The sequence below is a fragment of the Agrobacterium tumefaciens genome (genome assembly GCF_009649785.1).
Lineage (GTDB): Bacteria > Pseudomonadota > Alphaproteobacteria > Rhizobiales > Rhizobiaceae > Agrobacterium > Agrobacterium tumefaciens.
Map to the genome: position 1 here is coordinate 113,687 of NZ_WJOK01000006.1, position 57,671 is coordinate 171,357.

Annotated in this window: 47 protein-coding genes (2 of these 47 running past the window's edge); 33 read left to right on the forward strand and 14 right to left on the reverse strand. The window is 56.3% G+C overall.

Annotated features, from left to right (window positions below):
- Positions 1-670, reverse strand: the start of a protein-coding gene (locus tag GH784_RS08425; protein ID WP_153793333.1) for a hypothetical protein. Its footprint begins 1,856 nt before the window's first position; the window shows 670 of its 2,526 coding nt (coding positions 1-670); its start codon is at positions 668-670; its stop codon lies off the left edge, out of view.
- 194 nt (positions 671-864) lie between these two features.
- Between GH784_RS08425 and GH784_RS08430 the strand changes: the two genes are divergently transcribed.
- Entirely contained in the window at positions 865-2,145 is a 1,281-nt protein-coding gene (locus GH784_RS08430) for an ABC transporter substrate-binding protein (RefSeq protein WP_004431072.1), read from the forward strand.
- 231 nt (positions 2,146-2,376) lie between these two features.
- Positions 2,377-4,359, forward strand: a complete 1,983-nt coding sequence (locus tag GH784_RS08435) for an acid phosphatase (protein WP_153793334.1) — start codon at positions 2,377-2,379, stop codon at positions 4,357-4,359.
- A 57-nt stretch (positions 4,360-4,416) separates the two neighbouring features.
- Here GH784_RS08435 and GH784_RS08440 read toward each other — a convergent pair whose 3' ends face one another.
- Positions 4,417-5,565 carry an ROK family transcriptional regulator gene (locus GH784_RS08440; protein ID WP_065688625.1) on the reverse strand — a complete coding sequence of 383 codons (1,149 nt, stop codon included), beginning with the start codon at positions 5,563-5,565 and terminating at the stop codon, positions 4,417-4,419.
- Between the two features lie 145 nt (positions 5,566-5,710).
- Between GH784_RS08440 and GH784_RS08445 the strand changes: the two genes are divergently transcribed.
- From GH784_RS08445 to GH784_RS08470, 6 genes are all read left to right on the forward strand, one after another.
- A complete protein-coding gene (locus GH784_RS08445) occupies positions 5,711-6,940 on the forward strand; it encodes an ABC transporter substrate-binding protein (protein ID WP_065660248.1) in 1,230 nt (409 codons plus the stop codon).
- 85 nt (positions 6,941-7,025) lie between these two features.
- A complete protein-coding gene (locus GH784_RS08450; protein WP_153793335.1) occupies positions 7,026-8,066 on the forward strand; it encodes an ABC transporter ATP-binding protein in 1,041 nt (346 codons plus the stop codon).
- On the forward strand, positions 8,066-8,920 hold the full coding sequence (locus GH784_RS08455) for an ABC transporter permease (protein ID WP_153793336.1): 855 nt from the start codon (positions 8,066-8,068) through the stop codon (positions 8,918-8,920). Before GH784_RS08450 ends, GH784_RS08455 begins: the two co-directional genes overlap by 1 nt.
- Positions 8,920-9,783, forward strand: coding sequence for an ABC transporter permease (locus GH784_RS08460; protein ID WP_153793337.1), 864 nt, complete (start codon positions 8,920-8,922; stop codon positions 9,781-9,783). The genes GH784_RS08455 and GH784_RS08460 overlap by 1 nt, the downstream gene beginning before the upstream one ends.
- 47 nt (positions 9,784-9,830) lie before the next feature.
- Positions 9,831-10,727: a glycerophosphodiester phosphodiesterase family protein gene (locus GH784_RS08465; RefSeq protein ID WP_153793338.1), complete on the forward strand. Its 897-nt coding sequence runs from the start codon at positions 9,831-9,833 to the stop codon at positions 10,725-10,727.
- Positions 10,715-11,509, forward strand: coding sequence for an inositol monophosphatase family protein (locus GH784_RS08470; RefSeq protein WP_173995262.1), 795 nt, complete (start codon positions 10,715-10,717; stop codon positions 11,507-11,509). The genes GH784_RS08465 and GH784_RS08470 overlap by 13 nt, the downstream gene beginning before the upstream one ends.
- Positions 11,510-11,600: 91 nt before the next feature.
- Here the strand turns inward: GH784_RS08470 and GH784_RS08475 are convergent, their stop codons facing one another.
- Complete coding sequence (locus tag GH784_RS08475; protein ID WP_113048952.1) at positions 11,601-12,734, reverse strand: ROK family transcriptional regulator; 1,134 nt, start codon at positions 12,732-12,734, stop codon at positions 11,601-11,603.
- A 295-nt stretch (positions 12,735-13,029) separates the two neighbouring features.
- Here GH784_RS08475 and GH784_RS08480 point away from each other — a divergent pair, with 295 nt between their 5' ends.
- The 4 genes from GH784_RS08480 to GH784_RS08495 all read left to right on the forward strand — a co-directional run bounded on the left by GH784_RS08480 (position 13,030) and on the right by GH784_RS08495 (position 17,963).
- Positions 13,030-14,022 carry an ABC transporter substrate-binding protein gene (locus tag GH784_RS08480; RefSeq protein WP_065663325.1) on the forward strand — a complete coding sequence of 331 codons (993 nt, stop codon included), beginning with the start codon at positions 13,030-13,032 and terminating at the stop codon, positions 14,020-14,022.
- A 117-nt stretch (positions 14,023-14,139) separates the two neighbouring features.
- Complete coding sequence (locus tag GH784_RS08485) at positions 14,140-15,225, forward strand: ABC transporter ATP-binding protein (protein ID WP_153793339.1); 1,086 nt, start codon at positions 14,140-14,142, stop codon at positions 15,223-15,225.
- Entirely contained in the window at positions 15,222-16,907 is a 1,686-nt protein-coding gene (locus GH784_RS08490; RefSeq protein ID WP_035200257.1) for an ABC transporter permease, read from the forward strand. Before GH784_RS08485 ends, GH784_RS08490 begins: the two co-directional genes overlap by 4 nt.
- Positions 16,908-17,006: 99 nt before the next feature.
- Positions 17,007-17,963 (forward strand): hypothetical protein, encoded by a 957-nt coding sequence (locus GH784_RS08495; protein ID WP_153793340.1) that lies wholly within the window; start codon positions 17,007-17,009, stop codon positions 17,961-17,963.
- Between the two features lie 32 nt (positions 17,964-17,995).
- On the opposite strand, the gene GH784_RS08500 is transcribed toward GH784_RS08495, so the two are convergent.
- On the reverse strand, positions 17,996-19,063 hold the full coding sequence (locus GH784_RS08500) for a linear amide C-N hydrolase (protein WP_065688514.1): 1,068 nt from the start codon (positions 19,061-19,063) through the stop codon (positions 17,996-17,998).
- Between the two features lie 138 nt (positions 19,064-19,201).
- Here GH784_RS08500 and GH784_RS08505 point away from each other — a divergent pair, with 138 nt between their 5' ends.
- Both GH784_RS08505 and GH784_RS08510 read left to right on the forward strand, forming a co-directional pair.
- Positions 19,202-20,002 carry a hypothetical protein gene (locus tag GH784_RS08505; protein WP_065663327.1) on the forward strand — a complete coding sequence of 267 codons (801 nt, stop codon included), beginning with the start codon at positions 19,202-19,204 and terminating at the stop codon, positions 20,000-20,002.
- Positions 20,003-20,212: 210 nt separating this feature from the next.
- On the forward strand, positions 20,213-21,163 hold the full coding sequence (locus GH784_RS08510) for a bile acid:sodium symporter family protein (protein WP_004431095.1): 951 nt from the start codon (positions 20,213-20,215) through the stop codon (positions 21,161-21,163).
- Between the two features lie 144 nt (positions 21,164-21,307).
- Here GH784_RS08510 and GH784_RS08515 read toward each other — a convergent pair whose 3' ends face one another.
- The 3 genes from GH784_RS08515 to GH784_RS08525 all read right to left on the reverse strand — a co-directional run bounded on the left by GH784_RS08515 (position 21,308) and on the right by GH784_RS08525 (position 24,290).
- A complete protein-coding gene (locus tag GH784_RS08515) occupies positions 21,308-22,087 on the reverse strand; it encodes a 2-keto-4-pentenoate hydratase (protein ID WP_153793341.1) in 780 nt (259 codons plus the stop codon).
- Positions 22,088-22,111: 24 nt separating this feature from the next.
- Positions 22,112-22,270 carry a fumarylacetoacetate hydrolase family protein gene (locus tag GH784_RS08520; RefSeq protein WP_376909259.1) on the reverse strand — a complete coding sequence of 53 codons (159 nt, stop codon included), beginning with the start codon at positions 22,268-22,270 and terminating at the stop codon, positions 22,112-22,114.
- Positions 22,271-22,526: 256 nt separating this feature from the next.
- On the reverse strand, positions 22,527-24,290 hold the full coding sequence (locus GH784_RS08525) for an ABC transporter ATP-binding protein (protein ID WP_025594987.1): 1,764 nt from the start codon (positions 24,288-24,290) through the stop codon (positions 22,527-22,529).
- A gap of 591 nt (positions 24,291-24,881) precedes the next feature.
- On the opposite strand from GH784_RS08525, the gene GH784_RS08530 reads away from it, so the two are divergent.
- The 8 genes from GH784_RS08530 to GH784_RS08565 all read left to right on the forward strand — a co-directional run bounded on the left by GH784_RS08530 (position 24,882) and on the right by GH784_RS08565 (position 36,445).
- A complete protein-coding gene (locus GH784_RS08530) occupies positions 24,882-26,153 on the forward strand; it encodes a glycosyltransferase family 4 protein (RefSeq protein ID WP_112651189.1) in 1,272 nt (423 codons plus the stop codon).
- A gap of 400 nt (positions 26,154-26,553) precedes the next feature.
- Positions 26,554-28,014, forward strand: coding sequence for a D-glycero-beta-D-manno-heptose-7-phosphate kinase (gene rfaE1 / locus GH784_RS08535; RefSeq protein ID WP_025594985.1), 1,461 nt, complete (start codon positions 26,554-26,556; stop codon positions 28,012-28,014).
- A complete protein-coding gene (gene rfaD / locus GH784_RS08540) occupies positions 28,014-29,000 on the forward strand; it encodes an ADP-glyceromanno-heptose 6-epimerase (protein ID WP_025594984.1) in 987 nt (328 codons plus the stop codon). The genes rfaE1 and rfaD overlap by 1 nt, the downstream gene beginning before the upstream one ends.
- A gap of 156 nt (positions 29,001-29,156) precedes the next feature.
- Complete coding sequence (locus tag GH784_RS08545; RefSeq protein ID WP_112651193.1) at positions 29,157-30,833, forward strand: HAD-IIIA family hydrolase; 1,677 nt, start codon at positions 29,157-29,159, stop codon at positions 30,831-30,833.
- Positions 30,834-30,875: 42 nt separating this feature from the next.
- Positions 30,876-32,987 carry a glycosyltransferase family 9 protein gene (locus GH784_RS08550; protein ID WP_194842956.1) on the forward strand — a complete coding sequence of 704 codons (2,112 nt, stop codon included), beginning with the start codon at positions 30,876-30,878 and terminating at the stop codon, positions 32,985-32,987.
- 162 nt (positions 32,988-33,149) lie between these two features.
- Complete coding sequence (locus tag GH784_RS08555; protein WP_051365531.1) at positions 33,150-34,073, forward strand: class I SAM-dependent methyltransferase; 924 nt, start codon at positions 33,150-33,152, stop codon at positions 34,071-34,073.
- 133 nt (positions 34,074-34,206) lie between these two features.
- A complete protein-coding gene (locus GH784_RS08560) occupies positions 34,207-35,115 on the forward strand; it encodes a hypothetical protein (RefSeq protein ID WP_153793344.1) in 909 nt (302 codons plus the stop codon).
- A gap of 187 nt (positions 35,116-35,302) precedes the next feature.
- Positions 35,303-36,445: an acyltransferase family protein gene (locus GH784_RS08565; RefSeq protein WP_153793345.1), complete on the forward strand. Its 1,143-nt coding sequence runs from the start codon at positions 35,303-35,305 to the stop codon at positions 36,443-36,445.
- Between the two features lie 237 nt (positions 36,446-36,682).
- On the opposite strand, the gene GH784_RS08570 is transcribed toward GH784_RS08565, so the two are convergent.
- The 3 genes from GH784_RS08570 to GH784_RS08580 all read right to left on the reverse strand — a co-directional run bounded on the left by GH784_RS08570 (position 36,683) and on the right by GH784_RS08580 (position 41,215).
- Positions 36,683-37,627 (reverse strand): FkbM family methyltransferase, encoded by a 945-nt coding sequence (locus GH784_RS08570; RefSeq protein WP_065663333.1) that lies wholly within the window; start codon positions 37,625-37,627, stop codon positions 36,683-36,685.
- A gap of 418 nt (positions 37,628-38,045) precedes the next feature.
- Positions 38,046-39,125, reverse strand: coding sequence for a DNA polymerase IV (dinB, locus tag GH784_RS08575; protein WP_004431141.1), 1,080 nt, complete (start codon positions 39,123-39,125; stop codon positions 38,046-38,048).
- Positions 39,126-39,148: 23 nt separating this feature from the next.
- A complete protein-coding gene (locus tag GH784_RS08580; protein WP_004431143.1) occupies positions 39,149-41,215 on the reverse strand; it encodes an ATP-dependent helicase in 2,067 nt (688 codons plus the stop codon).
- Positions 41,216-41,502: 287 nt separating this feature from the next.
- Here GH784_RS08580 and GH784_RS08585 point away from each other — a divergent pair, with 287 nt between their 5' ends.
- The 7 genes from GH784_RS08585 (at position 41,503) to GH784_RS08615 (ending at position 49,296) form a co-directional block, all read left to right on the forward strand.
- Positions 41,503-42,240 (forward strand): carboxylesterase family protein, encoded by a 738-nt coding sequence (locus GH784_RS08585; RefSeq protein ID WP_153793346.1) that lies wholly within the window; start codon positions 41,503-41,505, stop codon positions 42,238-42,240.
- Between the two features lie 211 nt (positions 42,241-42,451).
- Positions 42,452-43,522, forward strand: coding sequence for a LacI family DNA-binding transcriptional regulator (locus GH784_RS08590; protein ID WP_025594973.1), 1,071 nt, complete (start codon positions 42,452-42,454; stop codon positions 43,520-43,522).
- 5 nt (positions 43,523-43,527) lie between these two features.
- Positions 43,528-45,129 carry an FAD-dependent oxidoreductase gene (locus GH784_RS08595; protein ID WP_153793384.1) on the forward strand — a complete coding sequence of 534 codons (1,602 nt, stop codon included), beginning with the start codon at positions 43,528-43,530 and terminating at the stop codon, positions 45,127-45,129.
- 49 nt (positions 45,130-45,178) lie between these two features.
- Positions 45,179-46,450, forward strand: coding sequence for an ABC transporter substrate-binding protein (locus GH784_RS08600; protein ID WP_112675425.1), 1,272 nt, complete (start codon positions 45,179-45,181; stop codon positions 46,448-46,450).
- A gap of 10 nt (positions 46,451-46,460) precedes the next feature.
- Positions 46,461-47,393, forward strand: a complete 933-nt coding sequence (locus tag GH784_RS08605; protein WP_111789927.1) for a carbohydrate ABC transporter permease — start codon at positions 46,461-46,463, stop codon at positions 47,391-47,393.
- Positions 47,383-48,225, forward strand: a complete 843-nt coding sequence (locus tag GH784_RS08610) for a carbohydrate ABC transporter permease (protein ID WP_111799956.1) — start codon at positions 47,383-47,385, stop codon at positions 48,223-48,225. The genes GH784_RS08605 and GH784_RS08610 overlap by 11 nt, the downstream gene beginning before the upstream one ends.
- A gap of 18 nt (positions 48,226-48,243) precedes the next feature.
- Positions 48,244-49,296, forward strand: coding sequence for an ABC transporter ATP-binding protein (locus GH784_RS08615; RefSeq protein WP_112200584.1), 1,053 nt, complete (start codon positions 48,244-48,246; stop codon positions 49,294-49,296).
- Positions 49,297-49,400: 104 nt separating this feature from the next.
- Here GH784_RS08615 and GH784_RS08620 read toward each other — a convergent pair whose 3' ends face one another.
- Genes GH784_RS08620 through GH784_RS08635 form a run of 4 tightly spaced genes read right to left on the reverse strand, consistent with a single transcriptional unit; the run spans position 49,401 to position 52,891 of the window.
- Complete coding sequence (locus GH784_RS08620; protein ID WP_013761142.1) at positions 49,401-50,138, reverse strand: ABC transporter ATP-binding protein; 738 nt, start codon at positions 50,136-50,138, stop codon at positions 49,401-49,403.
- The gene (locus GH784_RS08625) at positions 50,135-50,980 is read right to left on the reverse strand and encodes an ABC transporter ATP-binding protein (protein ID WP_025594967.1); all 846 of its coding nucleotides are present in this window, start codon (positions 50,978-50,980) and stop codon (positions 50,135-50,137) included. The genes GH784_RS08620 and GH784_RS08625 overlap by 4 nt, the downstream gene beginning before the upstream one ends.
- Entirely contained in the window at positions 50,967-51,866 is a 900-nt protein-coding gene (locus GH784_RS08630) for an ABC transporter permease (RefSeq protein WP_013761140.1), read from the reverse strand. The genes GH784_RS08625 and GH784_RS08630 overlap by 14 nt, the downstream gene beginning before the upstream one ends.
- Positions 51,863-52,891, reverse strand: a complete 1,029-nt coding sequence (locus GH784_RS08635; RefSeq protein WP_065660278.1) for an ABC transporter permease — start codon at positions 52,889-52,891, stop codon at positions 51,863-51,865. The genes GH784_RS08630 and GH784_RS08635 overlap by 4 nt, the downstream gene beginning before the upstream one ends.
- Before the next feature lie 205 nt (positions 52,892-53,096).
- Here GH784_RS08635 and GH784_RS08640 point away from each other — a divergent pair, with 205 nt between their 5' ends.
- The 4 genes from GH784_RS08640 to GH784_RS08655 form a co-directional block, all read left to right on the forward strand.
- Positions 53,097-53,810, forward strand: a complete 714-nt coding sequence (locus tag GH784_RS08640) for a FadR/GntR family transcriptional regulator (protein WP_004431172.1) — start codon at positions 53,097-53,099, stop codon at positions 53,808-53,810.
- Between the two features lie 67 nt (positions 53,811-53,877).
- Positions 53,878-54,858: a mannonate dehydratase gene (locus GH784_RS08645; RefSeq protein ID WP_013761138.1), complete on the forward strand. Its 981-nt coding sequence runs from the start codon at positions 53,878-53,880 to the stop codon at positions 54,856-54,858.
- A 116-nt stretch (positions 54,859-54,974) separates the two neighbouring features.
- A complete protein-coding gene (locus GH784_RS08650; RefSeq protein WP_410170279.1) occupies positions 54,975-56,513 on the forward strand; it encodes an ABC transporter substrate-binding protein in 1,539 nt (512 codons plus the stop codon).
- A 244-nt stretch (positions 56,514-56,757) separates the two neighbouring features.
- A protein-coding gene (locus GH784_RS08655; protein ID WP_153793348.1) for a hypothetical protein crosses the window boundary here: on the forward strand, positions 56,758-57,671 show its 5' portion. The gene runs 190 nt beyond the window's last position; only the first 914 of its 1,104 coding nucleotides appear in the window; the start codon lies at positions 56,758-56,760; its stop codon lies off the right edge, out of view.

Below are 57,671 nucleotides of genomic sequence, written 5' to 3' on the forward strand. Positions count from 1 at the left end.
CGCGTGCGGGGCGAACATCGCGCACCAGTGCGGCAAGACGTTTCGTTTCTTCCCGGTCGAGCGGCACCGGCAGCACGACGGTGAGCGGCGTGGCGTCCGTAACCTCAAGCTCGAAGAACCAGATGATGTCACGTTCCGCCAGATCTTCGCAAAGCAGCAGCACTTCGTTATCGCCGGCCGCAAGTTCGAGCGTGATATCGCGCCTGCTTTCGACATTGCGGATAAAGGGCTCAAAGCGGACCTGTTCCACGCCGCCCACCCAGATGCGCACGCCGCCGCAGGTGCGCAGCCGGAAATGCGCCTGTCTTGTGGTGTCGCTGCGGAACGAGCCCTTCAGCCAGCGCTGCACATGGGTCGGAACGTGCCAGAAACCGGTGAATTCAACGCGTCGGTTGGAACCCGGCAGGTTGAGGTGCGAAACCGTAAAGCTGGAGTCGGGCGCGATGTCGCGGCCGATCATCGTCTGTTGAAAGGCCTTGCGGCAGGGCAGGTCGCCAACATCCACAAAGCCGTTGATGAAGCGATAATCGACCCGGTCTTCCGCCGGTGCCGCAATTCCCGGAAATGAGGTTTCCACCAGATCCGAGACGATCCAGGCGGTAACCGTTTCGCCTGGCGGTACGGTATATGTGGGCTGCGACAAGCCCGTCGCCAATGGTCCATCCGTCATAATGGATCGCCTCCCGTCGATCTTTATGAAATTATTTTCACAAATCTATTTTCGCTTTGTTGCGTCGATTTGTGCGATTTAGCCGAAACAAACAGCTTGACGTTTATTCTGTCAAGTCGCAAAACAAGCGAAATCGAATTAAGACGAGGAGCTTCAATTCGATTTGTGAAAAGTTTTTCATTGGGAGGATGAGCATGCTGAAACTGTTTTCGGGCGTCAGCGCCCTCGTATTGGCCTCTATCGCCGGCCTTTCGGTCGCAGAGGCCGAGACAAGAACGATCACGTTCCTTTTTACGGATGACGACCAGGGTTATGTGCAGCGCATGTCTGAACTCAGCAAGGAGTTCGAGGCGGCCAATCCGGGCGTGAAGATCAACTTCGTGTCTTCCGGTTATGATGCCGTTTCCAAGCAGCTGCCGGTACAGCTAGCGGTGGGCGAGGGGCCGGATGTTGCCAAGATCACCGACTGGCAGCTCGCTTCCTACTATCTCGACATGCGCCCCTACATGAAGGATGCGGATGGCTTTGCCAAACTGCACGGCTCGAGCCTTGCCCAGCTTCGTCTGCCTGGTGTCAACGATCCGCAGTCGATCAACGGTTACATGGCCTCGCAGACACTGAACCTGCCCTTCGTCAACAAGACGCTGTTCGAGCAGGCGGGTGAACCCTTGCCCGGCCCAACCGCGAAATTGAGCGAGATTGTCGAGGCGTCCGCGCGCGTTGCCAAGTCGACCGGCGTGCAGATTCCCTTCACCATGGACCGCTCCGGCCACCGCTTCTCCGGCGGCGCCTTCGCTTATGGTGCGACCTATGTGAAGGACGGCAAGTTCAGCTTCCCCGACGACGCGGCGAAAAAATACATCTCCGACATCTACTCATGGACGCAGAACGGCAGCTTCCCAAAGGAAATGTGGGGTGCTGCGGGTGGCTCGCAATACAAGAACATGGGCGATGAATTCGTCAACGGCAATGTCGTGACCTATCTGGCCGGCAACTGGATGGTCAATCCGTTCCAGAACAAGATCGGTGACAGCTTCGAATGGACCGCGATCAACGCCCCCTGCGGCGATGCCGGTTGCTATGCCATGCCCGGCGGCACGGCGATTGTCGGCTTCAAGCGCACCAAATATCCCGAAGATGTCGCCCATTTCGTCGAATTTCTCGGCTCTGAAAAGGTGCAGCGGGAAATCGCCGAAAATTACGTGATCCTGACGGGCGCCGAAATCGTCGATCCGCAATACAAGCTGAAGAGCGAAAACGCCAAGGCGGCGATGAAGGTCTTTCTGGACAACAAGAAGAATGTGCCGCAGGCCGCCCGCGAATTCGAGCACGCCAAGGGTGGCACTGCCATGTATCAGCAGATCGTCCAGCGCATGAGCCAGCTCATCGTCGGCGAACTGACGCTCGACCAGACCTACAAGGTCCTGGAAGACGATGTCGCCAAGATCAATGAGGCCGTTGCGGTCAAGAAATGATGAGCGCCCGTTCTTTCATCACGAAATAACGATGCTCTCGATCTGCCCGGAGTTATGCTCCGGGCATACGTCACCGCTTGTTCGCCGGCTGTTGTGGCATATGCGATCTGACTTAATCAGCAAGTCGAAAAAAAACTGCAATACGCCCGGCATAAAAGCTGACGGCGAGGCGCGCCGGAAGCTGCGTGCGCGCTTCGTCACGCGTCATTCGCTGAAATCATAGGATTCGTCATGGCTAAACTGAAGATGTCGTCTTTTCCGTTCGTGCGGTCGGCCTTGCTTGCCTCCGTCGCATTGCTTGTTCTTGTCCCGAACGCACAGGCATTCGAGCGCACTCAACCCGCAGGTCAGGGTTATGCCATTACGGTACCCGAACCCGCAGTAAGATATCCGCTGCCGCTTTCCGACACCTATCGCAACCAGACTGGCAAGAACGCCAGGGGCGAAGACGTCCGTGCCTATGACGACCGCGACAATCCCGTCATCGAAATCCTCTCGGGTTTTAATCGCATCTGGACGCTGGGCGATGAAAAATGGGCGGATGGCGGCGCCAATGGCGACGGTCCGAGTGATTTCAGCCATGTGAAGGCCGTCAATCCCGCTGTCTGGCAGGAAAACATGCGTTACGTGCTTTCCGTAACCGGTGAGAACCGCACCCCCGCCGCGGCCTTGAACGCCTATATGAAAGACCGCCGCTCGCAGGGTTACAGCATGATCGACGGCATGGGGCCGCTTGCTCCGTGGTATCGCGAAGGCGCGGGCGCGACGACGACCATCAACCACACCCTGGCGGATTTCGATCCGAACGAGGTCATCACGCGCAAGGAAGAGGACAAGGGCACCGAGGCTGGAGCGGCCGATTCCGAGCTGAAGGATGTCGTGGCCCTCATGAAGGTAATGCGTGGCCCGGAAGGTACGACGTCGCCAGCGAAATATTTCTATTCTACGCCGCGCCCATGGCGCATGAATGCCAAGGGCGAGGTGATAGAGACAGGTACCGAGACCATCGGCGACCGCAAGTTTGAAACTTACGAAACCGATCCCGGCGTCATTGTGCCCGCGCTCAAATATGCGCGCGAGAACCGTGGACGCGGCAAGGATGGCGGCTTTCCGAGCGGTCACACCAATGCCGCCTATCTCGCTGCCATCACTTATGCCTACGTTGTGCCGGAGCGGTTTTCCGAATTGCTGACTGCCGCTTCCGAGCTTGGCGAAAGCCGTATCGTTGCAGGGATGCATTCCCCAGTCGACGTGATCGGCGGCCGCATTACGGCCACCGCTATAGCCGCCGCTATTCTGCAGGATCCGAAAAATGCCGATCTCAAGAAGGCCGCGCATGATGAATTGCAGGCCTATTTTGCCAAACGCTTACCAGCGGGACACTCCCTGATCGACTTTGCCCATAGCGCGAAACCGGATGTAGACCCTTTTGCGGATGCGGCGACCAACGAGGCTGATTATCGCCGGCGTATGACCATGTCCTTCAGCCGCGACAAAACCGTTGGCGATGCGCCCATGGTGGTGCCGAAGGGTGCCGAGGTTCTGCTGGAGACACGCCTGCCTTATCTCGATGCCGCACAACGCCGCGCCGTCCTGTTCTCCACTGGTATCGAGGCCGGTTATCCGCTGCTTGACGACAGCAATGGCTGGGGCCGGATCAATCTGGTGGCCGCCGCTGCCGGTTACGGTGCCTTTAACGGCGATGTCGACGTGACGATGGATGCTGCGGCGGGCGGGTTCAATGCGGCTGACCGCTGGACGAACGATATTGCCGGGGCAGGGCGTCTCGTCAAATCAGGCAGTGGTGCGCTCACGCTCACCGGCGCCAACAGCTATAGCGGCGGCACCGTCTTGCAGGACGGAACGCTTGTGGCATCCTCCACAAACGCGCTTGGTACAGGTGGCGTGCTGGTCTCCGGCGGAACGCTTTTGCTGAACGGCGACAGTGACATCGTCATTGGCGGCGATTATGCCCAGGCGGGCGGCACGCTGGCGCTTGATCCGCAAAAGGCTTCGCTGCGGGTCAAGGGCAACGCGACGCTTGATGGTGCAACCCTGCGGCTCGCCTTCGATGGCGCCGCACCCGCTGCCGGCAAGCGCTTCAACGTCATCGCCGCAGACGGCCTGACTGGCACCTTCGCTGCGATCGACGCGGGCAATGTGAAGGTGCGGCCGGTTTATACCGGCTCGGCGCTGTCCGTGGTGGTCGAATAGGCTGCGAGGCCAAGGTTTCGCGGGCGCGGTTTAATCGCCGCGCCCGGCCGACCCTGGTTACAGGAAATAACGGATCCTGAGCGGCAGCAATGTGGCGCCGAGTGCCGAGGAATCGCCTTCTGTCTCGCTGAGCACCAGTTTTGCTTCCTGCGGGCCGATGCCGTAACGGTGTTCGCGTTGCGAGGGCATGTGTACACGTTCGATCATCATCCGGCCGAGTGCGCGCGGCAATTGTCCACCAAAGACGATCGCCTGTGGATCGAGAACTGCAATCAGGCTCGCCACCAGCCGGTCCACCTGCGGCATGGTCCGCTCAAGCCATTCCTCGACGCCCGGCCAGGCAGGGTCAAAATGCTGATAGAGCGCTTCGATCGAATCTATCTCGCTCCCGTGTTTCTGCAGCGTCGCGATCAGATATTGCAGCGCCGGCCGCCTGTCGGCTTCATCCGGGTTGAAGATGCCGCTGAATTCACCGGCATTGCCGTGAAAACCGTAGAATGGCTGACCTCCCAGAATGAGACCGCCGCCGAAACCATAGTTGAAGGATAGATAGGCGAAGGTCTGGCACCACAGTCCCACACCGCGAAGGCTTTCGCCGATCGCGCCGGTGGTTGCGTTGTTTTCCAGCCAGACCGGTAGACGGAATTTCTCTTCAAGGATCGGTTTCAGGTCCATCAGCGACCAGTCGCGCAATGGTTCCGGCGCGTTGAACGCCCGATCTTCCGACACGAAAAATCCCGACATGGAAAAGCCGAGGCCGAGCAGGCGTTCGCGCGGGATGCCGTGGTCCGCCAGCAACCGGTCCAGAGCGAGCGACAGTGCGGCAAGCGTCATTTCGCGATCGCTGGGAAGCATCCGCAATTTTTCTTCGACAACCACCATGCAGCGGAAATCGGCAATGCAGATCACCACGGAGTCAGTGTTGATGGAAATTCCGAGCGAATAGGCCGCCTCAGGCACCAGTTCAATGGTCGGGCTCGGCTGGCCACGCGTTCCTTTAAGCGGTGCGCCGGTACGCAAAAGGCCGCGTTCCAGCAGGCCTTCGATCAACCGATGCACGGATTGCTGCGTCAGGTTCGTGTGACCGGTAATTGTTGCACGGGCAATGGGGCCGTGGCGGCGCACGATATCGAGAATGAGGCGCTCATTCTCGCTGGCAAGCGGCTGGCGGTCGAAGGTCTGGCGCGGTGTCTTATCTGTTGTCATGGCCTTGGATAGCGGCTGCACAAGGCCTTCGCAACTCGGGCCGCGCGCCGGGGACGGCATTTTTCACTGGACTGTCACAAATAATACACTTAGAGTGTAGTAATAAGAAGCCGGTCAATAACGGATCCCCAGGAGGAACCATTCAATGAGCATGAAATTTATTGCGATCGCCGCGCTTGCGCTGGCGACGACGGTAGCGCCTTGCCTTGCGGCGGATACCAACATGAAGAACCTCGACTTCGATCTGTCGAAGGTTACGCGCGAAAATTTCTATGACATCGTCGTTCCCGCTGCCAAAGCGGAAGGCACGGTGACGATGTACAATTTCGCCGGCAGTTTCGCGGATACGTGGAAAGAACTGATCACCCGGTTCGAGGCCAAATATGGCATCAAGGTTACCTATAGCGACGTAAAGGGTGATCAGGCGAACCAGCAGCTCATCGCCGTGCAGGCGGCTGGGCAGGATTCACCCGTCGACGCCTATTTCGCTGGCGGTGGCGGTTATCCGCTTTTGTCTTCCAAGGGCGTCGTCGGCAATATTCCGCTGACGAAGATCTTGCCCAACATGGCCAATTACAATCCGGAACTGGCCGAGACCGTCTTCGGCAAGGCGCATGGCGGCAGTTTCCCTCTTGTGCATCTCAACCAGACCGCACTCGGCTACGATTCCGCCTTCGTGAAAGCCGAAGACGTGCCGAAGAGCTTTGACGATCTTCTCGTCTGGGCTGAAAAGAACCCGAAGCGCCTTGGCGTCACCCTGCCAGCCAAGGGCGGCTCCGGCGGCGGCTTCATCTATTCCGTGGCGCTCAATTATCTCACCGGCGACTGCCGCAAGCAGCTTACCGACTATAATCAGACGCTGCAGCAGGCCGAAGACTGGGCAATGACGTCCGAGTGCCTTACGCCGGTCTGGGATTATTACCGCCGTCTTCTTGCCGTGGCTGAACTGACCAACGGCAACGCCGACACGCTTAACCTGATCAACAACCAGCAGCTCTACATGGGCACCGTCTGGGAAGACCAGGTCATGAGCTTCCTCGGGACCAAGCAGTTGCCGGAGAGCTTCCGCGTCACGCTGCTGGAAAAAGGCCAGGTCGGCTCGGGCGATGCCATTTTCGTGCCGGCAAATGCCAAGAACGTCGCGTCCGCCCTGCTTCTGATCGATATGGCGATGAGCAAGGAGTTCCAGCTCTGGAAGCTGGAGAACAAGGCTTCGCGGTCTCCACGGGCGGATGTCACCAACGACCTGATGCCCAAAGCCGTACAGGAGCATGTTCTGCCGCAAAGCGTTTATCCGCGCCTGTCGGTTCCGGCGTTCTGGGACATGTCGACGGCCCTTGCCGAAGCGCTCGATGAAAAAGTGCTCAACCAGTAACACCTGCCCGGATCGACCGGACCGTGGGGCTGGAAACCGCCAAACGGTCCGGGAGCCTTGGTCGCAACCATGAGGGAGCCTCGCCATGAGTGAACTCGAGATCAGCAATATCAGCAAGGATTACGGTTTGAGCCGGGCGCTTCATCCCGTGTCGATCACTGTCGAGCGGGGCGAATTCGTCACCATTCTCGGCCCCTCGGGCTGCGGCAAGTCCACGCTTTTGCGCATCCTCACCGGCATCAGCCAGCCTTCGGGAGGCGAAGTCCGGCTGGGCGGCAAGCGTATCGATCAGGCGCCGCCGGAAGCGCGCGACATCGCCTTGGTTTTTCAGTCCTATGCGCTTTTCCCGCATATGTCGGTTGCCAAAAACCTTGGCTTCGGCCTGAAGATGAAGAAGGTCCCGAAGGACGAGCGCGCGCGCCGCATCGCCCATGCGCTTGAAATCTGTAATCTTGCCGGTCTGGTGGATCGCATGCCGCGGCAACTGTCCGGCGGGCAGCAGCAGCGCGTGGCGCTGGCGCGCGCCATTGTCATGCAGCCAAGCCTCTTGCTGTTCGACGAGCCGCTCTCGAACCTCGACGCCAAGCTCCGCGACACGCTGCGCCATGAACTGACTGAACTTCACCGCCGGATCGGCGCGACCAGCCTTTATGTGACGCATGATCAGGCCGAGGCCATGGCGATGTCGGACCGGATCGTGGTGATGAATGCCGGCCGCGTCGTTGAAGTGGGAACACCGCTCGAACTTTACCGTGCGCCCAAACACGCCTTTACCGCCGGTTTTCTGGGGCAGACCAACCTTTTGCCGGTTTTGGCTGAGGGTAGGCAGGCGCAATTGCCCTGGGAGCAGTCCGTAACGCTGGATGCGACTGCTGCCGGCTCCGCACAGATTTCGGTTCGTCCGGAAAACATCCACATCAGCGCCGACGAGGCGGGTGCCGGCACGGTCTCTGCCGTTTCCTTCATGGGCGCCAATGCGCTCTATACGGTCGAAATCGGCGGCCACCAGATCAAGATCAGCCAGTCCGGTGCGGAAAATCTTATCGATGCGGGACGCAGGGTCGCCTTGCGTTTTCCCGGATCGGTGCATTTGCTCGATGACGGGCAGGCAGGGGAGGCGGCGTGATGCGCGGGGTGCTTCGCGACAGGCGCGCCCAGCTGCTGGTCCTGCTTGCGCCGGGAGTGGGGTATTTGCTGATCTTCTTCGGCGGTCCGCTGCTTTCGGCACTGATCGGCAGCTTCAGGCAGGACGATGGCAGCTTCACGCTGATGTTCTACGAGCGGATCTTCACACGTCCGTCGATGATCCGCGGCCTGACGACTTCCATCTATTACGGTGTCATGCCGGTGATGGTGTCGCTTGCGGCTTCGGTGCCGCTGGCGCTTCTGATCCGCAAGAGCTTTCTCGGCCGCAAGCTGTTCAGCGGCCTTTACAAGCTGCCGATGGCGGTGCCCGGCATTATCGTTGGCCTGATGGTGATCGTCGTTTTCGAAAGGGGCGGTTTTCTCGACCGGCTGGTCGCGCCGCTCGGGCTTGAGTTGCCCAAACTCGTGCGTGACGACTGGGGCATTGGCGTCATTCTCGCCAGTGTCTGGAAGCAGATACCCTTCATGACGCTGATCATCGCCAGTGCCTTTGCCGCCATTCCGGAGGACATCCGTTACGCGTCGCGCACGCTTGGGGCTTCGCGGCTGAAGACCTTTCTGTTCGTCGAAGTTCCGCTCGCGATGCCAGGCATCACCGCCGCCATCCTTCTTACCTTCATCGGCTCCATGGGTTCCTACGCCATTCCCGATATTGTCGGTCCGCCCACTGCCCGGCCGCTTTCGGTTCTCATGGTCACGGAGTTCAATCAGGGGCGGTTCAATCAGGTCTATGCCATGGGCATGGTGCTGAGCCTCTTCGCGGTCTCCGTCCTGCTTCTGTATTACTCCCTGACATCCCGCATCGGCCCCGGCCAAACCCGAGGAGACGCATAATGAGCGCCATTGCCCTCGAACCTGTCACCATGACCCGCCGCCGCACCTTCACGCCGGACGACCGGATTTTTGTCTCCATCGGGCTCTTTACCGCGCTGGCGCTCGCTATCGCCGTGCCTCTGGTGCTGATGTTCCTGTGGAGCATTGCCGATGGATGGACGCCGCCTCTGGTGGTGCCGAAGGATTACACCACCACGCGCTGGGCGAGCATTCTTGGCGATGCAAGCCTCATCCAGGCCGCCGTCAACAGCATCCTCATCGCCCTCGTCGTGACTTTCTCCACGGCCGCGATCGCCCTGCCCACCGCGTGGGCCATGGCCCGTTTTCCCTTCCGGCTGAAACGGCTGGTGGAGATCTTCATTCTGGCCCCCATCATCATTCCGGGGCTGGTCGTCGCTGTCGGCATCGGCCAGGTGTTTCTTCTTTTTGGTCTCGCTTATTCGGTGACCGGGGTTATCCTTGTGCAGATCGTCGGCACGCTGCCGCTGATGATACGGCTGATGACGGCGACGCTCGAAACCATTCCCGACGACCTGATCCATGCCGCCCGTTCGCTCGGCGCGGGAACGGCCGGCATTGTCATTCACATCATCCTGCCGCTTGCGGTGCCCGGCCTTCTGGCCGGTGGCCTGATGTCCTTCATCGGCAGCTTCGAGGAATTCGACAAGTCCTTCATCGTCGGTGCGCCTGTCGTGCAGACGCTGCCGATCAAGCTCTACATGTATCTCGACCCCTATTCGATGCAGATCCCGCTGGCCTCCATCGTCTCCTTCATCCTGCTTCTTCCCGCACTCGTCGTTTTCATCATCGCCGGCCGCATTCTGCGTGACGACCTGATGGCGGCGGGCATGGGGAAAATCTGATCCGGGCAACCCAACTCCGGTAAACGCAACATCCGAAAGTGAAAAAAATGCCTCAAACCCTTGCAGCCCAACGAAAAGTCTCCAATCCGTGCAACGTTCTCGCCCTCTGCTCGCGCGACAATCCCGCGATCCTCACCATCGCCCATCGTGGGTTCTGGACCGCGACCGCTGAAAATTCGCTGGCTTCGGTTCGCGCAGCGGTCGCTGCCGGTGTGGAGATGATCGAGATCGACACGCAGGCGACGGCCGATGGCCGGCTGGTCGTCATTCACGACGAGACGCTCGACCGCACGACGACGGGGCGGGGGACAGTGAGCGAACTGGCCTTTGATGTCATCCGTTCCGCACGGCTGAAGGCAGGTGCTGGCGGCGATGCAGCCGATGTGACGGAGGAATGCGTACCGACGCTGGAAGAATTGCTGGAAGAGGCGCGTGGCAAAATCACCGTCAATATCGATACCAAGTTCACCCGTGACCTGCCTCAGGTCATGGAAACCGTACTGCGCCTCGGCGTCGCAGATCAGGTTCTGGTGAAAACCGATATCGATCCTGAAGCCGAGCATTTCGATGTGCTGGATACCGACTGGTTCGGCAAAATCCCGCATATGCCGATGTTTCCGGTGAGAAAGGGCAAGTTTGCCGAGGATCTGCGCCGCATCGAAGCGTTGCGCGCGCCGATGATCGAGGTAAAATTTACCGATATCGCTGATCTGGTCGAAGGCCGCGCCGAAATGGAGCGTCAGAATATCCGCCTCTGGATCAACACGCTCGACGTTTCCCATTGCCTCGATCTCAACGACACGCGCGCACTTTCCGATGCAGAAGGTGTGTGGGGCGCACTGGCGCAGGTCGGCGTCGGTGCAATCCAGACGGATGAAGTCGAGGCCTTTACGGGCTGGCTTAAGGCGGATGCAGGCGAGACGGGCAGGTCATGGACACGATGAACCAGCGCCTCGAGCGTGCAGCCGGCATCATAGAGGAGGCGATGGGTCTTGCCCTTCGCTTTTTCGAAGCGCGCGGCAGCATTGCCACCCGCACCAAGGGTTTTCAGGACTTCGTCTCGGAAGCGGATACCGCGGTTGAAAGGCTGGTGCGCGACCGGCTGGCGGCGGCATTTCCGGGTGAAACCGTTCTCGGCGAGGAGATGGGCGGGATCGCAGATGACGCCTATTGGATCATCGATCCCATCGACGGCACCGCAAACTTCCTGCGCGGCTCACCACTCTGGGGCATCTCGCTGGGCTTCGTGCGCAACGGCGTCCCGGAAATCGGGGTCGTCGCCATGCCAGTCTTCCAGGAGATCTATTCGGCTGCCGAAGGAACAGGGTTGTTGCTGAACGGCAAGCCGCTTGCGCGCGATGTTCCATTTAAGGAAGTGCAGGTGACGTCGCTCGGTGACAGCGCGTCTGCCGATGCCGCGGAGGTGGCGGCGCTCAATGTCGGCTTGAGGCATGCCGGCTGGGTGGTGGAATCCATCCGTTCGACCTCGATTTCACTGGTTTTTGCAGCGCGCGGCATCTTCGATGGCCATCTGCAAAAACTGACGACCATGTGGGACATCGCCGGTGGCGTTGTTCTGGCAAGGGAGGCGGGTCTTGACGTGCGGATTGGAACGCGCGGCGAAACCGGCATTCCCTGGGTTGCCGCCGCAACGCCTGAATTGATGGCCGTGACGGAGACGCTCTGGCCTGAGATCGCGGAATTGGTCCCGGCCGAACTTGCCTGAAATTTCCATAAAAACCGGTGCCGGGTGAGAGATCCAGACACCCGGCGCCTTCCACCGGCAACTGGACCGAAAAAACTCTGACGACTGGTGGTTATGCCCAACCCTTCAGCGCCCGGCCGGAATAATAGCTGGGCGTTGTGGCGCGGTAGATCGGTATGCTGGCGGCACCGAGATGGGGCAGGTCGCTCATCATCGATTTGCGTATTTCAGGCGGCTCGACGAAAAAGTCTTCGCCGAGCATTTCCAGCGAGCCGATGCGCTGGACGATGTGTTCAAGAACCCAGTCGGGTAGCGATCCGCCAAAAATGATGGCGCCGGGATCCATCGTTCGGGCAACCGTCAGCGCCAGCAGACGAAGCTGGTCGGTCGCCCTTTCCAGCCAGGCAACCACGGCGGGGTGGTCGCAATAGCTTTCATCAATATCTTTCAAACGCCGGATGCCCACTCCGTGGGCGGCCAGCGTGTCGCAAAGGTCCTGTCCAGAGGGACGTGGATTGGATTTGGGAAACAGGCCGCCAAACTCGCCGGCATTGCCGTTCGTGCCGCGATAGAGATGGCGCTGAACCACAACGGCGCCGCCTATGCCGTATGTCAGCCAGATCATCGCAAAATTGCGGATGCTTCGACCCGCTCCGTAATATAGCTCCGAGAGGATGACGGTATTGCCGTCATTTTCGTGAAAGACCGGGAAATCGAAATAGGGCTGGAAGTCCTTGTCCACGTCGATGTCGCGCCAGCTCTCGAATTGCTTGATGCGAAAGACATGGCCTCGGTCACGTTTGAAGTGGCCTGGAAAGCTGATGCCGCAGCCAAGCACATCCTTCTTTTTGATCTTTGCCTTTTCAACCACCTGTCGGGCGGCCGTCTCGGCCATCTCCATGATATGCTCGAAACTGTGTCCCTCAAGCTCGGACCTGATTTCCTGCCTGATCGTGCCGTTGAGATCGGCCAGGCAGACACGTAGATCGTCCGGGTTGAAATAGACCCCGAGCGTGAAAAGTCCGTTCGGATTGATCTCGATGGCAGTGGATGGCTTTCCCCGTTTGCCGTCGCTGCGCGCTTCCTCGGCTTCCAGGATCAGGCCGGATTCCAGAAGATTGGCCGTCAGGCGGGTGAGGGTCGGCGCGGAAACATCCATCTCGCGCGCCAGTTCGATGCGCGACATGCCTCCCTTGCCGCGCAGGATTTCGAGCAGACGCCGTTCATTGTAGCCGAGGTCGATCAACCAAGTCTCCCACGAGAAGTTAAGTCGGATGATTAGCGCAATTTCAGTGGCTGTGCACCTTGTTTTCCGGAACGTCCTGACTTTTCAGGTTCGAAGATTAAGAGCGGCTGTCTTCAAATGTTGAGTTTTTTCAGACGGATATTGGATTTTTGTATTCAAGATAAATTGCAGCTTGACTAATTAATTTACGTAAAGAAAATAAATAACAGACGGCGGGTAGCGACACGCAAAATCAATAAGAAATTATGTCGTACTGCCTTGCCAGTCAGGGAACAAAAAAAACGGAGCACCCTTTATGCGTCAATCATGCACTATTTTCGCGCGCCTTGTTGCTGGCGCAACTTTCCTTGCCAGTGCGGCTTTCGCCCATGCGGAAGGTACCGTCGTGGTCTATTCGGCAGCGCCGCAGCAGCTCATGGATGAGTTGCTGCCCATGTTTGAAAAGAAGACCGGCACCAAGGTCGAGCTTGTCAAAGCCGGGTCCGGCGAGCTGATGAACCGCATCAAGGCGGAAAGCGGCAAGGCGGCGGGCGACGTGATCTGGAGCGTTGATGGCACCGTCATCGACTTTTCCGCCGACCTCTTCGAACCTTACAAGCCTGTCGAGGCAGCATCGATCAACCCTGCCTTTTCGCCGAGCACCAACTGGGTTCCTTTTACCGCAGTCGTTACAGCCTTCATCGTCAACAAGGAAGCGCTGAAAGGTGCGCCGGTTCCGACATCCTGGGCCGATCTTGCCAAGCCTGAATACAAGGGTCTGATTTCCTCGGCCCGTGCCGATCAGTCCGGCTCTGCCTATATCCAAATGGCGACGGTTTTGCAGGATTTCGATAGTGAAGAGAAGGGCTGGGAGGTCTATACCGGCATTCTCGGCAACTCCGTTCTTTCTACCTCTTCAGGCGCTGTTCCGCGTTTCGTCAATGATGGCGAGCAGGCGGTTGGTATCACGCTCGAAGACGCCGCCCTGCGCTACAAGCTTGGCAGCGCCCCGGTAGAGATCGTTTATCCGAAAGAAGGCACGGCAATCGCGCCTGACGGCATGGCGCTCGTCAAGGGTGCGCCGAACGCCGAAAACGGCAAGGCCTTCATCGATTTCATCGTCTCCAAGGAAGCGCAGGAAGTCGTGGTGAAAGCCGGTCGTCGCTCTGTCAGAACCGATGTTCCTGCCAATTCGGCGCTCGTTCCGCTGTCCGATGTTCCGGATGCGAAATACGACTTCAAGTGGGCTGCGGAAAACCGCTCGCGTCTGATGGAAAAGTGGAACGAGATCCTGCTCGACGTCCAGTAAGAACATTGCCGGGGGCGGTGCGTCAGGCAACCGTCCCCTGCTTACCTCTTTCACAACAGCATTTTCGTTCCGTCCACCGTGGTCGCGTGCCGCGCAGGATATGTCATGGAGCAGCACATGGCCGCCGTAGAAATTACCAGCATCAAGAAAAGTTACCGGGATGTCGTTGCCCTCTCCGACATCAACATCTCCATTCCCTCCGGATCGTTTTTTACGCTTCTTGGACCCAGCGGTTGTGGCAAGACGACCCTTTTGCGCACGATTGCCGGTTTTCACCAGCAGGATAGCGGCAGCATCAGCATCGAAAGACAGGCGATCGAACATGTGCCCGCCCACAAGCGCGATGTCGGCATGGTCTTTCAGGATTATGCGGTGTTTCCGCATATTTCGGTATTTGACAACATTGCCTTCGGTCTGAAACAGCGCAAGGCGTCTTCAGCCGAGATCCGCGAACGGGTCAGCAAGATTCTCGATGTCGTGCAGCTCGCTCCCTATGCCAAGCGTATGCCTCACGAACTCTCCGGCGGCCAGCAGCAGCGTGTGGGTCTTGCGCGCGCACTCGTCATCAACCCGAAAGTGCTGTTGATGGACGAGCCGCTGTCCAACCTCGATGCCAAACTTCGCGTGGACCTGCGCCGGGAACTGCGTGAAATCCAGCAGGCCATGAACATCACCACCGTCTATGTCACGCATGATCAGGAAGAGGCGCTTGCCATGTCCGATCTGGTTTGCGTCATGTATGGCGGCGTCATTCAGCAGGCTGCACCACCCTGGGAAGTCTACAACAATCCCGCCAACCGCTTCGTCGCGTCGTTCGTGGGCGCAAACAACTTCCTGACGCTTGACCGTTCGGGCGGACAGACATCCATTTCCGGCCACAAGGTCGCATTGCCGCAGGCGGATGCGATTTCCCCGCAGCGGAAGATCGTCGCCGCCATCCGCCCGGAGGCGATTTCTGTCGGTCCTGCCGCGATCGATGGTGACGAGCGCATCGAACTGCCCGTGACCATAAGACTGGTCAGCTTCACGGGGCGTGAGATGAACGTTGCAGCCGTTCTCTCGTCGGGCGAGGAAATCGAGGCGATCACCAAGCCATCGCCTGAGATCATTGCACTGCAGCCCAACCAGAAGACCACTTTCTCCTGGCGCGCGGCCGATGCGAAGCTGTTCGGCGAGGGCGTAACCGGGGAGCGCCTGTCATGACGGATATGACTGCGACTGCGACTCCCGGCGGTTTCCGCCTGCGACTGCCAGGTTTTTGGACAAGCGTGACGGTATTTGCCGTCATCCTGCTGGCGATATTCCTGATCCTGCCGATTTTCAGCGTCTTCTTCATCAGTTTCTTTGATGCCAAAACCGGGGCCTTCGGTCTCAGCAACTACGCGGAAGTGTTCACGCGACGTTTTTACACCGTCGCACTCTGGAATACGCTTCTGATCGGCGTGCTGGGCATGCTGGGCGCCTGCCTTCTCGGTATTCCGCTTGCCTTTTGCACGTCCCGTTACCGCATCAAGGGGCGCACTTTCATTGCCACTTTCGCGGTTCTGGTTCTGTGCGCACCGCCGTTCATTGGTGCTTACGCCTGGATTATGCTGTTCGGTGCCAACGGTGCTGTCACCAATCTCTTGTCCTTCGCCGGCATTTCATTGCCGACGATCTACGGAATCCCGGGCATTGTGATGGTCTTCAGCCTGAAGTTCTTTCCCTACATCTTCCTGATGACGGAGAACGCGCTGAACACCATCAACAAGTCCTATGAGGACGCGGCGGAAAATCTCGGCTGCACGGCGTTCGAGCGTTTCCGCAAGATCACCTTGCCGCTGGTCTTTCCTGCAGTCAGCACCGGCGCGATCATCTGCTTCGTGCTGTCCATCGCCGACTTCGGAACGCCTGCAATCCTCGGCAAGGGCATCAGAACGCTTTCGACCATCGCCTATGCGCAATACACCTCCGAAATGGCCGGTACGCCAACCATGGCGGTGACGATTTCCATGGTGATGATTGCAATTTCGATGGCGGCACTTCTGTTGCAGCGGCACATTCTCGCCAAGCGCCGTTACGCCAGTTCACTGACCAACAGGCCGGTAAAGCAGTCCATGCGCCCGTTGAAGTCGTTCATCGTGCACGGCTTCTGCTATCTGGTCGTCTTCATCGCCATGCTGCCGTCGCTCACGGTCATCTACACCTCCTTCCTCGCAACCAGCGGTCCCGTCTTTACCGGCGGCTTCGGGTTGGACAGCTATGCCCGTATCCTTCGTGATTCACCGCAGGCGATTGCCAACAGTTTCACGTTTGCACTGGCTGCCGTGGTACTGATTGCGATCGTTTCCGGCCTGCTGTCCTTCATCGTGGTGCGACGCGACAATGCTGTCTCCGGCTCGCTCGATCTCCTGCTGATGGTGCCTTACCTCATTCCCGGCGTTGTCATGGCGATCGGCTACGTTACGACGTTCCGCTATCCACCCTTTGATATCACTGGGACGGCGCTCATCATCATCGTCCTGGTGTTTATCCGCCGGCTGCCCTACGGCGTCCGCTCCACAACATCGATCCTCAGGCAGATCAAGCCGTCCATCGAGGAGGCTGCGGTCAATCTCGGGGCTTCGCCGGCAAAGACCTTCGTGTCGGTGACGGTGCCGCTGATGCTGCCAGGTCTCATCATCGGTTCGCTGATGAGCTTCATAACGGCTATCAACGAGCTGTCCTCGACGCTGATCCTCTACACGGCACGAACGATCACCATGCCGGTTCTCATCTATGTTCAGGTGATTGACGGCGAGTTTGGCACGGCTGCGGCACTTTCAACCGTCCTTCTGGTCAGCACCGGACTTTGCGTCTTCATCGTGTTCCGCCTCTCGGAAGACAAAGAAGCCTCTTTCGTCTGAAACCATACCATCCCTCACCAAACGACTGCAGGAGCGGCGACATACGTGTCGCCGCCAGCCTCCCTCTGCCCAGCCTCCCTCTGCAAGGAATACACGACGATGAATATCGCGAGCTTTTCGCAATCGAAATACAAGAACGCCGCAACGCCCGGGGACGATGTGGCGCTGATCATACCGGGACGGGTTCTGGCCGTTTTTGACGGTGCGACCGACCCGACCGGTGCAAGTTACGGCGGCTTGAGCTCGGGCCGTATCGCAGCACTTGCTGCCGCAAATGCCGTGGCGAAAATGGGCCTCGATGGCACGCTGGAAAAAATTGCCGCGCCCAAGCTTTTTCAGAACATCAGCGATATCCTGAAGCAGGAGGCCGAGCGCATCAATGCCAGCCATCCACCGTCGACAACCCTGGCAATCGTTGCCGACCTGGGAGACAGTTTCCGCCTGCTTCTGGCAGGCGATTCCGGTGTGCGTATCAACGGCTCCCGGTTGCTGCAGCATGCAAAGCTTATAGACAAGGTAAGTACATCGGCGCGCATCCTTGTCTTCAAACAGCTTTTTGCCGCTTTGAGGGATGGTGATGCAGCCGAGGCACGCACGCGTGCGACCATCTTTTCCGGCCTGCGTTCCGCTGTCGAAAACGGCATCATGACTGCGCAGGAGGCGAAGAATGTTGTCGTTGCCGCAGCCCGCATGAGCGGTCTTGAGAGCGATATCGAAGCAGTCGAGGAATTTCTGATGGGAGGAATTCGCGTCCAGCCGCAATTCGCAAACAGGCAGGGACACGTACTGGGATACGCCTCGGTCAATGGCGGAACGGTCATAGAAGAGGGGACGGTCGATCTTAGCATCGCCAAGGACACGCTTGTGAGCCTTGAAATCTTTTCCGACGGTTATCTGTCTCTGCCGACTGGAACCGATGTCGCTGACTGGGAAGCGGAATTTGCCCGCGTCGAGACGGCCGATTTTCACAAACTCGCCGACTATCCTTCGGTAAAAGGCTCGACAAGCACCGAATTCAGCGATGACAGGACGGTCGTCTGCCTGAATGGCTGGTAAGGGCAGGGTGCGGTGCCGTCGCCGCGGCACTCTCAAAGTCCGAGGAATTTGAAAGGCTTGCTGTCCTTCAGCCTGTCGTTCGCCATGCCGGAGTAGATGTGGATCTGATTTGGCCCCAGGTCGAGTTTCTTCACGGAGCCTGTTTCTTTCGAGACGTCGAGCTTAGTCATGTCTATCCAGAAGATGTTCGGCGTCAAAGCGGATTCGAAGAAATAGAGCTTTCGCTTGTGGTCGATCACCGTGCGCCAGCGCGTTGAAGAAATGTTCGGCTGGTCGGGGGTGGTTATGCCATAGGGCACCGAGACGTTGCGGATGACGCTGAACACGCTGGCGATTGCCTCGACCGGGTCTTCGCTTTTGGGGATTGCATTGGCGTAAAACGCTGCGCGTGCAAATCGGTCCGATGCCCGGTTCGTGCCGGGAAGCATTACCGTGCCCCCGATCTGCGTCCAGTATTCGTTGAGGGCCAGCTGTTTGTCGAAAGTCGGGGAATTGGTCATCACCTGGTATTTGCGGCTGTGGTGAATGACCTGTTTGCCATCGATATATTCAACGATTGCGCTGTCGCCGCTGGCATCCGACAGCGATAGATGCAGCGTTGCGAGACGTTCTTCCCCCGGCACACTGTCCGTCACCACCGTGAAGGGGTTCTTTTCGAGTGCGCTGACGGCCTCGCCGACCGTGGCGAAATTGTCGAGTACATATTGCGCCCATGCCGCAATGGACAGTCCCGGAGACTTGCCATCATAGGCCGGGTAACTCGACTCGACCAGCCAGAGCACGTTGGCGGCAAGGCCAGCTTCGTTCATGCCATCCGTGGTGGAAATATCGTAGCCCGAGGCAATGACGCTGCCGTATTTCGAGGTCCATTTGACCGAGTTCGGCCCGGCCTCGCCAGATCGCTCCATGCCGCGCGGAAAGACCCAGATGTTCGTGCCAACATCTGTTTTCCAGTCCATGGAGCGGGCAGTCATGACCTGGTCGTTTTCACCCAGATAGACGAACCGTGTGCAGGCTTCAGCCACCGATGTCGCAAGCGTGGCAATGGAAAAAACGGTGGCGGTGCAGGCAGACAAAAAAGGAATGGTCTTCGGTCGCATGGTGCATCCTTCGGTGCTCGCGGCGCGATTGCAGCGTATGATAGAAAATCGGACTTGTTGCCGGATGTCAAATCGGTTTACCTTCGGTGCCGGACGGGGGGTAAGCCTTTGCTAAAATTATCTATTTTTTCGACCGTTATGGTTTTTTCCGCAAGCTTGGCCTTAGGTGCGGATGCGCAGAGTTTCACTCCCGCGGGAGTTGATCAACCCGATTGGGCGCTTCAGGTCACGGGCTATTTGTGGGCAACCGGGTTGAACGGCAACATTTCACCGTTCCGGCGTGCGCCGACGCTTCACGTCGAGAAATCATTTTCCGACGTCATGGATGATCTCAACTTCGGGGGATTTGTTAATATCTGGGGGCGGTACGACCGCTTCGTTCTGTCCGGCGACTTGATGTATGTCGACACGACCGACAGCAAGGCCACCGGCCCGTTGCCGGCCCTGCAAATTCCCGGCTTGCCGACGCTGCCCCCGGGGGCGGCCATCAACGCTGATGTCGATACCCAGGAATTCATGGCAACGCTGCAGGCCGGGTATCGGATCGTGGATACGGAAGGGTTCACGCTCGATGCGCTGGCGGGTGCACGCTTCTGGCATATTTCCAACGAGGTTGCGGTTACGGCCAGTCACCCATTGATCGGCAGCGTGTCGGCAACCCATAAGGAAAACTTCGGCTGGGTGGATCCAGTCATCGGCGCAAGGGTATTCTTTGGCGTGACGGACCGGCTTTCACTTCAGGGTCAGGTAGACATCGGCGGATTTGGCGCAGGATCGGATCTGACATGGTCGGCCCTGGCGACGGTGAACTACATCTTTACCGATACACTCTCCGTCTCGGCCGGCTACAAGGTGCTTGATGTCGATTATTCGCATGACGGCTACGTCTTCGATTCGCGGCTGAGTGGCCCTGTTGTCGGGCTGACCTACAGGTTTTGACGGTTTACGCCCGACGCACACCCTGTGCGGTCTACCCGCCTGTGGTTGTGACGATGCACTTCGCCCGCTGCGTCCGCGCTTTGCACTGATGTTTGTTGGGGCTTGTCCTGATCTCATCCGCGCATGGACCACTGACCGTCCCGCGTGACCTTGACACAGCGACCATGCCGACTAGACGGGGTCTCATGTTAATTTTTTGGGAGTATAGACATGAAATCGCTGGCAGCCGTTTCGGCTTTCGTGGGAAGAACCTTTGCGGTCTGGGTCATTTTGTTTGCCGTGCTCGGCTTTTATTTTCCAGAAACCTTCAAGCAGATTGCGCCGTGGATCGTTACGCTTCTGTCGATCATCATGTTCGGCATGGGGCTCACACTTTCGGTAGACGATTTTCGTGAAGTCGTGAGGCGCCCTGTTGATGTCACCATCGGTGTGCTCGGCCAATTCCTCATCATGCCGTTACTTGCGGTGCTGCTGACTCTGTTAATCCCGATGCCACCGGAAGTGGCAGCAGGTGTCATCCTGGTTGGCTGCTGCCCGGGCGGCACATCGTCCAATGTCATGACATATCTTTCGAAGGGCGATGTCGCCCTTTCCGTCGCCTGCACGTCAGTGACGACGCTTGCTGCTCCCTTGGTGACGCCATTCCTCGTGTGGTTGTTCGCCAGCCAGTTCCTGCCCGTTGATGGCTGGGCAATGTTCCTGAGCATCGTCAAGGTCGTTCTGGTGCCGCTGGCACTTGGAGCCGCCTTGCAGAAGCTGTTGCCAAACGTCGTCAAGGCGGCTGTGCCTGCGTTGCCGCTTGTCAGCGTGATCGGTATCGTTCTGATTGTTTCGGCGGTTGTCGGCGCATCGAAAGGTGCGATAGCCCAGTCTGGACTGATGATATTTGCCGTCGTGGTTCTCCATAACGGTCTTGGATATCTGCTTGGCTATTTTGCGGCGAAGGCGACCGGTCTCTCCCTCGCCAAGCGCAAGGCAATCGCCATCGAGGTGGGAATGCAGAACTCCGGTCTCGGTGCCGCTCTTGCGACGGCATATTTCTCGCCTCTCGCAGCTGTGCCCAGCGCCATCTTCAGCGTCTGGCACAATATCTCCGGCGCGCTGCTGGCCAACTGGTTTTCGGGCCGCGTGGACACGACGGCGACGACGAAAGCCGGATAGGATTGCCGGACGAAGATTGGCCGACGGGATATGAAGCAGCCCGAAAGGGGTTCTTCGAAACATGACGCCTTAGATCCGTAACGTCTTGACCAAAATCGCCATAGACGCGGAAGCACTATCCGCGTCTATGGCGGCAGGCGACGATCAAGAGCATGAAAGTGTGAAAGCCCCGACCGGTTTCATATCGATATAGGTGTCGGCTGCAAGGTTGCTTGTTATTGCACCACAAAGACTGCCGGTGGTGACAATCTGTCCGCGCTTCAGCGTTCCATTCCTGTTGAGGGGGGAATTGGCGAAAGCGATAAGCGGGGCGAGCGGATCGATATTGGGGTGTTTCACCACCGCATCGAAACGAAGCTCTGTACCTTCGGTCACCGTCAGATGCGGCAGATCCCCGGTATTTTCGGCAAAGGTATTAACGATTGCCGCGTCGATTTCCGGCCCGAGAACAAACCCGCCATTGGCAAGGCGATCCGCCAGAAACAGCGGGAAGGGGACCTGGTTCTTTTCCACCAACCGGTATCCGAGCAGCTCGACGCCGAGGTGAACGGCGTCGATATGCGTCAATATATCGGCTCTGCTGAACGGGGCCGTCGTTGCGGCAGGAATATCGGAGGCGAGGGTGAAGCAGATTTCTACTTCGATGCCTTCAATGTCTCTTCCCGTAAAAGACGCGACGTTATCCTCATCGACGCCGTAACAATCGACCATCGGCGCAGCAACCGCGTTCCCGTCCGGCCGGATCGCCAGCTTCCAGCCCCCCACCGTTTTGCCTGAAGCTTCAACGAAAGCGCGTTGAACGGCCATGGCATCTTCAAGGCTGTCTGGAGCGAGGCCATCCACCTCGATTGACGCCAGCGGAATTTTGCTGCTGTTCAGGCCTGCTTTCACAAGGCTCTGGGCCAGTTTTTCGATCGCCGTCATTCCCGTCATCATCCCTGCTTCAGTCTATTGGCCGAATGCTGTCACGATTTGGCGCTGCTTGCCAAGGCCATCTATGCCAAGTTTGACAACATCTCCTGCTTTCAGGAAGACCGGCGGCTTACTTCCATGGCCGACGCGGGGCGGCATACCGGTTGTGACGACGTCACCAGGTGTGAGCCGCATCGGGCCAGAGCACTAGGTTTTGTAGATTGTCGATTTGGTCCGGGTTCACAAGCCATGGGGCGAGCGGACTGAAGCTTGGCCGCCGAGGATGGGCAATCGTGGTTGCCATCCGTTAGGGGAAGGAAGTCGTCGGCAATGTGAGCGTTGCCGCGCCGCTAATAGGGTTGAGCGATGAACGCGTGCCAGATTCTGCCGCTGACGTAACGGGCAAGCTTAATAAGGATCGGGCGGCAATGCCGCCCGATAATTGTTTGACTTAGGCTACGTCTGCATCGAACTGGATGCTGTGCAAGCGCTTGTAGAGACCATCCGTTGCGAGCAGCTCGCGACGGCTTCCCTGCTCGACAACCTGACCATTATCCATGACGACGATCTTGTCGGCGCGGTTGATCGTGGAGAGCCGGTGGGCAATGACAATCGATGTCTTGTTAAACGTCAACCGCTCAAGCGCGTCCCGGACAAGCGCTTCGGATTCGGAATCGAGCGCACTCGTTGCTTCGTCGAGGATCAATATGTCCGCATCTCTCAGCATGGCGCGGGCGATGGCAACACGCTGACGCTGGCCACCGGACAGACCGGAACCGTTTTCGCCAAGCTTGCTGTCATAACCATCAGGCATGCTCATGATGAAATCATGTGCGTTGGCCGCTTTGGCCGCAGCGATGATTTCCTCATCGGTAGCGTTGTCACGACCGACAGAAATGTTGTGCTTCACCGTTCCCGAGAAGAGGAAGGTTTCCTGACCCACGTAAGAAACATGCTCGCGCAGGCTTGCGAAGGACACATCGCGCAAATCCATTCCGTTGATCTCGACCGAACCGCTTTGCGGATCATAAAGACGCATCATGAGATTGATGATCGTCGACTTGCCGCTGCCGGAAGGCCCGACCAGCGCAGTCATCTTGCCACCCTCGAAGAGGACACTGACGTCCTTCAGAACCGGCTGGTTAGCAACATACTCGAAGCTGACGTTCTTGAGTTCCACATTGCCGCTTGCCTTGGGGAGCGGCTGGGCATCCTTCTTCTCGGCAAGTGTCAACGGCGCGTCCAGAACCTCGAACATCATACGCACGCCGATCATACCGCCCTCGATCTGGACACGCATGCGTGCCAGACGCTTGGCTGGCTCATAGGCGAGAAGCAGGGCAGTAATGAAGGCCATCAGGTCGCCCGGCGAACCACCTTTTTCAAGAACGGTGTAACCTGATACGGCGATGACGACTGCAATGGCGAGACCGGACAGTGTCTCCATGATCGGGCTGGTCGCCGCTTCAAGCTTCGCAATGCCATTGGCGCGTTGCTCGACATCGGATACCGCCTTGTTCATGCGCTGGCGCATCAGCTTTTCAAGCGAGAACGCCTTGATAACGCGAACCCCAATGCTGGTTTCCTGCACGACGTTGACGATCTCGCCGAGCGAAGCAAGTTCCGCTTCCATGATGTGGCGCACACGCCGCAAAACCAGGCGAACACTGAAAATCGCCAGCGGTCCTATGATCATCGAGATCGCGCTCAGAAGGAAATTCTGGGCGAACATTACGATGATCAAGCCGATGAGCGAAAGAAGATCGCGTATAAAGGATGTGACAATGGTATCGATGACGCTACGGGCAGCCTGCGCGTTATAGGTAACGCGAACGAGCAATTCCGACGATGGCAGGTTCTGAAAGAACGAAACGCCCTGCTTTAGAAGCCTATCGTAGATTTTGCGCTGCTGTTCGGCAACAATACTGTTGCCTGCCTTGCTGAGATAATAGCTCTGTACGAAGGTGGCGAGACCTTTGATAATGAAGATTGCAGCCACTGCAAACGCAATCTCCAGAACAACGTCAAAACCCTGCTTCAGATAAACACTGTTGACGATATCGCGCATGATCCATGCGCTGAGAGAGGTCGTGCCGGCAACGACAACCATCGCCACAATTGCCGCACTGTACCAACCGACATGTTTTTTGAAGTTCTCTTTGAAAAGCCGCACCAGCAACTTCTTGTCGTTTGGCGACAAAAACGATCCGATCACAGAAATATCCTTATTTGGTGTCGACGCCCACACAGATTCCAAATTGCACATTCAGCTGCATGTTATTCATGCGGGATGGCTTTCTCAGTTTCCACTCGCTGCCGTGCCAAGCTCGATAATCTCTCTCGCGCCCGAGCAAAAATGCGCGAAAGGCTCTGGTAGGTAGAGAGCCCGACTGATTTGAGACCACGCCAATAAGCCTAGCGATCTAAAGTGTCAACATTGAGCGTTGATGCGGCCATGAAAAGGCGTGACCGGAAGATAAGTAAGGATGGGCGAATATCGTTACTCAGAGCAACAGATTGGGAGGAACTGTGCCTGACGAACCCGCAATGTACGTCTACAAGGCGCTGGCAATTCCAAGTGCGGCATCTTTCCAACTGTAATGTGGCTCCGGGCGTTTGACCGGCTGCGTGATTGACAAGCTGGCTGGCTAAAATCTATATCGACGCGAAGTCGCGAAAGCTCTCGCCTGAAACGTTCTGGCTTATTGGTGAACGGTGCATTATCCCATTCACTGATTGCAGGAGAATTTTTAGTTGCATCCCCGATGACCGTCGTCGGGCCAGTTCAAAGCAGGCAGGTCAGTGAATGTCCGATGTATTTTTTGATTTATCAGAACTGTATTTGAATTCCGGTGTGAAATTCAAATATTACGGTATAGCGCGAACCGTAATGGAAGTTGCATACGAGCTTACAAAGCTTGATGCGTCCATTCGATACGTCATATACTCACCGTTGCATCGGCGTTTCTTTGAGGTTTTCCCACGCGTAGGCGATGCGTCTCCAACGGGCGTACTTGATCCGAATATTCCTTCTTCGGCAACGCCTTTGCGCCTTCGTCAAAATTTATATGATAAAAACGCCATTAAAAACGCGCTTTACCGGATTCTGCACAAGATCGTTCAGCATCGCAACAGGAAGCGCTGGGCTACCGTTCCCGTTGGGGCGGTTAAGGATGTAGACCTCGACGGGCAAATCCTGATTGCGCTCGGGCGTCCGAAGATAATGTCAGACTATCTGATGGCTCTCGCTGAAAATGGCACCAAGCCGATTTTCATCCCGCTTCTTCACGACATGATCCCCTTGCATGATTTCACCCATCGAAATCAGTTTTCGTTCCCGAGAAACTTTATTTATGACAATCAGGTGGCGATCACGGCTGCGTCTATGGTTCTGACCAACTCGGAGTTTACCGCGTCAGAAGTCCGGCATTTTTCGGAAGCCGGGATTTTGCCGGCCGTGTCATCTGTTGTTGCCGTTCCCTTATGTCATGAATTGCGCCCGACTAACGAGCCGGTTGATAAACATGGCCCGGAAAAGCCATATCTCTTATGCGTGGGTATCTACAACGGACGGAAAAACCTTGAGTGCGTCGTCGAAGCGATGCTCTCCTTGCATCAACGGGGCATTCAGGTGCCTGAACTCGTCTTGGCGGGTGCGCGGCGTAAAAGAGTGGAAAAATTTCTTAAAAAAGAGAAATTTGCGCCGCTATCCGGAAATTTTCATTTCGTTTTCAATCCCAACCAGGCGGAATTGCGCGCGCTGTATGAAAAGGCTTATGCGCTTCTTTTGCCCAGTCGAATGGAAGGCTGGGGCCTGCCGGTAAGTGAAGCATTGTGGTGTGGAACGCCGGCTCTGGCTGCAGATGTTCCTGCACTCCGAGAGGCAGGGGGAGATTTGGCGCGCTATTTCGATCCAGAAAGACCGGAAGAACTAGCGGGTCAGCTTCAGAAGCTTCTGGAAAAACCTGCTGAATATTCGGAATGGAAAAAAACTATCGAGCTTTCCCGTCCACAAATGCGGACCTGGAAAGATGTTGCGCAAGGAATTCTTGAGGCAATCAAACCCGTACGCTCTTGATACGGGCAAATATGCTCAAGAATTATCAGACCCGTTTAAATGCAATGCTGCCCGGGGATAATGTTTTCCAAGGCATATGGTAGACCGTTTTTTCGATGTTCGTGATGGTTTTTTGGGCGTTACGGCCAATATGGTTGGCCTTTTGCTTTTGTGAATTTTCATTTACGACAAGCAAATGTTCGATTCATCGAGGTTGAAGGGTAGCTGTAAAAATTGTGATAATCATGCCCTTTTAAATGTCTTAAGCGCAATTGGGGCACATTGGGCAGCTAATTCGATTCAGTTGAATCGTCTCGGGGGCGATGGCGGTTCTGCAATTTGCAGAGCAGTTGAATTGGGCATTCCGTTTTGCGTGTGTTGTGGCTCACGTGTAGGACAGCGACAGGATGAATAACTGGTGATGTTGGACTATTTGAGATTTTCTGAAGTTAAGGTTCTCTGCATTGGCGATGTAATGCTGGACTGCTTTATTTCCGGCGATGTCGGCCGCATTTCCCCGGAAGGCCCGGTCCCGGTTATGTGCGCGCGATCAGAGGAATATTTTGCCGGTGGAGCAGCTAACGTTGCGCGCAACATATCTTCTCTTGGAGCAAGTTGTACATTGCTGGGAGCGGTGGGCAAAGACAACAATGGCAGCAAACTGCTTGAGTTGCTGAACAATGTTCATGGCGTTTCGGCGCCCTTCGTGACATTGGATGAGCGCCCGACAACTATCAAGACGCGTTTCCTCGGTCACGGCCAGCAAATGTTGCGCGTTGATTTTGAGGATGCCTCTCCGATTTCCCACGAGGAAGAGGATCGTGTCATCTCCACTGCGCTTTCCTTGATCTCATCTCACAGCGTTGTCATTTTGTCGGACTATGCCAAAGGTCTGTTAAGCGAAAGGGTTGTGAAAGCAATTATTGCTGCCTGCCGGACTGAGGGAAAACCGGTCATTATCGATCCAAAAACGTCTGATTTTACCCGCTATGCAGGTTCCGCGATTGTAACACCCAATCAAAAGGAAACGCAGGCCGTAACGGGTGTATGGCCGGATACCGATGAGGAAGCTGAATTGGCTGGCGAGTTGATCCTGTCGCGCTTCGACATCGAGGCGGTCCTCATTACGCGAGCGGAAAAAGGGATGACCCTTGTTGAGCGAGGCCATCCGCCTTTCCATATTCGCACGGAAGCTAAAGAAGTGTTCGATGTCGTTGGTGCTGGCGACACGGTAATTGCGACGCTCGCCGTTGGCCTGGGCTCCCAAACTTCACGTGCCGATGCAGCACGAATTGCAAATGCAGCTGCTGGCATCGTGGTTGGTAAAAAAGGCACGGCAACTGTTTCTGCTGCCGAACTCCGAGATGCCTTGTCTCACGACACCTCGTCGGGGGAAGTCAGCCCCTCGGACAAGCTTTTTGACAGGCAAGATGTCCAGGCGCTGGCAGAGGATTGGCGGGGCGATAATCTGAAGGTCGGCTTTACGAACGGTTGCTTCGATATCCTGCACGTTGGCCACATCAGGCTTTTGCAGTTTGCGAGGGATAATTGCGATCGTCTGATCGTTGGCGTTAATGCAGATAGCTCGGTAAAGCGGCTTAAAGGTCCATCGAGACCGATAAATACCGAACTGGATCGCGCCGAACTTCTGGGCGCATTGGCTTTCGTCGACGCGGTGGTGGTGTTTGACGAAGACACACCGCTTGAACTCATTAAGACGATACGCCCCAATGTGCTGGTTAAAGGGGCGGACTATACGATCGACAACATTGTTGGTGCGGATGTCGTGATGGCGGATGGCGGCAAGGTCGTTACATTCGAAATAGTGCCCGGAAAAAGCACGACGGCGACGATTGCGCGCAGTAAAAAAGAGGCAGTTTGATGTATATTGTAACCGGAGCTGCTGGATTTATCGGGTCCAACATTGTCGCTGATTTGGAGGCGGCGGGTCTGGGGCCGATTACCGTCGTTGACTGGTTTGGCCGTGGCGATAAGTGGCGCAATCTCGCTAAGCGTAACATCGCAGCTTATGTGTCACCCGAAGGACTGCTCGACTATCTTCGCAGCATTAAAGTGGATGTGAAAGCCGTCATACATATGGGCGCGATTTCCGCCACCACGGAAGCTGATGTAGACAGACTGATCGAGCTGAACATCAACTATTCTGTAATGTTGTGGGACTGGTGTGCTGAGCATGGCGTTCCTTTCATTTACGCGTCTTCCGCTGCGACCTATGGCGGCATCGAGGAGGGGTTTGATGACGACGAGGCTGCATCGGCACGCGCCTCTCTTGCACCGCTGAATGCCTATGGCTGGAGCAAAAAGACGACCGATGATATTTTCATCGAACGTGTTGCGCGTGGTGAGAATGCCCCTCCGCAGTGGGCTGGCCTAAAATTTTTCAATGTTTACGGGCCAAATGAATATCATAAGGATGATATGCGCAGTGTCGCCTGCAAACTCTTTGACGTCGTGCAGGCCACTAACGAGGTATCCCTGTTCAAGTCTTATCGACCTGATATCGAACATGGAGAACAGCGTCGGGATTTCGTATATGTGAAAGATTGCACATCGTTCATCTTGTGGCTTTTGAACAATCAGAAATATAGCGGGATCTTTAATTGTGGATCTGGCAAGGCACGATCTTTTGCAGACATCGTTCATGTCATGGGCGATCTTCTCGGCAAGAAGCTGAATATTAATTTCATTGAAATGCCGGAGGCGATCCGCGGTAAATATCAGTACTTTACCGAGGCAAATATGTCGAAAGTCGCGTCAATCGGATATAACGGCCCCCAATCATCGCTTGAAGAAGGGCTTGACGATTACATCAATTCGTATCTAAGCCGCGAAGACAGATATCGCTAGCAGTAGGCATAATTGATGCGAAAAGACTGTATGCGCTCACATAAAGCTGGATTGAACACCCTCAAAATCGCAACCGCTGAATGGCGTCCTTCGAAAACGGATTCGGATAGCTATCACTCATGTCAGCCAAACCAGTCTGGTTAAGGATAATTCTTGATGACACAGCCGGGCTTCGAATCCGCTCAGAATGAATATCTGAAACTCAAAAAATGGCTTTTCGAAGCGGCGCTTCCACTATGGTCCTCGGTTGGGCGAGATGATGTGAGTGGTGGCTTTTTCGAAAAAATCGATAGAAGCGGTGCTGCAGTTGAAGCACCGCGAAGAACGCGGGTCGTTTGCCGTCAGATCTATAGCTTTTCTGCGGCTAAGAGAATGGGTTGGGCCGGCGATGCTGAAGGGGTGGTTCAGCACGGATGGGACTTTCTTCAACAGCACTGTTTTAATGCGGACGGTTCCCTGATTACTACGGTCGATTTGGCGAGTGGGGTCAGGAATACGTCATTCGATCTATATGACCATGCCTTTGCGTTGTTCGGGCTGAGCTATGCTGCTGACACGCTTGAAAACGAGGACACCATTGCCGAAGCCGCGCTGCACTGTCTTGAGGCGATGATCGCGGGTTGGAAGCATCCGGCCTCAGGTTTTGAAGAGGCCGCGCCGCCTATCGTGCCTCTGCGTTCCAATCCGCATATGCATCTCTTTGAGGCGTTTCTTGCATGGATGGAAAATCCTTCGGTAAAAAAGCCTGAACGCTGGCTGTCGTGCCTCAATGAAATAGGCGAATTGTGCCTGTCGGCATTTATCTCGCCTGAAAGCGGGGCTCTTCGTGAATATTATAATCACGACTGGTCGGTAATGCAGCACCACACCCTGGCGCCAATCGAGCCGGGGCACCAATTCGAATGGGCATGGTTGCTCACGCGATGGGGTAAGATGGTAGGGCGGAAAGACGCTCTTATCGCTGCGCGCAAACTCGTGGAGATTGGCGAAAAAGGTGTCGATGAATCCCGTGGTCTTGCGCGCAATGGTCTGAATTTTGATCTGACACTCAACGACAAAGCATTTCGTCTGTGGCCACAGACTGAGCGGATCAAAGCTTGGCTTATGATGGCCGAGACGGCGATAACTCTCGAAGATAGAGAAGTGGCATACGCAAAGGTTGCTGAGGCGGCCGGTGCATTGCAGGGTTTTTTCAAGGGAGTTCTACCCGGCCTTTGGGTGGATCGTTTTCACGAAGATGGTACCGCAGTCGAGGAGCATGCGCCCGCGTCGTCTCTTTATCATATCGTCTGCGCTGTCGAAGAAATGCACAGATTGCTGCAGCCTTATACCGAAAGCGTACCCGCGCTTTTTTTAGATCGAGATGGCGTGATTATCGAAGACACGGGATATCCAGGTAAGATTGAGGACGTCCGACTTATCCCTGGGGCAGCGGAAGTTATAAGTTCTTTCAGAGACCGGGGATATCGGGTATTTGTCGTAACAAACCAGTCTGGCATCGGTCGCGGTTATTACGATGATCTCGACTATATCATTTTGCGGGCTCATATTGGGAAGTTGCTTCACGAACAAGGCGCATCTATTGACGATGAACGCCTCTGTCCTTTCCACGAGAATGCCACGATCGAAAAATACCGGGGTGATCACTATTGGAGAAAACCCTCTCCGGGAATGATAGAAGATATCATCATGCGATGGAACGTGAATCGGGAGCGCAGCGTTCTCATCGGCGACAAGGTGTCGGATGTTGAGGCTGCTGTTGCAGCCGGTATTCAAGGCGCGTTGTTCTCCGGAAAAAACTTGTTTGATTTTGTTTCAAGCAAAAAACTCTAACGTCTTGGTTGTGATGTTATGGAAAGTACGCGGTTGCTTAACTTGAACGGCACTGAATTCTCGAACTACCAAGACGCTTACGCGAAATGGAGGGAAACACAGACCTCTGCCGGCACTCACTATTTACCAATCTTCCAAGCCGTCGAAGCGAGCAAAAGCGGATTGTGCACTGTCCGCGTTGATGGCGTGGATGGCGTGGAGTTTTCTGGGATAAATCCCCAGATGTGGTCGCTTGTATCGGGTGGGGGAAGCTCATCCGAGAAGGCGGAAACTTCTCCAGCGACGCTGCAGTTCGACATATTTTTTAAGCGCTCGTCGACACTCGATAGCCTCGAAAACATCCACAAGTGCGTGAGCGATGTCGAGCGCAGTCTTTTGCCAAACGGTTTGTTGATATTTGAACTGAAATTAGATCGACAAACTGCTGGAAGCGACATAGACGAAGCGCTGCATCGCTGGCGCTATGTTCTAGACACGTTCAACTTACGTATTCTAGCAAAAATATTGATGCCTTATTCTGGCGGCAACGATGGGCACGCGAAGCCTGAAGGCCGTATATCCGGCTCAACTTACTTGACGATCGTTGTCTGTCGTGACTTCGACGTCGAGAACTCTTTTATTAGAGAAGTTAGAAGAGCAATCGACGACATTCGGGCCGTAACGCAATCCGAGAATTTGCAGTTCATTATCGGGTCGCCCCAAGCCACGGATGGGGCCAAGATGGCAGATCACGATCTCTCGGACATCTGGCAGATGCATTATACATTGCAGGCCCAAGCAAGCACGGCGGAAGCGATGATAGCGTCTCTGTCCGAAACCGCTGTTTCCGCAAAGGACGCGTCTCGCCGCCTTTTGAAAACTGAGCGGCGTGTTCTGGCGCTCAGAAAACAGACATCCCTATTTTTACCGATTACCTATCCATGGTCTCTTTTCGCCGGTCTGGTGCTGTCGCTAATAAAAAAAGCTAAGGCAAAACGAAAAAAAAAACATATAAGTCAGGCGCCTGATTTAGAGCCTCTTCGTTCTCCTTCGGCGCCTGAAAATGGCGTTGTGGTCGAGAATAGAACGACCTATGGGCTAACCCCTTTTGGTCAAAAACCTAAGATACTTATTCTGAAGCTTGATCATATAGGTGATTTCTTTCTGTCGCTTCCCGCCGTCGATGTGCTGAAAAGAGCGTGGCCTGATGCGGAGGTCACGTTGGTCTGTTCGCCGACGAATGGTGATCTGGCCAGGGCAAGCGGCTATTTCGATTCAGTAATCGAATATAAATTCTCTGCGGAACTCTCGCAGGATGTTCAGAAAGCCCAACTTGAAAACTACGCGAACATAAAAAGGCTAGTACCAGATCGCTACGATTTGGCTATCGATCTGAGGCATGACCCGGATACAAGGCCGCTTCTGATGTTTATTCAGGCCGCCGTAAAGGCAGGCTTTCAGGGCTTTGACAAACATTTCATGCCCCTCAATATTTCATTGCCGCCGATGGAGGTTCCCCGCGGACTATATCAAAACGCGCATAACATCCATCGTCTCATGTTGCTGAGTAGCCATGTCGTCAACACTTTAAAGGGATTTGACAGCTCCGACGCGACCTCTGCATTGATAGCGAGTGGAAGCTTCAATAATCCCTTCGTCGGCTCTCGATATGTGGTCATTGCTCCCGGCGGAGGGACATTGGCCAAGAAATGGGCTCCTTCGAAGTTTGCGGAGCTTGCGCGCAGGCTTGTATCGGAAGACGATTTCAAGATAGTCGTTGTCGGTGGTAACGCGGAATCTGAATATCGCGATGCGATATTTAACGCGATCCCAGAGGGCATGGGGTTGGATTTGATCGCCAATCTCCCCTTAGTGGACCTTGCTTCGGTCATCTCCAATGCGCAGATTTTTGTCGGCACAGATACCGGTGCCACCCATCTTGCGGCGTTAATAGGCGTACCAACTGTTGTCGTGTTCAGCGGTGTTGCCGATCACAATATATGGCAACCAATGGGAAGGTCTGTTGCGATCGTCAGAAAACCGCTAGCCTGTTCGCCCTGCCATATAGCGCGCATCGAAGATTGTGTTGCCGCTCACAAATGCATGACTGGAATATCTGTCGACGTGGTCATTGATACGATTAGAAACACATTGTCGGCGCATGATGCCGAATGATTGCTACTAGTGTGTAAGGAAGTTTGTTTGCAGTGTCACGGTCGGTCTCATAGTGACTTGCCTTCAATGTACACGAACATATAGAGATTCTGGCGTCACGAATTCGCAAGCCAATGCGTGTCGAGGCTGAACTGTGTTGTTGCGAGATGGAAGGTGCCTCCTGTGATCGAAAAAGGTTTCTATTATGAGTTTGAAAACAGGCACAGGGGCAGTCGAAGCGAAATTCGTGGACGTCTGGAAATCTACAATCAGACCATCGAGCTTTTAGAGCTGGAGCTACTCCCCAGGAATGCGATTGATTATGGATGCGGGCGTGGCGAGTGGCTACGTTTGCTGTCCGAGCGCTCTTGGCAGGTTTTGGGCGTCGACTCGAACGACGATATGCTTTCTCCTGCTCAGGCGGATGGTTTAACTGTCGAGGTTGGTGATTGTCTTAGTCATATTGCGAGCCAGCCAGACAATAGTGTGACTTTGATAACCGGGTTTCACATCGTGGAACACCTCCCGCCAGATGTCCTGCACGACTTTGTCAAGCATGCGCATCGCGTAGTGCGGCCCGGTGGCCTCGTGATCTTCGAGACTCCCAATCCTGAAAACATACTTGTCGGTTCGAACCGGTTTTACTCGGATCCCACCCATGTTCACCCGTTGCCTCCTAAGTATCTCGAATTTGTCGTCGAGTTCTATGGCTTCTCCGAGGCAACATGTATCGGCATAAATCAGCCGAATCTCCGTTATCAAACAGGGTCAGCAGCCGCATTCTTGGAAATGATGGAACTCTTCCCCGATTATGCTGTGCTCGGGCGCAAGCCCAAGGAAGGCGCGACCTCGACCGGGTTTCTGGAGTTTGTACGCAAAACATATCCAGACAGTAATCCATATAGTTATCGGGTCATCGACGATTTTATAGATAAAACCCATCGGAATGAGATGGAATTGGCTGATCTGAAAACGCACAATGAACAGAATAGAGACGAGATTGAGCGTCTGAAGGCAGAAGTGAGGTTTTTCCGGGAGAAACTGGAACGACGTGGTCTGTCGGCCATGTGGGATCGCTTGAAAAAGAAAATCCGGTCTCAGCGATAGGCCTCAGTTACATCGGAGACATATCCGTAATCGATAGGTTTCTGGAAGTTGTCAGTTTCGAAACCAGGCCGCGCCTGGAGCAAGCAAAATCGGCCTAGTTCTCTCATTGGACGTTGGTTTAGGGTCTTAAAATATGAACATCAGCAGGCTTCGAACCTCAATCCTGAAGAGATGGCGGAAAGTCTTCAACGCCGGTGACAATACAGCCCTGTCGGACGTTAATCTAAAAGAAATTGCCGAATGGATAAGGCAAGCAAATGAAAACGCGTTCATAAATAAAGAGCTTTCAGCCATTTATTACGAAGATATGCTTTGCGAAGCTCTACTTCGCAGGTATGGCGAGAAATTTGTTGCCAAACATAACGCTCACGTTTTTTCCCAGACTTATGAAGATTCTGCGATCGCTGAAATTTTTTCCAGAATAGGTGTGAAGCATAAAACGTTCATAGAATTGGGCACTGAGAACGGCAATCAAAATACGACCAGGTTTCTGCTCGAAATGGGGTGGCGAGGTGTGTGGATCGAAGGAAGCTCCCGTCACGTGGCTGAGATTAGAGAGAAATTTGCCAATGAGATTAGAGACGGACGGCTTATTGTAGAGCAAGCGTTTGTCGCCGCTGAAAACATATCGGGGATTCTGGAAGGCACTGGCATAGGCGCGGAAGTCGATTTTATGAGCGTCGATATCGATCAAAATACCTCACACGTATGGAAAGCGATACCGATTAGCGCCCGAGCTGCATGTATTGAGTACAATGCGCACATCCACCCAAGTATCGAATACGAAGTGCCTTATGATCGAAATTCGCTTTGGGATGGAACCAACCTATTTGGCGGCTCCTTAAAGACTATGGAGTTGATTGGTCGCAGCAAGGCCATGTCGCTTGTCGGGTGCGACATTATCGGAGTGAATGCCTATTTTGTTTCAGATGATTGTCTGGAGGACAAGTTTTTGTCTCCGTACACGGCAGAGTTTCACTATCAGCCACCGCGCTATCGTTTCGCCCGCGGAAACCGTGGCAACCCCCACGCATTACGCTGATATCTACCTTTAGTACGGCCAGTTCCTTCAATCTTGACGTGTTTTACCCATTGCTGGATGCGGTGTGTTACGCGGCTACGGGAGATAATAGGGGACTTGTAAGCTTGTTCTCATATCCAACGTCCTTTATGAGCCTGATATCGTGGCAGCCCTTGCCGGATAAAATGCTCGATCGAGAGGACAGTGAGTGAGAGAGTCCGAGAGATATCAGTTCATAGACGTTCTTCGCGGCATCGCGGTTCTTCTTGTTTTGATAATTCACATTTCCGAGCTTTATGTCGGCTTCGCGCAACAGGGCAAGGCCGGAGGCAGATGGATCGCAGAAATCGCGCATCAGTTCGATTTCGGTCGGATGGGTGTTACGATCTTCTTTATAATAAGTGGATTCGTGATACCAGGTAGCTTGTCGGGAGGAAGATTTGACGGGAGCGTGAAATTTTTATTGTCTCGATTTTTCAGGCTATTTCCGCTCTTTTGGCTCTCGTTGCTCTTCGCCCTCATCGCCCAGCAATGGGCATCCGGCAAGTATCCTAGTACGACAGATATCTTTCTCAACGCGACAATGGTGCCGGATCTTTTCTCCGTTGAGCCTATAAACGGAGCCTACTGGACTCTCGCTGTCGAGCTGGTTTTCTATGGAATGTGCTTGGCGCTTTTCCTGTTGAAGGGCGTAAAGAACCCCAACGTCTTGGCGCTGCTTGCGCTTGTCCTGACGGCTACTTTCATAGATCGTGAATATCTTCATAAATTTCAAATGTTTGAAGGCAAGCTCGGCGAATATCCCATGCTGTTGGGCTTCATGTTCTGGGGCGCCTTGGCGCGCGCTCGTTTTGAAAAGCAGGGGGTACAAGGATTTGCAGAGCTTGCCTACTGGATCGTAGCAATTGGATGGCTATTTGTGTTCCCAATGGCAGGCTTCAATGAAGCCTACGTCAGAACGCACGCTGAGCCAGATATGGTGCCCCGTTTATATGGCTCTTATTTTGCAGCCTTCGCCGTATTTTTCTTTTCCATTCATTTCTTCAAAATTAAATCGGCGTTTTTGTCATTTACCGGCAGAATTAGTTATTCCATATATCTGATGCATGGCCCCGTCATGTATGCGGGGATCTATTACCTTGATAATTATGGTCAATCACTGCGTGGAAAGATTTCGGTATATCTCTCACTTTTGGTTGTAAGTCTGGCAACATTCTTATTGTCTTACTGTACTTATATCTGGATAGAGAAGCCATCCCAGCGCCTTGGCAAAAGAATATACAATCGTATAGAAAATCGTTACATGCAAAAACTACCCATTGGGCGTCAGATTGGCTCCAAAAGCATGTGACTATTCTTAGGAAATTTTTTGGATGATCTTGATGCTCAGGGGTAGCATACTGACCTGGATCCGAATTTCATATTTTTCGTACGCGCAGGCACGCCGACCATGGTCGTCAGCCAGGTTTCCACCATGTTGTTGCGGTCAGTTGCTGATCGGAGACCATCCTTGGCCTGGGTTGTGCAGATAGAGAAAGACCATCATCGTCGACGGTCTTTCTGTCTATGCATTTACGGCGACTGATTCTCAGCGAAGAAGCGTTTGCGCCAGGCCATGTTTCTTGTAAATCATACTCGCTATCAAAGCCTGGGCGATGCGATCATCAGCGTTATTCACGTCCTTGCGAAAGAAGACGGCGTCGCCCCATATCAGTCTCTCGCGCTTGGCGGTCTTGAACGGCACCGATGTGTACTCGTATCTATTCAAGTGCGAAAAGTCGATAAATTCAAATCCTGCTTCTGAAAGGATATGATCTATATCCCGGAAAAATGCCGTCTCGTGATACATGGGGCCGAAAAAAACTTCGCAGTGCACGACGTTGGTTTTCTGCAATACATCTTTTGCGCCCGACAGTGCGCGACCCTCGAAGCCCTGTATGTCGAATTTTAAAAAGTCGATGTGTGGCTCTCCAGCTAAAGCTTCATCTAGAGTGGAAGTTTTAACAACGTCAGTCGATACAACACGCATGTCGCCTATATCATCAAAATCTGCGTTGAATTTCAGATTGAGATCAAGCAGGGAAGAGCTGCCATCGTCATTAACAGTATGGAACAGCGCTTCTTTGCCATCCCCGATAAACGCTTCAATCAAAACTAGTCTGGGGTCTGGTTCTGCTGCTGCCCGTTCCTCTATGCGGTGCTTTTGTGGCTCGAAACCGATGGCACGCCAATCGAGAGTACCTTTTGTCAATGGCGCGTAGATGTGATCCTCTGTTGCAAGCAAACGGGCGCCGACATCCACAATAGTCAATCGTCGACGCTGTCTTTGAGAAATTTGCAAAGGATCGACTTCCTCTGCTCGCATTTTTGCTTTGTATTCGTCGCCTGCGAGAATGCTTTCAACAATATTCTTCAAGTCCTCCCCTGACTCCAAACGGTTGGAAAAATGATCCAGCCCGCTTTCGTCCGCGTCCCTATGCAAGAGCGTTTTATAAATCCAATTTACATATTCTTTATTCGACCATTCACTCATTTCAGTTTCTTTCGTACGGCCCGTCGACAGGAGCGGAGTTGCAAAGCTAATTTCTTACAGATTTTTATCCAACACATTTTTGAGACTATTCGAATGCTCTAATCTCGTGGAGGGCATCGATTTTGACGCAGTGCTGCTGCTGATGGCCTCTCAGCACGCGTTGTCAGATGACGTCGTGCGTTTCTTGCATGGCTGCGCTGCATTAAAGCCTATTTAATATGCGGTAAAACCGGGTATCTTGTTTTCATCGAAGCGATGCACCTCCTCCCGCAAAGCTTCGGATTGAGATGACCCTATCCTCCTCCCAAGGGTTGTCTTGTGAACAATGGCACTCCTCCTCCCAGCCGTTGTTCGAAATTTCGGAAAGCCTGCCGCACCTCCTCCCGCGGCGGGCTTTTTCGTTTTCGGGACAGGGGCATCACAAGCCAAGCGCGAGCTGAGCTTCCTCTTCACTCTCTTCGGTGCTCAGCGAGGAAAGGGTAATCCCCAACAGCCTTACCGGACGTTTGAATGGAAAGACGGAGGCAAGCAGGCTCTCTGACATCTCCTGGATCGTTGCGAGGTCAGACACGGCTCCCGACACTGTTTTGCTGCGTGTCGCCTGGCTGAAATCCGAATATTTGATTTTCACGGTCACCGTCTTTCCCGTGATGTCGTGGGCCTCGCAATAACGCCAGACTTTCTGCGCCAAAGGGCCAAGCTCCGCCTTCGCTAAGTCGAGATCGTCGATATCCTCGACGAATGTGTCCTCGGCGCCGACAGATTTGCGGATGCGATCGGGCTTGACCTGCCGTTCATCGATGCCGCGGGCGATGTTGTAGAAATAAGGGCCGGACTTCCCGAAATGCTGTTGCAGAAAACCGAGTGATTTCGACTTGAGATCGAGGCCTGTTTCGATGCCGTGCCGTTTCATCCGCTCGGCCGTGGCGGGTCCAACGCCATGGAATTTCTTGACGGCCAGGGCTTCAACAAAGCCAGGCCCATTCTTTGGCGTAATGACGGCCTGGCCATTCGGTTTGTTCAGGTCACTTGCCATCTTGGCCAGAAACTTGTTGTAGGAGATGCCGGCAGATGCATTGAGGCTGGTGACCGCCTTGATTTTTGCGCGGATCTCCAGCGCAATTTCGGTGGCGATCTCCATGCCTTTCAGGTTTTCGGTGACATCGAGATAGGCTTCGTCGAGCGATAGCGGCTCGATCAGAGGGGTATATTCGGCAAATATCTCGCGTATCTGTTGCGACACCTGCCGGTATACCTCGAAGCGTGGCGGTACGAAGATCAGATCCGGGCATTTCCGTTTGGCAGTGACGGACGGCATGGCGGAATGCACGCCGAAGGTTCTCGCCTCGTAACTTGCCGCAGCCACCACGCCTCGTGCGGCCGATCCGCCGACGGCGACCGGCAGGCCGCGAAGTGCGGGGTTGTCGCGTTGCTCCACCGATGCATAAAAGGCATCCATGTCGATATGGATGATCTTTCGAACAGCCGTGTTATCCATCGTTCCAGCCTGTACGATCTTCCCTATTTCCACATCGCCCGCATCCGCGCGCCTACATCGATGCGGATCTGCTGCGCGCTGCGCTCGGAGGCTGCGGCCGAAACCAGGGGCCAGGTGGCGGTTTCAAAGAACTGCAGCAAGGTTGCCGGTATGAAGCGGGTTCTAGCGGCATAGACATGCCGGTCTCCCTGCGCGTTCTGGCCATGGGTGAAAAACCGTTGCGGGGTTATCAGTGACAGGCTGTCCTTGGCGCGCGTCATGGCGACATAGAGCAGCCGGCGTTCCTCTTCGACTTCATGCGTGGAGCCGACGCCCAGATCGGAGGGTATGCAGCCATCGACCACGTTCAGGATAAAGACGGAACGCCATTCCTGGCCTTTTGCCGAATGAATGGTTGAAAGCGTCAGGTAATCCTCATCGAGCAGCGGCACGCCTGCCTGATCGCTGGTGGCATCCGGCGGATCGAGCGTCAGTTCGGTGAGGAAGCGTTCGCGGGAAGGATAGCCGCCGGCAATCTGCTCGAGTTGCAGCAAATCGGCCTTCCGCGTCTCGGCATCCTCATGGATGCGTTCGAGGTGGGGCTCGTACCAGAGCCGCGCCTGCTCGATATCTGATGGCCAGCCGCCTTGCGATTTTCGCAGGTTCGCCAGCAACTGCACGAAGGATACCCAGTCATCACCGGTTTTGGGTGGCGGCGGAATTTCGGCAAGGGCGAGCAGAGGTTCCGGGTCTGCCGCAATCGTATCGAGAATATTGCCGGCTTTCTTCGGCCCGATACCCGGCAGCATCTGAAGTAGCCTGAAACCGGCGACGCGGTCGCGCGGGTTTTGCGCGAAACGCAATACCGCCAGCATGTCCTTTACATGGGCACTGTCGAGAAACTTCAGGCCGCCAAATTTGACGAAGGGAATATTGCGGCGTGTAAGTTCAACTTCAAGCGGCCCGCTATGACTGGAGGTGCGAAACAGCACGGCCTGTTGCTTCAGCGTCATGCCGGTCTCACGATTGGCCAGCACCTGGTCGATAATGAAGTTCGCCTGCTCGGTTTCGCTTTTTACTGTCACGAGCTTCGGCCGCTCGAGTGACTGTCGTTCGGTCCAGAGGTTTTTCGTGAACCGCTCACGGGCAAGGTCGATGACACCATTGGCGGCAGCCAGTATCGGCTGTGTCGAGCGATAGTTGCGATCAAGGGTGATAATATCGGCAGCTGGGCTGAAAGATGCCGGAAAATCAAGGATATTGCGCACCGTTGCTGCCCGGAACGAATAGATCGACTGGGCATCGTCACCCACCACGGTCAACCCGCGACCGCCCGGCTTCAGTGCCATCAGCACCGCGGCCTGCAGCCGGTTGGTATCCTGATATTCGTCGACCATCACGTGGTCGAAACGATTGCCGATATCGCCTGCAAGGTCGGGATCGCTGACCATCTGGGCCCAGTAGAGCAGAAGATCGTCGTAATCGAGAACGTTCTGGGCCTGCTTGGCCTCCACATAGGCGGCGAATAATTGCTTGAGCTCTTCTTCCCAGCTGGACACCCATGGATAGTGCTGGCGCAGGATTTCTTTCAGTGGCGTTTGTGAATTGACGGCGCGCGAATAGATCGCAAGGCAGGTGCCCTTTGTCGGAAAACGGCTCTCGGTCTTGGAGAAACCCAGTTCGTGTCGGGCAAGGTTCATCAGATCAGCGCTGTCTTCGCGGTCGTGGATCGTGAAATCCACGTCCAGTCCAATCTGTTCCGCATAGATTCGCAAGAGGCGCGCGCCGATCCCGTGAAACGTGCCGGACCAGGCCATCGCATCGGTGAGGGCTCCGGCGTTAGCGCCGATGACCTGCTTGCAGATACGCTCGACACGACGCGACATTTCGGAAGCGGCACGCCGTGAAAACGTCATCAGCAGGATGCGGCGAGGATCGGCGCCATTGACGATCAGATGCGCCACCCGGTGCGCCAGCGTATTGGTCTTGCCGGAACCGGCACCGGCGATAATCAGCAACGGTCCAGCCGTGTGTCCGCCTGAAGGCCCAACGCCATGTTCCACGGCCTTGCGTTGCTGCTCGTTCAGTTTGTCCAGATAGGCAACCGCCATGCCTGCATCCTTGATATTTGCCTATCCGCACGACGACGGCATTTTTCAAAAGCACTCTTGTTGCAATGATTAGCAAAAACTCAAACAGCAGGCCAGAACAAATAATGAACGCATGTCTCTGTCCTCCACACTGCGGTGGACAAACCTGGCTGATCGATATTCGCAGCCTCAATCGGGTTCCGCATGGCGTGTTGACCGGCATGCTTTTCAAACCACTGAACCAACCCGGCGGCTGATGAGTTCACCAGTCGCGTCTTGGAAGACGTGTTTGTTGGGAGGACAAAAGCATGAAGCATCTGAAACTATGCCTGATCGCTGTTGCAGCGCTGGCCACATCGACATTTGCGTTTGCCGAGCAGAAGGCCATGAGGTCTGACGCCACGATCGCGTCGGATATCAATTATCTGCTTTATACGCCCAAAGACTATGCCGGTTCGGACAAAACCTATCCTCTCGTGGTATGGCTGCATGGCGGCGATCAGGGCGGGAGCGACGTCGAAAAGCTGCGCCGCAGCGGTTTGCCAAAATTGATCGAAGGCGGCCGTGATTTTCCTTTCATGGTGTTTTCGCCACAAAATCCGAGTGAGGAACTGCTTTATCCGATCGAGCGCGTCGAAACCGTCCTGGCTTCCGTTGTAGCGGATCATCGGGTGGACCGCAGCCGTATCTATCTGATCGGATATAGCCGGGGAGGGTTCGGCGCCTGGTCAATGGCCGAGCAGTTTCCGCAAACTTTTGCTGCGGTCGTCCCAATTGCCGGTGGCGGCATCCGCCATTATCTCAACCGCACCAATGAAAAGACCGCCTTCTGGGCCTTTCACGGCTCAAGGGACGAGGTGATTCCTTTGTCCGATACTGTTGTCCTCGTTCAACGTCTCCAGGAATTGAAACGTAATGTGCGGCTGACGGTTTTTGAGGATACGAACCATGAAGAGGTGGAGGCAAAAGTGCTCGGCGATGAGGCGATGTGGACCTGGCTTCTCCAGCAAAAGCTTGCAGACGCAAAGACGCCTTCGGCACCCTGAACCCGCAGCGGGCACCGTTTTACCGCTGGTATGAAAGCCCATAACCCAGCGCGGCCGTCATAAGGCCGGGCTGGCCGCATCATAAGCCTTCGTCAAAACATCTCTCCGCAAGCGTGTCTTTCCCCTATTGACACAGAGTAGGGAGGTCATGCTAATACGCATTAACAGCTAATACGTATTAGCAGTCAACGAATGTCGGGGAGGGCATTGCGTGACCAGCCATAAGCGCCTTACTCAGAACGATATTGCGAAGCTTGCCGGCGTCAGTCAGGCAACAGTATCGCTTGTTCTGAACGGCGCGCCGACCGCGATCGCCCGTATCCCGGCAGAAACACGCGAACGCGTACAGGCGGTCATTCGCAAGACGGGTTATGTCGCGGACCCGATTGCGCGCCGCATGGCCAAGGGGCTTAATCGCATCCTCGGCGTCTTCACCTACGAGCCTGCTTTTCCAAGCGCACAGGCGGACTTCTTCACGCCGTTCCTGTTGGGCATCGAGGAAGAGGCGCAACAGCAGGCGTACGATCTTCTGCTGCTGACCAGTGCTGGCGTCGGCAACAACCGCAAGATTTTTTCCGAGGGCAACAGGCTCCGGATCGCCGATGGCTGCCTGGTCCTGGGCCGTGAATTCGACCGCAAGGAGCTTACCCGGCTGGTCTCGGAAGATTATCCATTCGTGGCGATCGGCCGACGCGACGATGCTGGCGGGCCCGTGCCCTATGTCGGCGGCGACTATGCCGCGGGCACACGGCAGCTTGTTGAAGATGCCATGATGCTCGGGCATTCCAAGCTCGCCTATATCGGCCCTGCGGGTCCGGCGGAATCGATTGCCGACCGCTGGCGAGGTTTCAGTGATGCGCTCGGCACGGCGGCGACGCTTGCATTGCACATAAAGGCGGTAAACCGGCCTGCCGAAAAGATCCTCGACGCGATCATCGAAAGCGGCGCGACGGTGGCATTTTTCATAGAACTGGCGGATGCGGTGCGCGTCGAGACTTTGGCACGCGAGCGCGGAATTGGGGTGCCCGACGTGTTTTCGATGGTCGTGCTTGGCAGCCATATTCGTGCCGGCCGCAGCCCGGTGCGTTTCACATCCTATGAAATTCCCCGTGAAGAGATGGGCCGGCAGGCGACTGCAATGCTGGTGAACCGCATCGAGACCGGCAGCCCGGGAAGTCAAATTCTTCTCAAGTGCCAACCCGTCAAGGGTGAAACATTGGGGCCGGCTCCAGTGGCCTCCCCAGATAAGTCCCCAGTCAACAAAACGGATGAGACGACGTGAAAGAGATGCAAGCAGACATTCTTGTGGTCGGTGGTGGCCTTGGCGGCGTGGCGGCGGCCCTCGGTGCCGCACGCGCCGGAAAGCGCGTGATCATGACCGAGGAATATGACTGGATCGGCGGTCAGCTGACCAGCCAGGCCGTGCCATCGGACGAACATAGCTGGGTCGAGCAGTTCGGCATCACCCGCTCTTATCGCGCACTACGCAACGGCGTGCGCCAATATTACCGCGACCATTATCCGTTGACGGAAGGCGCCCGCTCCTGGAGTGACCTCAATCCGGGTGGCGGCTGGGTCAGCCGCATCTGCGCCGAGCCGCGCGTCAGCCTTGCGGTGATGGAAAGCATGCTTATGCCCTATATCGGTGCCGACCGGCTGACGGTGCTCAAGCCCTATCGGCCGGTTGCTGCCGATGTGGATGGCGACCGGGTCCGCGCGGTCACCCTGCGCCATCGCGACAGCGGAGCCGAGATCGTCATTTCCGCCGACTACATTCTTGATGCCACCGAGCTTGGCGATCTGTTGCCGATGACGCGCACGGAATATGCCAAGGGGTTCGAGGCGCAATCGGACACGGGTGAGCCCAGTGCGCCGGCCAGCGCCCAGCCTGATAATGTGCAGGCGGTGTCGATCTGCTTTGCAATCGATCATGTCGACGGCGATCAGACGATCGACAAGCCTGATAATTACGACTACTGGCGCAAGTACCAGCCGCATTTCTGGGGTGGGCCGATGCTCGGTTTCACCGCGCCGCATCCGCGCACGCTGGAACACACGACCCGCTCCTTCACGCCCAATCCGGACGACGATCCGTTGCTGGTCGATGCCGACCAGCGCAAGGGCGGTGGCGATGAAAACCTCTGGATTTTCCGTCGCATCGCGGCACGCAAGAACTTTGCGCCAGGTTTTTATAAATCCGACATCTGCCTCGTGAACTGGCCGATGATCGACTACATGGACGGCACCATCATCGATGTGTCGGAAGAAGAAAAGGCGCGGCATCTGAAGGCTGCGGCCGAACTTTCCTATTCGGTGTTTTACTGGTTGCAGACCGAAGCGCCGCGCCTTGATGGCGGACAGGGCTTTCGCGGCCTGCGCCTCAGAGGCGATATTACCGGCACCGAACACGGCCTTGCCATGGCGCCCTATATCCGGGAAAGCCGCCGCATCAAGCCGGTCACGCGCATCGTCGAACAGGATCTTTCCTACACGGTTCGCGGTGACAGGGGGGCTGTCCGCTATCGCGACAGCATCGGCATCGGCATGTACCGCATCGATCTGCACCCATCGACCGGTGGCGACAACTATATCGATGTGCCTTCCTGCCCGTTCGAGATTCCGCTTGGCGCACTCATACCCGAGCGCGTGAAGAACCTTATTCCGGCGGGCAAGAACATCGGCACGACGCATATCACCAATGGCTGCTACCGCCTGCATCCAGTCGAATGGAATATCGGCGAAGTGGCCGGAATGCTGGCGGCCTATTGCCTAGAAACAGGTCTCACACCGCATCAGGTGCAGGAAGACGATGACCATCTTCATGCCTTCCAGACGGCACTGACCCGCGAAGGCATTGAAATACGCTGGCCGGATATCGCGGCCTATTAGGACGGCGGACTGTCGTTCGATCGAACCCATCTTTGGAGGAGGACTGGGAATGAATAGTCATTGGAAAATGCAAACCACGGCCTGCGCGCTGGCCCTTATCGGCTCGTTTGCGCTGGCAGGGGCAGCGGCGGCACAGGATGCGGTCAAGCTGCGCATGACGATCTGGAGTGCCAACGAGGCGCATCTAAAGCTGTTCAACGACATCGCAGCCGGCTTCAAAAAGGACCATCCGAATGTCAGCGTGACCTATGAGTCCCTGCCTTTCGACACCTATACCACTGCGCTCACGACCCAGATTGCGGGCGGCAATGCGCCTGACATGGCCTGGATTTTTGAGACCTCGGCCTATGATTTCGTCAAATCAGGCGCGCTCTATCCGCTCACCGACACGCTGAAGGCCGCTCAGGGTTACAATCTCGACGAAGTCAGCGCCGGGGCCACGGAACGCTGGTCGCAGGACGGAAAGCTCTTCGCCTATCCGTTCTCGACCTCGCCCTTTGCGGTCTTCGTCAACAATGATCTCATCAAGGCCGCAGGTGCAAAGACGCCGGCGGAGATGATCGCTGCCGGCGAATGGACCTGGGAAAACGCCATCGCGACCGCCTCGGCGGTCTCGAAATCCGGCAAGGGCGGGCTTGTCGTCCGCGACTTCAATTACCAGAGCTGGCAATATCTGACCTCCGTGTGGAACGGCTGGGGCGCATCGCCCTGGAGCGCGGATGGTGCAACCTGCACCATGTCGGAAAAGCCGATGGCGGATGCGGTGTCGTTCATCCATGACGCCATCTTCAGCAAGAAGGCCATGCCCGGCCCCGGCGAGACGGTCGATTTCTTTGCCGGAAATGCCGCGATGACCATTACCCAGATCAGCCGGGCCTCGCTTTTGCCGAAGGACAAGCCTTTCGGCTGGGACCTCGTGCCGCTGCCAAAGGGACCTGCCGGTGAATACGCGCTTATCGGACAGGCCGGCATCGGCGTCATGCAGTCCGGAAAGAATGCGCAGACGGCGGCCGAATTCGTTGCTTACATGACCAATCCGGACAATTCGGCAAAGCTCAGCCAGTTCTTCCCCTCGGCACGCAAGTCGCTGCTGAATGCGGAGGTGTTGAAAAAAACCAATCCGCTGCTCAGCCAGGAACAGATCGAAAAGGTCGTCATATCAGGCATCGCCACGGGCAAGGTCATGCCCGGCCACACCGGCTTTGCCCAGATACAGCAGATCGTGCGCTCAAACCTTGATGCGGTCTGGCGGCCGGAGGCCGATGTCGCGGGAGCGCTTCAAAAAATCTGCGGCCAGATCGCGCCGCTCCTGAAGCGCTGAGGAGAAAGCCATGGCTGTCGCGCAGGAGATTACCCGTCCCCGGCATCGCCCGGTATCGGCGTTCTGGACCATCGCGCGGCGCGACAGTCTTGCTGGCTTTCTGTTCATCGCCCCGCAACTGATCGGGATCATCATCTTCGTGCTGATCCCGCTCGGGCTGGTGTTCTGGTATTCGCTGCATGAGTGGAACGTGCTCGCCAATACCTTTACCTATACCGGTGCGCAGAACTACCGGATGCTCATCGAAGACGGCAATCTTCTGGAGGTGCTGGGCGCGACCGGGATATTCTCAGCCGGCCTCGTCGTGTTCAACCTGTCGCTGGCGCTGCTGCTTGCCGTGCTGCTCAACCAGAAGCTTGCCGGCATTGCGATATTCAGAACGCTGTTCTTCTCGCCCGTCGTCGTGTCTCTGGTTGCCTGGACGATCGTCTGGGGTTTCCTGCTGCAGAAGAACGGCGGCATCAACGGCATGTTGCTGATGGTCGGCATCGAAGGCCCCAACTGGCTGCGCGAGGAGACGACAGCGATGATTTCGGTCATCGTCGTACAGGTCTTCAAGAATGTCGGGCTCAACATGATCCTGTTCCTGGCGGCACTTCAGGGCGTGCCGAAGGAACTCTACGAGGCCGCCCGCATCGACGGCGCGCCAGCCTTCAAACAGTTCCGTCGCATCACCCTGCCGCTGATCAGCCCGACGATCCTGTTGACCTCGATCATCACCATTGTCGGCTCGTTACAGGTTTTTGCTCAGATCGCTGTTTTGACCCAGGGCGGGCCGGGTCTGTCGACCACGGTGCTGGTCTACTACCTCTATCAGCAGGCCTTCCAGTTCCATTTCTTCGGTTACGGCTCGACGCTGTCCATCCTGCTGTTTCTGATCGTTGCCGTGCTGACCTTTGCCCAGTGGCAGATGCGCAAGAGGATCGTCTTTTATGAAAGCTGACCTTTCCCCCCGCATGCAGGTGGCGCTCTACGGGTTGCTGTGCGTGCTGCTTATCCCCTTCGTCTTTCCAACCTGGTGGATGGTTACCTCCTCCATCAAGCCCATAAGCGACATCTTCGCCTTCCCACCGCAGCTCATCCCGCAGAGCCACGACTGGACGACCTATGCGAAGGTGTTCGAGTTGCAGCCCTTCGTGCGGCAATATTGGAACTCCGCCTACATTGCCGCTGTGGTGACGATCGGTACGATGATCATCTCCTCAATGGCAGGCTATGCCTTCGCACGGATCCGGTTTCCGGGCGCCAATGTGATCTTCATGATCGTGCTGCTTGGCCTGCTGATCCCGTCCGAAGTGACGATCGTGCCGCTCTTCCAGATGTTCCTGAAGGCAGGCATGGTCAACACCCACTGGCCGCTGATCCTCGTGCCGGTTTTCGGGGCGCCAAGCGTGTTTGCCACCTTCGTCATGCGGCAGTTTTTTGTGACGCTGCCGGGAGAGCTGGAGGAGGCCGCACGCGTCGACGGTCTTGGACGTTTCAAGATATTTCGCAAGATTGCCTTGCCCCTGGCGAAGCCGGCGCTTGCTTCGGTCGCGATCTTTACGTTCCTGCATTCCTGGAACCTGTTCCTCGAACCCATCGTCTTTCTCTCCAGCGCCGAGATGTTCACGCTGCCGCAGGCGCTGACGCAATATACTGACGCCTATGGCGGGCCGATGTGGAACATCCAGCTTGCCGCAGCGACGCTGACTGCGCTGCCCGTGCTCATCGTCTTCGTGATTGCCCAGAAGCAGTTTGTCGAAGGCCTCGCCCATACCGGCCTCAAGGGCTGAAGAACCGGAAACCGATTGATGGCTCACGTTACTCTCTCCGACATCCGCAAAAGCTATGGCGCGGTCAAAACCATTCACGGCATCGATCTCGCCATTAAGGACGGCGAGTTTGTTGTGCTTGTCGGGCCTTCCGGCTGCGGCAAGTCGACCCTGTTGCGGATGATAGCCGGTCTCGAAACGATTACCGGCGGAGAGCTCAGGATCGGTGAACGGGTCGTCAACGATCTCGATCCCAAGGACCGCGATATTGCCATGGTGTTCCAGTCCTATGCCCTATATCCGCATATGACGGTGGCCAGCAATATGGGCTTTTCGCTAGAGCACCGCGGCTCGAGCAAGCAGGAAATTGCTGAAAAGGTGAACTGGGCAGCGGATATTCTTGGCCTTGCGCAGCTGCTCGACCGTTATCCGCGCCAGCTTTCCGGCGGCCAGCGCCAGCGCGTTGCGATGGGCCGCGCCATTGTGCGCAATCCGCAGGTGTTCCTGTTCGATGAGCCCCTGTCAAACCTTGATGCGAAGTTGCGCGTCGTCATGCGCGGCGAGATCAAGGCACTGCACCAGAAGCTGAAGACCACCACGATCTATGTGACGCACGACCAGGTCGAGGCGATGACGATGGCCGACAGGGTCGTGGTTCTCAATGGCGGCAGGGTCGAGCAGATCGGCACGCCGCTCGAACTTTACGACCGCCCGGCAAATCAGTTCGTTGCGGGCTTCATCGGTTCGCCATCGATGAACTTCCTGACCGGCGCGATAACTGAAAGAGGTTTTGAAACCGCAGGTATCGTGTTGCCCTTGCCAGTTTCCGCGGCCGGCTTTGCCGGCAAACAGGCCGTTTACGGCATCCGCCCGGAACACTTCCTGCTTGATGCCGGCGGCGTGCCTGCCGAGATAATACTGGTTGAACCATTAGGATCGGAAACGCAGGTCACCATGAAACTCGGCGATACCAAGGTACTCGGCGTCTTTCGGGAACGCATAGGGCAGGCAGTCGGCGACAGCATCATGGTCTCGCCGACACTTAACTGCGTCCATCTGTTTTCGAGTGAAGACGGAGCACGGCTGAACTGATCACGGGGCCATCTGCCTCTTGCGCGGCCCGAAAGATCAGATACTAGACTGCCAGGGAAAACCTCGCAGTCCAGCTGTTCCCATGGCTCACCCCATGACGGCTTTCAAAGAAAGCTGCTCTCGAAGAGCTCGCCTGAATAGGCCGCGTGGGTGATGCCCGCTTCAAGATCGGCCTTGGTCAACTCATCGACAAAAACACCATTCTGCATGACCAGAACGCGGTCGCACATATGGGCTATAACCGACAGGTCGTGGCTGACGAGAACGAAGGTGAGGTTCTGCTCGTCGCGCTGATCGGCCAGCAGGTTCAGGATTTCCGCCTGAATGGAGACGTCGAGAGCGGATGTCGGCTCGTCGAGAAGCAGGATCGGCGGCTTGAGGATAAGCGCGCGGGCGATCGCAACACGCTGACGCTGGCCTCCGGACAGTTCGTGCGGGAAGCGCTCGGCAAAATGCGCGGGCAGGCCAACCTGCTGCAGCGCGGCCGGAACCTTCGACCAGCCGTCACCGAGCCCCATGGAGCGGATCGGTTCGGCAAGAGCCCGGCCGATGCGGTGGCGTGGGTGCAGGGAACCATAGGGGTCCTGGAACACCATCTGCGCCAGCTTCAGCTCGTCGCGGCTACGGACTTTGCCCACAGGCTTGCCTTCGAAAGAGATCGATCCGGTCCAGCCGGATTCCAGGCCGGCAAGCGATCGCAGCAATGTCGACTTGCCGCAACCGCTTTCGCCAACGATGCCGAGTGTCTCGCCTCGGTTGACCCGAAAGCTGACGTCGCGCACGACGTGATTGCGGTTTTCCTTCGTGCCGTAGACGACATCCAGCTTGTCTACCGTGATCATCGCATCACCTCCGCATCGATTGCCTGGCGATCCAGCACCTTGAGGCGCCGGACCGGATTGCGGGGATCGGGCATGGCCGCGATCAGGCCCCGTGTATAGGGGTGTTGCGCATCTTCGAGCTTGGAAAGCGTCTCCACGACGCGTCCGCCATACATGACCAGCACGCGTTCGCAAAAGGCCGCGACCATGCGGATATCGTGACTGATGAGGATGAGGCCCGAATTGTTTTCGCGCACCATCTCGTCCAGAAGCAGAAGGACATCCTTGCGGACGCTGACATCGAGTGCTGAGGTCGGTTCGTCGGCGATGACCAGCTTGGGTTTGGCAAGCAGCATCATGGCGATCATCACGCGCTGTCCCATGCCGCCTGAGATCTGGTGGGGATAAAGCCCCATCACGCGGTCAGGATCGTTGATGCGCACGCGCAGCAGCATGTCGCGCGCGGCATTTCTGGCGGCCTTGCCCTTGAGGGCCAGATGCAGCTCGGCCGCTTCCGCCACCTGCTTTCCGATCGGCAGGACCGGATTGAGGGAATAACGCGGGTCCTGCATGATGAGCGCCATCTCGCTGCCGCGGATCGCACCCATCTGGCGCTCGGATTTTTCAAGCAGGGGTTCGGAGAGGAAATCCATCCGTTCTGCCGTCACCGTGGCGCTCTTGGGCAGAAGGCGCATGGCGGCACGGCCGGTCGTGGACTTTCCGGACCCGGATTCGCCGACGATACCGACACGCTCGCGTCCGACGTCGAAGTTGACATTGGAGACGGCGGGGATGGCGTTGCGGCCAAAGCGAACGTTAAGATCGCGGACCGAAAGAATGGGAGAGCTATCAGGAACGGGCATGACGCGGATCCAGTAGGTCGCGCAGCGTATCGCCAGCGATGTTGAAGGCAAGGCTCGTCAAAAGGATCGCGATGCCGGGCATGACGGCGACCCACCAGTAATCGAGCATGAATTTACGGCCGCTGGAAATCATCGCCCCCCATTCAGGAAGCGGCGGCTGAGCGCCAAGACCGAGGAAGCCAAGCGAGGCGGCCGTCAGGATGATACCGGCCATATTCAATGTCAGTCTGACGATGACCGAGGGAATGCACATCGGAGCGATATAAAGAAACAGGATGCGCATCGGCGAGGCCCCGTAGAGGCGTGCGGCCGCAACATAGTCGGTGTTGCGCACGACCAGCGCTTCGGCCCGCGCCAGACGCGCGATGGGCGGCCAGGCGGTCAGCGAGATCGCGATGATTGCGGTGCCGAGACCGGCTCCCATTGCAGCAGCAAAGGCAAGTGCCAGAACGAGCGAAGGGAAGGAAAGGACAATATCGGTCGCGCGCATCAGAATGGCGTCGGTTCTGCCGCCGAAGAAACCGGCCATGACACCGATTGCAAGGCCGATAGGGCCGACGATGACCGAGACCGACAAGACGGTCTGGATCGTGATGCGGGTGCCATAGACGAGGCGGCTGAAAATGTCTCGGCCAAATTCGTCGGTTCCCGCCAGATGCGCCCAGCTGGGAGGCTGAAGCGCATTGTCGAGCACCTGGCGCACCGGATCATATGGCGCAATCAGGGGAGCGAAAATGGCAACCACGACCAGAATGGCGAGAATGGCAAAGCCGAACATTCCAAGTGGCTCGTCGCCAAGCTTCCGCAGCGTCCGCGCCGTCGTTGTGGATATCCGAGACAACGCGCTGCGGCTCCGCACGGGAGTGTTCTGAGTTATATCGGTCATCGAGCGACCTCCCGTGTCCGCGGGTCAAGCGTGGTGTAGGCCACGTCTGCGAGGAAGTTGAGCATCATGAAGATGAAGCCGATGACGATCGTGGCTGCGAGGATCGCATTCATGTCACCGATAAGCAGTGCATTCGTCATGTATTGTCCGATGCCGGGCCAGGAAAAGACGATTTCGGTCACAACGGCGCCTTCCAGCAGGTTGCCATAGGAGATGGCGAGAACGGTGATCAGCTGAACCGCGATATTCGGCAGTACATGGCGGGTTACGGTGCGCGCCGGGCTGACGCCTTTCGCACGCGCCGCAATCACGTAATCCTGGCTAAGCTGTTCGAGGGTGAAGGCGCGGGTCATGCGGGTAATGTAGGCCATTGCCATATAGGCAAGGATGATCGCCGGCAGCATGATATGCGCGAGCGCATTCCAGAAAATCTCTGTCTCACCTGCGAGAAGAGTGTCGACCAGCATCAGCCCTGTTCTCGGCTCCACGAGGCCTTCGTAAAAGACGTCCACGCGACCGGGCCCGGCGACAAGGTTGAGATTCGCATAAAAAATCACGAGCCCGACGATACCGAACCAGAATACGGGTATCGAATGCCCCACCAGCGCAAAGACACGTGCGAACTTGTCGATGAACGTGTCGCGAAACAGGGCCGCGGAGAGACCGAGCGGGACGCCGATGACGGTGGAGATGATGATTGCCAGCGTTGCAAGCTCAAGCGTCGCCGGGAAGGCTTGCGCCAGGTCCCGCGTTACCGGGTTTCCGGTCAGAATAGCTATACCGAAATCGCCGTGCAGCAGGCCGCGGAGATAGATGAAAAACTGCTGGTAGAGAGGGAGATCAAGCCCAAGCCGAGCCCGCATGGCTTCATAGGCCTTGGGATCTGCAAGCTCACCGACGATTGCCCCGACCGGATCGGTCGGCATCACCCGGCCAATGATGAAGGTGATGCAGAGCAGGATGAAGAGGCTGACGACAAGTTGCAGGAAGCGATGTCCAAGCCCGCGCAATGAAATTTCAGTCATCGCAAATCGCACTTCCACGAGAAAACGCTGTCAGCGATGCCACTTTTTGAACGGCTCGCCGCAGACGAGCAATTCTACCCTGCAAAAACTTTTGATGGTACTTCATCCCAACTCCTCCCTGAGCTAACATGAAAACATATGACGTAACGCCACGTCATCATATGAGTAACGAAGGGATTCGTTTTCTGCAAGAGGGAAGAGTGGCATGATGGGCGATAGGGAAAAGCCGCGGGAGCGGCGGGCACAACAGATCATCGATAATCTCAGTGCAGAAATTCGCAGTGGAAAACTGAAGAACGGCGATCAGCTTCCCACGGAACCGCAGCTTGAGCGCACCTACGGCGTGAGCCGCACAGTGGTTCGCGAGGCGATCGCGGATCTGCGCTCTTCCGGCTATGTCATTCCCATCCATGGCAAGGGCGTGTTCGTCAGCAATGTCAGCGAGTGGGCGGGTGTGAAGCTGACGCAATCCGAAGTTGGCACAATTGCAGAAACGCTGGAAATGCTTGAGTTTCGGCTCGCAACCGAAGGCGAAGCAGCGGCAATTGCCGCCTATCGCCGCACAGCCCAGCAGGAAGCGGCGATTTCCGCAGCCCATCGGAAAATGGGCCGGGCCATCGATGCGGGCGAAAGCACCGTCAGTGCCGATTACGAGTTTCACACGGCCATTGCGATAGCGACCAACAACCGGTTCTATCTCGAGGCACTGCGCCAGTTCGGGTCACGCTCGATACCGCGCGGTCAGTTTCCAACCCTGCCGGAGACGGGCGACGCGGATTATCTGCGCAAAGTGCAGGCCGAGCATGAGGCAATCCTGCGCGCCATCGTAGAGCAGGATCCGGATGCCGCGCGGAAAGCCATGCGCGATCATATGCTTGCGAGCCAGCGTCGATACAGGTTGCTTTCCGAGGCGCAATAGCATCTCGACACTCATCTTATTTCGTGCGATGTCATATGATGACTAGCATGGAGTGAGGAGAGAATCGATGTATGTCGGCACCCAGGTGACAGCGCGCGATGACGAGGATTTCAAGGTTTGGGCGCAGCTTGGCGTCAAGAATATCAACGCCGATCCGCCTGGTGCACCCGCAAGCTGGACCTTTGAGGATTTTGAGCGCCACCGTGACAAGGTCGAGAGCTTTGGCCTCGTGCTCGACATGGTGCAATTGCCGTTGCCATCAAGGCCGATCGAACAGGCATCGTTTCCCGATATCCTGCTTGCCGGGCCAGAACGCGACCGGCAGATCGATGCCGTCTGCAGAATGATTGAGGATATCGCCAGGGCCGGCATCCCGGCGGCGAAATACAACCTCAATCTCATCGGCATCCCGCGCACTGAAATGGAGCGTGGGCGTGGTGGTTCGCTTAATGAAGCCTGGCGATGGGACAAGGCGGACCATGACGCGGCTCCGGGCCTTGCCGGTGTTCTATCAGAGGACGAAAACTGGGAACGCATCGACTATTTCCTCGAACGCGTGGTGCCGGTTGCCGAAAGCAACAAGGTCCGGCTCGCCTGCCATCCGCATGACCCCTACACCCCGCCCGGCTACAAGGGTGTCACCCGGGTGCTCGGCACAGTCGAGGGCCTGAAGAAATTCGTGCAGATGCGGGAAAGCCCTTATCACGGACTGAATTTCTGCCAGGGATCGATCGGCGAGATGCTCGACAATCCGCGCGAGGAGATCGACGAGATCATCCGCTGGTTTGGCAGCCGCGACAAGATATTCAATGTCCATTTCCGCAACATCAGCGGCGGCAAGCTGTCGTTCATGGAAACGTTTCCCGACGAGGGTGACATGGACATGGTCCGTTCGCTGAAGCTCTACCATGAACTCGGCTATCGCTATATGATCATGCCCGATCATGTGCCGACGATTGCGGGCCGCGATCCCGTCGGTGTCGCCTTTGCGTTTTGCTACGGCTACATCGCCGCGCTCATCGAGGCGCTTAATAACAACCATCTTTGACTGTTTCAGGCCGGTTGGCGCACGTGGCGCTGCCGGCTTGCAATTACCGATCTGTAGGAGGAGCAGGTATGAAAAAATCGATGATCCGTCTCGCATTCACCACCGTTCTGGGCGCCATGTTGGTGCAGGCGTCGCCGGTGGCGGCCAAGACCCCCAACGACCAGCTCGTTGTCGGGACATCGCTTGCCCAGGTGCTGTCGCTAGACCCGCATCAGGCCACCGAAGCGAAAGCCAACGAAATCATGGCCAATCTTTACGATCGGCTGATCTCGGTTGATGGCTCGGGGAAGGTTTCGCCGCAGCTGGCAGAGCGCTGGGAGACAGATGACAAGGGCATCACGTTTCATCTTCGCGCCGCCAACTTTGCGTCGGGCAATCCCGTTACCTCCGCAGATGTGGTCTATTCGTTCAGCCGCCTTTTGAAGATGAATCAGGCGGCGGCCGCCAACCTCAAGCGCGTCGGTTACAACGCGGAAAATGTCGACAAGCTGGTGAGCGCCCCGGACGAAAAGACGGTCCGTATCGAACTGTCAGGGCAAACGACCTCCGAACTGCTGCTCTATCGTCTGGCGATGGTCATTGCCAGTGTCGTCGACAGCAAGGAGCTCAAGTCCCATGAAGTTGATGGCGACTGGGGCAATGCGTGGCTCAGAACAAATTCCGCCGGTTCAGGCCCCTTCACCCTCAATCGCTGGTCGCCGAACGAAATCATCATTCTTGAGGCCAACAAGGACTATGTAGCCGGCAGCCCGAAAATGCGCCGCGTGATCGTCCGGCATGTACCGGAAAGCCAGGTGGAGCGCCTGATGCTGGAGCGAGGCGACATCGACATTGCCAGCGCACTGACGGCATCCGACCTTGCGACCTTCAACAACAAGGAAGGTTTTCAGATCCAGCGCGTGCCGACGGGTGGTTTCTACGTCCTGTCCATGAATGCCGGCAAGGAGCCTCTTTCCAACCCCAAGGTTCGCGAAGCAATTGCTTACGGCATCGACTACAAGGGAATGGAAAAGACCATCATGGGCCCCTATGGCAGGGCGCGCACGGTGCCGGTTCCGGAGAATTTCGAATATGCCATTCCAAGCCCCGACTGGAAGCTTGATGTCGAGAAAGCGAAATCTCTTCTGAAGGAAGCCGGTTATGAGAATGGCTTCACGCTTGATCTGAAGACAATTGCCCAAACGCCGCGCATCGATCTTGCTACGGCCATCCAGGCATCGCTCAGCCAGGTCGGTATCAAGGTGAACATTCAGCAGGGTAACGGTTCGGACGTGATTGCCGCTCACCGTGCGCGGGACTTCGATCTGCTTATTCCGCAGACGGGCGCATATATGCCCAACGTCCTCGGCTCGATGGAGCAGTTCTCCAGTAACCCCGACAACTCGCTTGCTGCCAACAATGCCGGCAATTTCGTCTGGCGCTCTGCCTGGGACATTCCGGAACTGACGGCTCTGACCGCAAAGGCTTCCCTTGAGCCCGATGCCAAGAAACGTGGGGAAATCTACACCCAGATGCAGGAAATGTTCGTCGCGCAGAAGCCAGCCGTTCTGCCTCTCTTCGAGAGATACGAGCCGATCGTTTTGACGTCGCGCGTCAAGGATTATGTCGGTCACCCCAGCCAGACGACGCGACTGGAAACCGTGACGAAGCAGTGACTGCAAACCACTAGACGGAAAACATGTGACGGGCGGTGAATTTACCGCCCGTTTTTTGTGGGTCCCTCGACTGCTTGCTGGCCAATTAAGACCGGGCCGCCGTGCGAACTATTACGCCCGCATCCTTGAATTCTTGGGGTTTTCGCGATGGCTCTAGCGGGTTAGACCGTGCAGCGATCGACTCTTTCCCAGAGCGGGATTCCCAAACCCCGCTCGCTCACATTCCATTAAATGCGTTGGCACCATGAGCTTCCCACAGATAAAACTTCCCGCAAGGCCGCTCAGTTTGAAGCGCGGTGTCATTTCGGTACCGGCGGCCTATTACTTTTCCATCCCCGTGCTGCTGGTGATTACAGTCGTCCTGCTCGTGGCCGAAGGCCCGGGTGTGTTGCGCGACTATCAGATCAGCCGCGACCCGCTGGAGATCGAAAGCGGCGACATCAACGGCAGTTGCAAGACCCGCAAGGCGATCTTCACGAATTGCGAAGCGGAGCTTTCCTACGACCATGGCGGTGTGAGCTACAAGAAGGATGTCGAGGTCATGTTCGTCGATTTCCATTCCGGCGACTATGAAACCGGTCTGGTCATTTCGGCGAAGAATCCCGAACTTGCAACGATTTCACTTGGCCTCGATATGCTCTGGAACCGGATCATAACCCTGGGCGTGTTCGTTGCCCTGCTCGGTTTCGGCTGTTTCGCACTGCTGCTTGCACTTATCCGCACCTTGCGGGCTCGTCTGCGTCTGCGGCACCCGGCGCCATTGACTGTTATTCCGGTGGCGCTGACGGCGGTCGCCGAAAAACGCAGCCGTCTCTTCGTGACCTATGCCGATACGGTCAGGGAAGGGAAGACGAAGAGGCAATCCTTTACCTACCTGGAGAGAGGGCGAATCCCGGTCGTCGTCGGCCACACCGGCAAACACGATGTCGCACTGGCGGTCTGGCACGGTGAAACCCCGCTGCCTGTTCTGCTTGACGATCAGCTGGAGCGAATTGACCTATCGGAACAGGAAAGAGCGGAAGCACTTGCCTCGCTCGAACCGGTGCTTGCGAACCGTGGGCAGGAGGGCGTATCCGCCCCCGGCGCGGCGGTGACAAAGGCCCCAAGCCTTGCGCGACGGCTGGCAACGTTCGTTGCAATTGTCGCCTTTATCGTCGT

What these genes read in the sequence shown, in the direction of transcription:
- GH784_RS08460 (WP_153793337.1), top strand. Translation starts at nt 8,920, where the DNA reads ATGAGCGCCATTGCCCTCGAACCTGTCACCATGACCCGCCGCCGCACC.
- GH784_RS08530 (WP_112651189.1), top strand. Translation starts at nt 24,882, where the DNA reads ATGTCCGATGTATTTTTTGATTTATCAGAACTGTATTTGAATTCCGGT.
- GH784_RS08640 (WP_004431172.1), top strand. Translation starts at nt 53,097, where the DNA reads ATGATGGGCGATAGGGAAAAGCCGCGGGAGCGGCGGGCACAACAGATC.
- GH784_RS08615 (WP_112200584.1), top strand. Translation starts at nt 48,244, where the DNA reads ATGGCTCACGTTACTCTCTCCGACATCCGCAAAAGCTATGGCGCGGTC.
- GH784_RS08430 (WP_004431072.1), top strand. Translation starts at nt 865, where the DNA reads ATGCTGAAACTGTTTTCGGGCGTCAGCGCCCTCGTATTGGCCTCTATC.
- GH784_RS08465 (WP_153793338.1), top strand. Translation starts at nt 9,831, where the DNA reads ATGCCTCAAACCCTTGCAGCCCAACGAAAAGTCTCCAATCCGTGCAAC.
- GH784_RS08610 (WP_111799956.1), top strand. Translation starts at nt 47,383, where the DNA reads ATGAAAGCTGACCTTTCCCCCCGCATGCAGGTGGCGCTCTACGGGTTG.
- GH784_RS08435 (WP_153793334.1), top strand. Translation starts at nt 2,377, where the DNA reads ATGGCTAAACTGAAGATGTCGTCTTTTCCGTTCGTGCGGTCGGCCTTG.
- GH784_RS08510 (WP_004431095.1), top strand. Translation starts at nt 20,213, where the DNA reads ATGAAATCGCTGGCAGCCGTTTCGGCTTTCGTGGGAAGAACCTTTGCG.
- GH784_RS08545 (WP_112651193.1), top strand. Translation starts at nt 29,157, where the DNA reads ATGACACAGCCGGGCTTCGAATCCGCTCAGAATGAATATCTGAAACTC.
- GH784_RS08500 (WP_065688514.1), bottom strand. Translation starts at nt 19,063, where the DNA reads ATGCGACCGAAGACCATTCCTTTTTTGTCTGCCTGCACCGCCACCGTT.
- GH784_RS08570 (WP_065663333.1), bottom strand. Translation starts at nt 37,627, where the DNA reads ATGAGTGAATGGTCGAATAAAGAATATGTAAATTGGATTTATAAAACG.
- GH784_RS08630 (WP_013761140.1), bottom strand. Translation starts at nt 51,866, where the DNA reads ATGACCGATATAACTCAGAACACTCCCGTGCGGAGCCGCAGCGCGTTG.
- GH784_RS08620 (WP_013761142.1), bottom strand. Translation starts at nt 50,138, where the DNA reads ATGATCACGGTAGACAAGCTGGATGTCGTCTACGGCACGAAGGAAAAC.
- GH784_RS08520 (WP_376909259.1), bottom strand. Translation starts at nt 22,270, where the DNA reads ATGCGGCTCACACCTGGTGACGTCGTCACAACCGGTATGCCGCCCCGC.
- GH784_RS08645 (WP_013761138.1), top strand. Translation starts at nt 53,878, where the DNA reads ATGTATGTCGGCACCCAGGTGACAGCGCGCGATGACGAGGATTTCAAG.
- GH784_RS08440 (WP_065688625.1), bottom strand. Translation starts at nt 5,565, where the DNA reads ATGACAACAGATAAGACACCGCGCCAGACCTTCGACCGCCAGCCGCTT.
- GH784_RS08455 (WP_153793336.1), top strand. Translation starts at nt 8,066, where the DNA reads ATGCGCGGGGTGCTTCGCGACAGGCGCGCCCAGCTGCTGGTCCTGCTT.
- GH784_RS08580 (WP_004431143.1), bottom strand. Translation starts at nt 41,215, where the DNA reads ATGGCGGTTGCCTATCTGGACAAACTGAACGAGCAGCAACGCAAGGCC.
- GH784_RS08450 (WP_153793335.1), top strand. Translation starts at nt 7,026, where the DNA reads ATGAGTGAACTCGAGATCAGCAATATCAGCAAGGATTACGGTTTGAGC.
- GH784_RS08485 (WP_153793339.1), top strand. Translation starts at nt 14,140, where the DNA reads ATGGCCGCCGTAGAAATTACCAGCATCAAGAAAAGTTACCGGGATGTC.
- rfaD (WP_025594984.1), top strand. Translation starts at nt 28,014, where the DNA reads ATGTATATTGTAACCGGAGCTGCTGGATTTATCGGGTCCAACATTGTC.
- GH784_RS08625 (WP_025594967.1), bottom strand. Translation starts at nt 50,980, where the DNA reads ATGCCCGTTCCTGATAGCTCTCCCATTCTTTCGGTCCGCGATCTTAAC.
- GH784_RS08605 (WP_111789927.1), top strand. Translation starts at nt 46,461, where the DNA reads ATGGCTGTCGCGCAGGAGATTACCCGTCCCCGGCATCGCCCGGTATCG.
- GH784_RS08480 (WP_065663325.1), top strand. Translation starts at nt 13,030, where the DNA reads ATGCGTCAATCATGCACTATTTTCGCGCGCCTTGTTGCTGGCGCAACT.
- GH784_RS08505 (WP_065663327.1), top strand. Translation starts at nt 19,202, where the DNA reads ATGGTTTTTTCCGCAAGCTTGGCCTTAGGTGCGGATGCGCAGAGTTTC.
- GH784_RS08470 (WP_173995262.1), top strand. Translation starts at nt 10,715, where the DNA reads ATGGACACGATGAACCAGCGCCTCGAGCGTGCAGCCGGCATCATAGAG.
- GH784_RS08445 (WP_065660248.1), top strand. Translation starts at nt 5,711, where the DNA reads ATGAGCATGAAATTTATTGCGATCGCCGCGCTTGCGCTGGCGACGACG.
- dinB (WP_004431141.1), bottom strand. Translation starts at nt 39,125, where the DNA reads ATGGATAACACGGCTGTTCGAAAGATCATCCATATCGACATGGATGCC.
- GH784_RS08595 (WP_153793384.1), top strand. Translation starts at nt 43,528, where the DNA reads ATGCAAGCAGACATTCTTGTGGTCGGTGGTGGCCTTGGCGGCGTGGCG.
- GH784_RS08495 (WP_153793340.1), top strand. Translation starts at nt 17,007, where the DNA reads ATGAATATCGCGAGCTTTTCGCAATCGAAATACAAGAACGCCGCAACG.
- GH784_RS08560 (WP_153793344.1), top strand. Translation starts at nt 34,207, where the DNA reads ATGAACATCAGCAGGCTTCGAACCTCAATCCTGAAGAGATGGCGGAAA.
- GH784_RS08635 (WP_065660278.1), bottom strand. Translation starts at nt 52,891, where the DNA reads ATGACTGAAATTTCATTGCGCGGGCTTGGACATCGCTTCCTGCAACTT.
- GH784_RS08585 (WP_153793346.1), top strand. Translation starts at nt 41,503, where the DNA reads ATGAAGCATCTGAAACTATGCCTGATCGCTGTTGCAGCGCTGGCCACA.
- rfaE1 (WP_025594985.1), top strand. Translation starts at nt 26,554, where the DNA reads ATGTTGGACTATTTGAGATTTTCTGAAGTTAAGGTTCTCTGCATTGGC.
- GH784_RS08650 (WP_410170279.1), top strand. Translation starts at nt 54,975, where the DNA reads ATGTTGGTGCAGGCGTCGCCGGTGGCGGCCAAGACCCCCAACGACCAG.
- GH784_RS08600 (WP_112675425.1), top strand. Translation starts at nt 45,179, where the DNA reads ATGAATAGTCATTGGAAAATGCAAACCACGGCCTGCGCGCTGGCCCTT.
- GH784_RS08490 (WP_035200257.1), top strand. Translation starts at nt 15,222, where the DNA reads ATGACGGATATGACTGCGACTGCGACTCCCGGCGGTTTCCGCCTGCGA.
- GH784_RS08515 (WP_153793341.1), bottom strand. Translation starts at nt 22,087, where the DNA reads ATGACGGCGATCGAAAAACTGGCCCAGAGCCTTGTGAAAGCAGGCCTG.